40 protein-coding genes (1 of these 40 cut by a window edge) are annotated in these 45,371 nt (G+C 72.1%); 19 read left to right on the top strand and 21 right to left on the bottom strand.

Annotated features, from left to right (window positions below; genetic code table 11):
• Positions 1-318: hypothetical protein (locus tag ACWCPW_RS32535; protein ID WP_449765135.1), on the top strand; the 318-nt coding region annotated here is incomplete at its 5' end.
• A 523-nt stretch (positions 319-841) separates the two neighbouring features.
• Here the strand turns inward: ACWCPW_RS32535 and tyrS are convergent.
• Together tyrS and ACWCPW_RS32525 are read right to left on the bottom strand one after the other, a co-directional pair.
• Positions 842-2,119, bottom strand: a complete 1,278-nt coding sequence (gene tyrS / locus ACWCPW_RS32530; protein ID WP_449765134.1) for a tyrosine--tRNA ligase — start codon at positions 2,117-2,119, stop codon at positions 842-844.
• Between the two features lie 110 nt (positions 2,120-2,229).
• Complete coding sequence (locus ACWCPW_RS32525; RefSeq protein ID WP_449765133.1) at positions 2,230-2,955, bottom strand: DNA-3-methyladenine glycosylase; 726 nt, start codon at positions 2,953-2,955, stop codon at positions 2,230-2,232.
• A 67-nt stretch (positions 2,956-3,022) separates the two neighbouring features.
• Here ACWCPW_RS32525 and ACWCPW_RS32520 point away from each other — a divergent pair, with 67 nt between their 5' ends.
• A complete protein-coding gene (locus tag ACWCPW_RS32520; RefSeq protein ID WP_449765132.1) occupies positions 3,023-3,808 on the top strand; it encodes a sporulation protein in 786 nt (261 codons plus the stop codon).
• A 34-nt stretch (positions 3,809-3,842) separates the two neighbouring features.
• On the opposite strand, the gene ACWCPW_RS32515 is transcribed toward ACWCPW_RS32520, so the two are convergent.
• A complete protein-coding gene (locus ACWCPW_RS32515; protein WP_449765131.1) occupies positions 3,843-5,360 on the bottom strand; it encodes a hypothetical protein in 1,518 nt (505 codons plus the stop codon).
• 135 nt (positions 5,361-5,495) lie between these two features.
• On the opposite strand from ACWCPW_RS32515, the gene ACWCPW_RS32510 reads away from it, so the two are divergent.
• Together ACWCPW_RS32510 and ACWCPW_RS32505 are read left to right on the top strand one after the other, a co-directional pair.
• A complete protein-coding gene (locus tag ACWCPW_RS32510) occupies positions 5,496-6,038 on the top strand; it encodes a YbhB/YbcL family Raf kinase inhibitor-like protein (RefSeq protein WP_449765130.1) in 543 nt (180 codons plus the stop codon).
• 256 nt (positions 6,039-6,294) lie between these two features.
• Complete coding sequence (locus tag ACWCPW_RS32505) at positions 6,295-6,822, top strand: HNH endonuclease (protein WP_449765129.1); 528 nt, start codon at positions 6,295-6,297, stop codon at positions 6,820-6,822.
• Positions 6,823-6,941: 119 nt separating this feature from the next.
• Here ACWCPW_RS32505 and ACWCPW_RS32500 read toward each other — a convergent pair whose 3' ends face one another.
• The 10 genes from ACWCPW_RS32500 to ACWCPW_RS32455 form a co-directional block, all read right to left on the bottom strand.
• The gene (locus tag ACWCPW_RS32500) at positions 6,942-8,429 is read right to left on the bottom strand and encodes a peptidase MA family metallohydrolase (RefSeq protein WP_449765128.1); all 1,488 of its coding nucleotides are present in this window, start codon (positions 8,427-8,429) and stop codon (positions 6,942-6,944) included.
• A 1-nt stretch (position 8,430) separates the two neighbouring features.
• A complete protein-coding gene (locus ACWCPW_RS32495; protein ID WP_449765127.1) occupies positions 8,431-10,338 on the bottom strand; it encodes a hypothetical protein in 1,908 nt (635 codons plus the stop codon).
• Between the two features lie 228 nt (positions 10,339-10,566).
• The gene (locus tag ACWCPW_RS32490; protein ID WP_449765126.1) at positions 10,567-11,454 is read right to left on the bottom strand and encodes a metallophosphoesterase family protein; all 888 of its coding nucleotides are present in this window, start codon (positions 11,452-11,454) and stop codon (positions 10,567-10,569) included.
• A 124-nt stretch (positions 11,455-11,578) separates the two neighbouring features.
• Positions 11,579-13,090 carry a cobyric acid synthase gene (locus tag ACWCPW_RS32485; RefSeq protein WP_449765125.1) on the bottom strand — a complete coding sequence of 504 codons (1,512 nt, stop codon included), beginning with the start codon at positions 13,088-13,090 and terminating at the stop codon, positions 11,579-11,581.
• A gap of 88 nt (positions 13,091-13,178) precedes the next feature.
• Entirely contained in the window at positions 13,179-14,147 is a 969-nt protein-coding gene (locus ACWCPW_RS32480; RefSeq protein WP_449765124.1) for a cobalamin biosynthesis protein, read from the bottom strand.
• Between the two features lie 247 nt (positions 14,148-14,394).
• A complete protein-coding gene (locus ACWCPW_RS32475; protein WP_395862751.1) occupies positions 14,395-14,583 on the bottom strand; it encodes a DUF1272 domain-containing protein in 189 nt (62 codons plus the stop codon).
• Between the two features lie 77 nt (positions 14,584-14,660).
• Positions 14,661-15,431, bottom strand: coding sequence for a sulfite exporter TauE/SafE family protein (locus ACWCPW_RS32470; RefSeq protein WP_449765123.1), 771 nt, complete (start codon positions 15,429-15,431; stop codon positions 14,661-14,663).
• Positions 15,432-15,528: 97 nt separating this feature from the next.
• Entirely contained in the window at positions 15,529-16,659 is a 1,131-nt protein-coding gene (locus ACWCPW_RS32465; RefSeq protein WP_449765122.1) for an SPFH domain-containing protein, read from the bottom strand.
• 117 nt (positions 16,660-16,776) lie between these two features.
• Positions 16,777-17,184: an NfeD family protein gene (locus ACWCPW_RS32460; protein ID WP_449765141.1), complete on the bottom strand. Its 408-nt coding sequence runs from the start codon at positions 17,182-17,184 to the stop codon at positions 16,777-16,779.
• Between the two features lie 92 nt (positions 17,185-17,276).
• Positions 17,277-18,089 carry an ABC transporter ATP-binding protein gene (locus ACWCPW_RS32455; RefSeq protein ID WP_449765121.1) on the bottom strand — a complete coding sequence of 271 codons (813 nt, stop codon included), beginning with the start codon at positions 18,087-18,089 and terminating at the stop codon, positions 17,277-17,279.
• A 171-nt stretch (positions 18,090-18,260) separates the two neighbouring features.
• Between ACWCPW_RS32455 and ACWCPW_RS32450 the strand changes: the two genes are divergently transcribed.
• Complete coding sequence (locus tag ACWCPW_RS32450; protein WP_449765120.1) at positions 18,261-19,037, top strand: hypothetical protein; 777 nt, start codon at positions 18,261-18,263, stop codon at positions 19,035-19,037.
• Positions 19,038-19,073: 36 nt separating this feature from the next.
• Here the strand turns inward: ACWCPW_RS32450 and ACWCPW_RS32445 are convergent, their stop codons facing one another.
• Positions 19,074-21,623 (bottom strand): FHA domain-containing protein, encoded by a 2,550-nt coding sequence (locus tag ACWCPW_RS32445; protein WP_449765119.1) that lies wholly within the window; start codon positions 21,621-21,623, stop codon positions 19,074-19,076.
• 384 nt (positions 21,624-22,007) lie between these two features.
• Between ACWCPW_RS32445 and ACWCPW_RS32440 the strand changes: the two genes are divergently transcribed.
• Together ACWCPW_RS32440 and serB are read left to right on the top strand one after the other, a co-directional pair.
• Complete coding sequence (locus tag ACWCPW_RS32440; protein WP_449765118.1) at positions 22,008-23,645, top strand: streptophobe family protein; 1,638 nt, start codon at positions 22,008-22,010, stop codon at positions 23,643-23,645.
• A gap of 86 nt (positions 23,646-23,731) precedes the next feature.
• Complete coding sequence (gene serB / locus ACWCPW_RS32435; RefSeq protein WP_449765117.1) at positions 23,732-24,916, top strand: phosphoserine phosphatase SerB; 1,185 nt, start codon at positions 23,732-23,734, stop codon at positions 24,914-24,916.
• A 139-nt stretch (positions 24,917-25,055) separates the two neighbouring features.
• Here serB and ACWCPW_RS32430 read toward each other — a convergent pair whose 3' ends face one another.
• Entirely contained in the window at positions 25,056-25,571 is a 516-nt protein-coding gene (locus tag ACWCPW_RS32430; protein WP_449765116.1) for a SixA phosphatase family protein, read from the bottom strand.
• 232 nt (positions 25,572-25,803) lie between these two features.
• Complete coding sequence (locus tag ACWCPW_RS32425; RefSeq protein WP_449765115.1) at positions 25,804-28,155, bottom strand: MMPL family transporter; 2,352 nt, start codon at positions 28,153-28,155, stop codon at positions 25,804-25,806.
• Between the two features lie 417 nt (positions 28,156-28,572).
• Between ACWCPW_RS32425 and ACWCPW_RS32420 the strand changes: the two genes are divergently transcribed.
• Positions 28,573-28,878: a hypothetical protein gene (locus ACWCPW_RS32420; RefSeq protein WP_449765114.1), complete on the top strand. Its 306-nt coding sequence runs from the start codon at positions 28,573-28,575 to the stop codon at positions 28,876-28,878.
• Between the two features lie 301 nt (positions 28,879-29,179).
• Here ACWCPW_RS32420 and fabI read toward each other — a convergent pair whose 3' ends face one another.
• Together fabI and fabG are read right to left on the bottom strand one after the other, a co-directional pair.
• Complete coding sequence (gene fabI / locus ACWCPW_RS32415; protein WP_449765113.1) at positions 29,180-29,959, bottom strand: enoyl-ACP reductase FabI; 780 nt, start codon at positions 29,957-29,959, stop codon at positions 29,180-29,182.
• Between the two features lie 4 nt (positions 29,960-29,963).
• Positions 29,964-30,668 (bottom strand): 3-oxoacyl-[acyl-carrier-protein] reductase, encoded by a 705-nt coding sequence (gene fabG, locus ACWCPW_RS32410; RefSeq protein WP_020556165.1) that lies wholly within the window; start codon positions 30,666-30,668, stop codon positions 29,964-29,966.
• A 347-nt stretch (positions 30,669-31,015) separates the two neighbouring features.
• On the opposite strand from fabG, the gene ACWCPW_RS32405 reads away from it, so the two are divergent.
• The 5 genes from ACWCPW_RS32405 (at position 31,016) to ACWCPW_RS32385 (ending at position 35,813) form a co-directional block, all read left to right on the top strand.
• Positions 31,016-32,539 (top strand): TldD/PmbA family protein, encoded by a 1,524-nt coding sequence (locus ACWCPW_RS32405; protein ID WP_449765112.1) that lies wholly within the window; start codon positions 31,016-31,018, stop codon positions 32,537-32,539.
• Positions 32,536-33,945 (top strand): metallopeptidase TldD-related protein, encoded by a 1,410-nt coding sequence (locus tag ACWCPW_RS32400; protein WP_449765111.1) that lies wholly within the window; start codon positions 32,536-32,538, stop codon positions 33,943-33,945. The genes ACWCPW_RS32405 and ACWCPW_RS32400 overlap by 4 nt, the downstream gene beginning before the upstream one ends.
• A 133-nt stretch (positions 33,946-34,078) precedes the next feature.
• Entirely contained in the window at positions 34,079-34,618 is a 540-nt protein-coding gene (locus ACWCPW_RS32395) for an RNA 2'-phosphotransferase (protein ID WP_449765110.1), read from the top strand.
• 133 nt (positions 34,619-34,751) lie between these two features.
• Positions 34,752-35,258: a DUF3099 domain-containing protein gene (locus ACWCPW_RS32390; RefSeq protein WP_449765109.1), complete on the top strand. Its 507-nt coding sequence runs from the start codon at positions 34,752-34,754 to the stop codon at positions 35,256-35,258.
• Between the two features lie 297 nt (positions 35,259-35,555).
• Entirely contained in the window at positions 35,556-35,813 is a 258-nt protein-coding gene (locus tag ACWCPW_RS32385) for a hypothetical protein (protein ID WP_449765108.1), read from the top strand.
• 199 nt (positions 35,814-36,012) lie between these two features.
• Here the strand turns inward: ACWCPW_RS32385 and moaA are convergent, their stop codons facing one another.
• On the bottom strand, positions 36,013-37,020 hold the full coding sequence (gene moaA, locus ACWCPW_RS32380; protein ID WP_449765107.1) for a GTP 3',8-cyclase MoaA: 1,008 nt from the start codon (positions 37,018-37,020) through the stop codon (positions 36,013-36,015).
• 196 nt (positions 37,021-37,216) lie between these two features.
• Here moaA and ACWCPW_RS32375 point away from each other — a divergent pair, with 196 nt between their 5' ends.
• Positions 37,217-38,191, top strand: a complete 975-nt coding sequence (locus ACWCPW_RS32375; protein ID WP_449765106.1) for a D-alanyl-D-alanine carboxypeptidase family protein — start codon at positions 37,217-37,219, stop codon at positions 38,189-38,191.
• Between the two features lie 452 nt (positions 38,192-38,643).
• Here the strand turns inward: ACWCPW_RS32375 and ACWCPW_RS32370 are convergent, their stop codons facing one another.
• Positions 38,644-40,020, bottom strand: coding sequence for an ABC transporter substrate-binding protein (locus ACWCPW_RS32370; RefSeq protein ID WP_449765105.1), 1,377 nt, complete (start codon positions 40,018-40,020; stop codon positions 38,644-38,646).
• A 54-nt stretch (positions 40,021-40,074) separates the two neighbouring features.
• Positions 40,075-40,710 (bottom strand): hypothetical protein, encoded by a 636-nt coding sequence (locus ACWCPW_RS32365; RefSeq protein ID WP_449765104.1) that lies wholly within the window; start codon positions 40,708-40,710, stop codon positions 40,075-40,077.
• A gap of 293 nt (positions 40,711-41,003) precedes the next feature.
• Here ACWCPW_RS32365 and ACWCPW_RS32360 point away from each other — a divergent pair, with 293 nt between their 5' ends.
• The 5 genes from ACWCPW_RS32360 to ACWCPW_RS32340 form a co-directional block, all read left to right on the top strand.
• Positions 41,004-41,603, top strand: a complete 600-nt coding sequence (locus ACWCPW_RS32360) for a hypothetical protein (RefSeq protein ID WP_449765103.1) — start codon at positions 41,004-41,006, stop codon at positions 41,601-41,603.
• 5 nt (positions 41,604-41,608) lie between these two features.
• On the top strand, positions 41,609-43,507 hold the full coding sequence (locus tag ACWCPW_RS32355) for a branched-chain amino acid ABC transporter permease (RefSeq protein ID WP_449765102.1): 1,899 nt from the start codon (positions 41,609-41,611) through the stop codon (positions 43,505-43,507).
• On the top strand, positions 43,504-44,298 hold the full coding sequence (locus tag ACWCPW_RS32350; RefSeq protein ID WP_449765101.1) for an ABC transporter ATP-binding protein: 795 nt from the start codon (positions 43,504-43,506) through the stop codon (positions 44,296-44,298). The genes ACWCPW_RS32355 and ACWCPW_RS32350 overlap by 4 nt, the downstream gene beginning before the upstream one ends.
• Positions 44,298-44,978, top strand: coding sequence for an ABC transporter ATP-binding protein (locus ACWCPW_RS32345; RefSeq protein ID WP_449765100.1), 681 nt, complete (start codon positions 44,298-44,300; stop codon positions 44,976-44,978). Before ACWCPW_RS32350 ends, ACWCPW_RS32345 begins: the two co-directional genes overlap by 1 nt.
• Positions 44,979-45,230: 252 nt before the next feature.
• A protein-coding gene (locus tag ACWCPW_RS32340) for a UTRA domain-containing protein (protein ID WP_449765099.1) crosses the window boundary here: on the top strand, positions 45,231-45,371 show its 5' portion. It continues 30 nt past the right edge of the window; only the first 141 of its 171 coding nucleotides appear in the window; the start codon lies at positions 45,231-45,233; its stop codon lies off the right edge, out of view.

Raw genomic sequence — 45,371 nt, 5'->3', positions numbered from 1 at the left:
TTTGGCGTTGACTTTTGGCACGCTGTTGAGTTCTCAAGGAACGGACGCTTCCTTCGGTGCGGAATCAACCGCGCCCTCCGGGCGTTTAACGTTCAGGTGTTTCAGTTTTTCGTACTGTTCTTCGTGTTTCGTTTTCGCGTTTCCAGCCTAGCACACCGTTTCGGCGGCTTTGCTTTCCTCGCTTTCGGCGTCCACCGCGTTTCCGCGTTTTCCGCCTCCCGGACTCTAGCAGATCTTCCGACCCGCTTTTCGTCCGTTGTTTCGTGCTTTCCGCTTTCGAAACTCTCGTTTCTTCCGCTTCCGGCCCGTCGAGCTTAGCAGACCCGTTTTCCCGCCTCGCCCGACCTCGCTTGATCACTCTCGCGATGTCGGCGGCCGGCGAGCCGCGCGTCGTGCTCCGGATCTCTCCGGTGCTCGATGCTTCAACTCTAGCAGGTTTCCCCGATAAAGCCGAATCGCATTCCGAGAATGCGATTCCCAGTAATAAATGGCAGCACAAATAAAACCCCCGGAATTTGGATGATCAAATTCCGTGCGCTTCACAAGGGCTGTGTTGATCACTGGTTACACTGGGTCACACCCACGGAGACACCACAGGGACGGAGCGGCCAAAGGCCGTCCGCTTCCGGATGGATCGTTGGGGTGTGAGTCGCGGTGGGATCGGCCATCGCGCCGGTGCTGAGGGCGCGCCTGTCCGGATCTCCCGAAGTTGCGACTCGTACGAGTTTAAACCACCCTCTTGGACGGGTCAAGCCGGTCCCCTATACCCAGTGGAACGGGTCGGGAACCGGCTCGACGAGTGAACCGTCGGGGTGACTGACGGTGCATCAACTGCCTTGTGTCAGGCGGTGATCTCCGCCGCGGCGAGGTTGCGCTTGCCGCGGCGCAGGAGGGCCCAGCGGCCGTGCAGCAGGTCGGACGCGGTGATCACCGCGTCCTCGTCGGTCACCTTGGCGTTGTTGAGGTAGGCGCCGCCCTCCTTGATGGTGCGCCGGGCGCCGCCCTTGCTCGGGGCGAGGCCGGTGGCCACCAGGGCGTCGATCACCGTCGGGCCCTCGGGGAGTCGTGCGCTGGGGAGTTCGGCGACGGCGGAGCGCAGGGTCGGCTCGTCGAGTGCGGTCAGGTCGCCCTGGCCGAACAGCGCCTTGCTCGCCTCGACGGCCGCGGCGCACTGGTCGGCGCCGTGGACCAACGTGGTCAGTTCCTCCGCGAGGGCGCGCTGGCCGATTCGGGCGGCGGGGCGTGCCTCGCTGTCTCGTTCGAGGGTCTCGATCTCCTCGCGCGAGCGGAAGCTGAAGGTGCGCAGGTAGCGCGAGACGTCTCGGTCGTCCGAGCCCAGCCAGAACTGGTAGAAGGCGTACGGCGTGGTCAGCTCGGGATCGAGCCAGACCGTGCCGCCCTCGGTCTTGCCGAACTTGCTGCCGTCGGCCTTGGTGAGCAGGTTGGTGGTCAGCGCGTGCGCCTGGCCGTGCGGGTCGTTGCCGGTGATCCGACGGATCAGGTCGAGGCCGGCGGTGATGTTGCCCCACTGGTCGCTGCCACCGATCTGGAGCGTGCAGCCGTACCGCTTGTAGAGCTCGACGAAGTCGTAGGACTGGAGCAGCACGTAGCTGAACTCGGTGTAGCTCATGCCCTCACCGGAGAGGCGGGAGCGCACCGTCTCGCGGGCGAGCATCTGGTTGACGCTGAAGTGCTTGCCGATGTCGCGCAGGTACTCGACGATGCCGAGCCGCGCGATCCAGTCGTGGTTGTTCGCCATCACGGCGGTGTTCGGGTCGGTGCCGTCGAAGTCGAGGAACGCGGAGAGCTGGCCTCGGATCCGGTCGGTCCAGGCCTCGACGGTGGCGACCTCGTTCATCGCGCGCTCGGCCGAGGGCTTGGGGTCGCCGATCAGGCCGGTGGCGCCGCCGACCAGGGCGATCGGGCGGTGGCCGAAGAGCTGGAGTCGGCGCAGCGTCAGGACCTGGGTGAGGTGGCCGACGTGCAGGCTGGCCGCGGTCGGGTCGAACCCGCAATACGCCGTGACGGGACCGTCCGTGAACGCCTTCTTGAGCGCGTCCTCGTCGGTGGTCTGGGCCAGCAGGCCCCGCCACCGCAACTCGTCGACGATGTCCGTCACAGTGCCTGGTCTCCTCGATCGATGCCGATGTGCGGCATGGGGGGTGCGGCGTGTGCCGCGCGTGCGGCTGATGCAGCCGTTACAGGGTGCCCGACGGTCCGCCCTCGGCGCTAACCGCTTTGCCGGGCCGCGCCGGCGTCCGGGTCGGCGACGGACTCGGCGGCCGACTCGGCGGCCGGCTCGGCGGCCGGCTTGGTGGTGCGCTTGCGTGGCTGGTGGGCTCGGTACGGGCTGACCGTCGGGTCGCCCACGATGTGGAAGCGCCAGGGCTGGGTGGCTCCGCCGCCGCCGACGCCGGTGCGTGGGCCGGTGCGGATCTCGGCGCGGGCGGGGGGTGTGCCGTACAGGACGCGGATCGGGCCGGCGGGGTCGCAGACGTCGGTGCCGTCCTGGGCGCGGTCCAGGGCCATCGCCATGGCCAGGCGGGCGGGGCCGGCCGCGAGGTCGGTGTCCTTGCGGGAGGTGGGTCGACGGGCGCGGGCCGGGGCGCTGCCGGTGATGATCTCGCCGCCGCGCAGCAGTACCCCGGACGCGCGCCCGGGCGGGCCGCAGACCAGGTTCGCGCAGTAGTACATGCCGTACGTGAAGTAGACGTACAGGTGGCCGGGCGGGCCGAACATCGTGGCGTTGCGGGCGGTTCTGCCGCGGTAGGCGTGCGAGCCGGGGTCGTTGGCGCCGTCGTAGGCCTCGACCTCGGTCAGTCGTAGTTCGACCGGGCCGGCCTCGGTCTCGTGCGCGAGGGTTCGACCGAGCAGGTCGGCGGCGACGGCCAGGACCGGGCGGTCGAAGAAGGAACGCGGCAGCGGCTCGGTCGGGTCGGCGGTGGGGGCGCGCATGACGAGCCAGCTTACGGCCGGGCGCGCGTGATGGAATGGGCCGCCGGACGATCATCGGGGAGGACACATGGTTTTCAAGAAGCTGATGGCGAGCATGGGCGCGGGCGGCGCCTCGGTCGAGACCGAGCTGCACGGTGCGCACACCACGCCGGGCGGTGTGGTCGAGGGACACGTCCGGATCCAGGGCGGCAAGGTCGACCAGCGCATCGAGGGCCTGTACGTCGGGTTCCAGGCGGTCGTCGAGGTGGAGACCCAGGACGGCGAGCAGCGGCGGAACGTGGAGTTCGGCCGGCAGCAGATCGGCGGCGAGTTCGAGCTGCGCGAGGGCACGACGCACGACGTGCCGTTCCGGCTGCCGGTGCCGTGGGAGACGCCGCTGACCACGTTCCGCGGAGTGCAGCTCCGCGGCACCACGGTCGGGGTGCGGACCGAGCTGGCCATCGATCGGGCGATCGACAAGGGCGACCTCGACCCGGTCTCGGTGGACGCTTTCCCGGCGCAGGCGCTGATCCTCGACGCGTTCGGGAACCTGGGCTTCCACTTCAAGGCCGCCGACCTGGAGCAGGGGCACATCCACGGGGTCGACCAGCGGCTGCCGTTCTACCAGGAGATCGAGTTCGCCCCGCCGCAGGCGTACGCGCGCGGCATCAACGAGGTCGAGCTGACCTTCGTGTCAGCCGAGCACGCGACCGAGGTGATCCTGGAGATCGACAAGAAGGGCGGCGCGCTCTCCGGGGGGAGCGACGCCATCCGGCGGTTCACCGTCGATCACGGTACGGCGCAGCAGACCGACTGGAACGCCTACCTGCACGGCTGGTTCCAGGAGCTCGGTCAGCGCCGCGGCTGGTTCTAGTCCGCGCGGTACGGGGCGGGCGGCGGCCCGGGGGTCAGGCGTCCAGGAGCGCGCGGACCCGGGTCGCCCAGTCCGCCTCGAACTTGGCCCGGGGCAGACCGGTGGCCTTGGCGAGCGCCGCGTCCACGGCGGCGGGCGCCGGGTCGGCGTAGACCGCGGTGACGAAGCCGTACACGGCCAGGCTGCCGCCGAGTTCCTCGATCCGGCGGATCGCGAGGTGGGCCAGTTCGTACGCGGCGGCGTTGGCCACGGTGTCGGCCTGGTACAGCTCGTTGTCCGTGGGCAGCTTGCCGGTGAACCGGTTCGTGGCGACGTAGGTCCTGGCCTCGTACAGCTCGTCGGTGCCGAGCAGGGTGCGTCCGCGCAGGGCGAGCCAGTCGGCGAAGCCCTCGACGACCCACACGGGTTGGTCCTGGTTGGGCACCTCGGTGCGCAGCGGGGTGACCAGTGCGTGGGCCATCTCGTGGCGCAGCAGTTCGCCCAGGCGTCGGGGGTTGGGCGAGGTGAACCAGCCCGAGGTGGTGTCGAGCACGATCCGCGAGCCGCCGAAGCGGCCCTTGTCGGCCGGGTCGATCGTGCGCAGCGCGTAGGTGAGGCCGGATTCCTCGCCGTGTTCGCCGGTGCGCCCGCCGTACAGCCGGTAGAAGGTGTCGCGGTCGGCGACCGGGACGATCACGAAGCCGGGGGCGGTGCCGGGTGGGCCGCCGTCCGCCCACGTGTCGATGTCGGCGCGCGCGGCCTCCTCGGCGTCGTCGGCCAGTCGTTCGGCGCCGGCGGCGGTGGTCGGGTCGGCCAGCACCACGACGTGGTCGCGGCGGACCACGGTCAGGTCGGCCTGGTCCCAGGGCGCGGGGTAGTCGCGGGCGTACGCGTAGCCGGCTCCGTCATAGGGGGTGCCGTCGACGGCCTCGATGACCAGCGGGGCGCCGGGTTCGGCGCGGACCACGGTCCAGCGGTAGCCCTCGCCGACGGTCGCGGTGTCGGCGGCGGAGATGCGGTGGTCGAAGGACACGTCCACGTAGGCGGTGATCCGCTCGCCGGCCCCGGGCATGGTCTGCACCGTCTCGACGCGGTAGCCGAGGTGGTCGAAGGCCACTCGGCCGAGGTTGTGGAACAGCCGCTGCTGGCCGCTGACCAGTTCGGGGATGTCCGGGTCGAGGTCGGCGGTGAAGCCCTGCGCGTCCCGGCCGATCAGCGCCTTGGTGCGGCGGCCGACCAGTTCCTGGATGTCGGAGTTCGCGATCGTGGGCCCGTGTGCGGGGGCGACCGGTGTCGCGGTGCCCGGGCGGGGGCCGCCCATCGCGCCTTCGGCGCCGCGCGGCTTGGCACTGCCCGGGCCGCTGAGGGTGACACCGAAGACGATCAGTGCGACGAGCGCCAGTACCAGCGCGGTCAGCGGCGCGGCGAGCCGGCGGACGGCGGATCGCGGCCGGCCCGGTGCGGGCCGGGGTATCGCGCCGTCGGCGCCGCCCGCCCGATCGACGGGCTCGGCGGATATGCCCGATGAGGCGTCGTCGGCACAATCGCCGGTGTCGTGCGTCGGCTGGGTCACGCCGGATGCCTCCCCCCTGTTGGCGCGAGGATACCTACGTGATCTTCGCCGGTTTGCCGGACGGTGAGAATAGGCTCGTCCGGACGAGGCGCCCGGCAGGCGGCCGGGTGCCGGTGAGCACGAGCGGAGTCTCGCGTGACCGAGCCCATCAAGCCCTCGATGCCCTACGACTATCTGCCCGAGAAGCCGTCCTTCACGGTCACCAGTGGGGACCTGAGCGATGGCCTGACCCTGCCGACCGCCCAGGTCAGTGGCGTGATGGGCGCGGGTGGCCAGGACGTGTCGCCGCAGCTCTCCTGGTCCGGCTTCCCGGCCGGCACCAAGAGCTTCGCGGTGACCTGCTTCGACCCGGACGCGCCCACGCACAGCGGGTTCTGGCACTGGGTCGTGGTGGACGTCCCGGCGGACGTCACCGAGTTGGCGAGCGGCGCGGGCGCGGCCGACGGCAAGGCGCTGCCCTCGGGCGCGTTCCACGTGCGCAACGACACCGGCGGCCCGGGCTACGTGGGGGCGGCGCCGCCGCCGGGGCACTATCCGCACCGGTACGTCTTCACGGTGCACGCGCTGGACGTGGACGAGCTCGGCGTGGACGAGAGCGCGACGCCCGCGTTCGTCGGCTTCAACCTGTTCTCGCACACGCTCGCGCGCGCGGTTCTGGTCAACACGTACGCGCGGTGATCGCCGCGCGCCGCGGGCCCGCCGTTCACAAACGGCCGGCCCGGCGCGGATTCCCGTCCGGTAATTGCGTTGTCCCGGTGATCGATCAAAAGGCACAGTGGTCGAGTTGTCCGTACTGACGGTTCGTCGAGTCGAAGGGTGCGCATGAGCGTCGCAGCACCGCCCCAAAGCTGAGCGCGTGGTCGCGCCCGGCCGGTTCGGTGCGCGTCCGGGTGTGCTCGCTTCTCCCCTCGTCGACCAGGTGAGGGGAGGTCGCATGCGGGAGACGTTGGTGCTGAACGCGACGTATCAGCCGCTGGCGACGGTGTCGTTCAAGCGCGCGCTCGTGTTGGTGTTGCAGGAGAAGGCGGTCGTCGAGCATGTCGATCCCGGCCGGGTGGTGCGGGCCTCGACTCTCGAGTTGCCGCTGCCGAGGGTGATCCGGTTGCTCAAGTTCGTCCGGGTGCCGTTCCGACAACAGGCCGCTTGGTCGCGCCGGGGCGTGCTGCTCCGGGACAATCGGCGCTGCGCCTACTGCGGTGGGCGGGCGACCACGGTGGACCACGTGCTGCCGCGTTCGCGTGGTGGCGCGGACTCGTGGCTGAACACCGTCGCCGCGTGCGGGAGCGACAATCAGCGCAAGGCGGCCCGGACGCCGGTCGAGGCCGGGATGCGGTTGCTGTTCCAGCCGTACGAGCCGTCGGCGACCCGGGCGCTGGTGCTCGCGTTCGGCGTGGCCGACGTCGAGGGCGCGCAGTGGCTCGCCGAGCCGGTACGGCCGCCGGTGCTCGCGATGGGCGCCTGATCGGTCGATCGGGTGGGTGACGAGACGTGCGGGCCGCCGGGGGTTCTTCACCCCGGCGGCCTTCGGCGTTTCGCGGCGTCCCAGGGGTGCTTCGGGTGCGCGGGTGGCGGCCCGGGGCGTCAGACCGTCTTGCGGACCCAGGCCGCCCAGTCGGCGCGGAGTCGGTCCGGGGTGTTGTCGAAGGCGGCGGTCAGGGCTTCGTCGACGGAGTCGTACCGGCCGGTGACCACGTCCGTGTAGAACGTGCAGACCCGTTCCGCGCCGTAGGTCCGGGCCAGGTAGCGCAGCATCAGGTGGGCCAGGTTGTAGGCGTTCTCGACCCGGTCCTCGTCGGTGGTCTCGAAGTCGCTCTCGGCGGGCAACTCGCCGGTGAAGCGCCCCCGGTCGATCAGTGCGCGAATATTTCGGGTGATCACCGGCTCCAGCGGCCGGTCGGCCTCCGCCTGCCAGTCGGCGAACCCTTCGGCGAGCCAGGTGGGCAGGTCCGCGCCTCGGGCCGGCCGGGACAGCGGGGCGACCAGGGCGTGGGTCATCTCGTGCCGGAGCAGGATCGGCGCGAAGGCCGGGTCGCCCGCCAGTTGCCCTTCGTCCACCACCATCCGCACGCCGCCGATGGGCCGGTCGGTCCCGGGCATGCCCAGCGCGTAGCCCGCCGCCCAGTCCTGCACTTCGCCGCTGTTGTACAGCTTGTCGAAGGACGCCCGCGAAGAGGTCAGCACGAGCGCGAAGCCGGGTGAGGTGCCGGGGCCGCCCTTCCACGCGCCGAGCGTGTACACGGCGGCGCGTTCGGCCAGGTCCGCGTTGCGGCGCAGCGCGGCCGGGTCCGCGCCGGAACCGATCAGCACGACGTGCGGGCGCCGTTCGACCCGGATGTCCCACAGGTCCCACGCGGCGGGGTACCCGGCGAAGCCGGACGTGGTGTCGGCGTCGGCCGCGCCGTCGGAGCCGACGAGGGTGCACGGGTCCTCGGGGCCGGCGCAGCGCGCCTTCCAGAGGTAGGTCTCCGGGACCGGGCCCAGGTCGACGCCGGTGATGGCGTGCTCGAAGGCGACGTGCGCGGTCACCGTGACCGGCCACGCGGCGGCGGTGCCGGCGTGCTTCGGGTCGGAGCCGTCGGCGGTGACCGCCTCGTCGGTGCCCAGGACGCGCCAGCGGGCGGTGTCGAACGGGAGCTTGCGCAGGTTGCCGAAGAGTCGGCGCTGACCGTCGAGGAGGGCCTTGTCCTGCTGGTCCACGCCGGCCAGGAAGCCCGCCTCGTCCCCTCGTTCGAAGGTTGTCGAGCGGTTCGCGGCGAGGTCCCGCATCCGGGCGGACACGCGCGAGTCGATCCCGTTCGGGGTCGGGGTCGCGGCGGCGCCGGGTGCGCCGGGTGCGCCCGGGACGCGGGGGGCGGTGCGGTCCGGGAGGCGGCCCGGCGTGGGCCGGTCGTGCTCGAGCACCCGTTGGGCCGTGTCGAGTCCGACCAGGCGACCGCCGGCCGACACCGCGCCGACGACGAAGGACAGCGAGAGCAGGGCGCCCAGCAGGGCGACGCAGATCGCCCACGGTCGGGACCGGCGCGGCTCGACGGCGTCCGGCCACGGCCCGGACGGGTCGCCCGAGCGCACGTCAGCCCACCTTGGTCTTGACGTACTTGGCCCAGTTGCCCTCGAAGGTGTCCCGGTCCAGACCGGTGGCCTCCTTGAGCGCGGCGTCCAGGGCGGTCGGGGTGGAGTCCCGGTACACCGCGACGACGAAGTCGTCGGCCTTGGCGGCGCCGTACTTCTCCGCGATGTAGCGGATGGCCAGCATGCTGTAGTGGTAGCCGACCGTGGAGGTCTTGGCGTCGGCCGAGTTGATCTCGGTGTCGGTGGGCAGCTTGCCGGAGAACTTGCCCGCCCGGACCTGCGCGCGGGCGTCGGGCTGGAACCACTCGGCGAGCGAGAGGTCTGTCCAGGCCAGATACTCGGCGAAGCCCTCGGAGACCCACAGCGGCGGCCCGCCGCCGCCGCGTTCGAACTCGGCGACCATCGCGTGCCCGAGCTCGTGCCGGATCAGGTGCGTCTGCTGCTCGCCGTCGCCTTTGCCGAACATCTCGTCCGAGCCGTCCAGGGTGATCCGGCTGCCGGCCATCGGCTGGTCGCCGCCGGTGGGGCGGGCGGGCGGCATCGTGCGGCACACCCCGGTGACGTTGGGCAGGTCGTTGCCGGACAGCGCGCGGGTGAAGGTGTCGTGGTCGGGCGTGATGTAGATGACGTAGCGCTGCGGCGTGATGGCCGGGCCCTTCCACGCCGCCAGGTTCTTCTTCAGCGCGCTCTCGGCCCGATCGGCCCAGGCGGCGCCCTTGCTCTTGTTCTTGGCCGGTACGGCGAGCAGCACGTGCGGGCGTTCGATCAGCGCGAGTTCGCCCTCGTCCCAGGGCGCGGGGTAGGCGTTGCCGCCGCCTCGGGTCGAGCCGCCGGTGATCTTGGTGATCAGCAGCGGTGCGTCCACCGCGGCGCGGGAGAGGGTCCAGATGTAGCGCTCGGCGATCGGCTCGCTGTCCACGCCGGTGATCTGGTGGGCGAACACCACGTTCACGTCGCGGGTGAGCGGGCCGGCGTCGGTGCCCGGGTCGATGGCCGCGTTCGGTGGCCGGAACTCGACGCTGGTGAACGGGAAGAGCCGCAGGTTGCCGAACAGCCGACGCTGCGCGGCCACCAGTTCGGTGGCGGCGGGGTCGATCCCGGCGACGAACGCGTCGGCGTTGCCGGACTTGAGGGCTTGGGTGCGGTTGTCGGTCAGGAAGGCCACGTCGGACGTCGCGATCCGGGTGACCGGCGGCTTCTTGTCCTCGGGTTTCGCGGAGCTCTCGGCGTCGTTCCGCTCGGCGATGGGCGTGGTGGCCGGGGAGGAGGGTGTGTCGAAGACGCCGCCGACGGCGAGGGACGCGAGCAGCGCCACGATCGCGGCCACGCCGCCGACCGCGGCCAGCCGACGCCGGCGGGTGTTGCGGCGCTGCTGGTCGGCGGGTGGGACGTACGGGAGGGGGCCGAAGAAGCCGACCTGGGTGGGGAACTCGGGTGGCGCGAGGCCCTGCGGCGGGCCGTGGGGGGTGCCGGCCGGCGGTGCGGCGGGCCAGGGGGGCGCGGCCGGTAGGGCGGGCCCGGTGTGCGCGGGCTCGGCCGGTGTGCGCGGGGATGGCGCCTCGGCGGGGATGGCGCCGGTGGCGGCGTCGAAGTCGCCGGCGGATATCGCCTCCGGCCGGGCTGCGGAGATCGCGTGCGCGGTCGAGCCGGCGGCGGGCGGCGGCCCGGCGGTCGTGGACTCGCCGGGCTTCGGCGCGGCTTCGGGTCGGCGCGGCTCGGGCGCGGCGGGATTCGTACCGCCGGCCTCCGTCGGTGCGGACGGGTTCGCGGACGGGCGTTCGGACATCCCCATGTCCCGGCGCCCGGGCCGCTGTTCGTGTTCGGCTTCGGACTCGGTGGGTCCGTTGGTCGAAGCGTCGGCCGGCGGGTGTGTGCCGCCGTCGTTCGCGTTTTTGGGCATGTCGGACATGCCAGTCCTCCCCTGGACCGCCGGTCCGATGATTCCGCCCCCGGCCCCGGATCGGCGATCCGATCATGTGTTCGCCGAGGTTATCGACGTGCCCGGACACCGTCGGCACGGGGTCGGCACGGGGTCGGCACGCCGTGGCGCGCGGTGCTCGCGGGTGGTCGGCCGGCCCGCGACCGAGCCCCGAGCCGACGGCTCGTAGCGGTCTCGCACGTGGTGGTGAGCGGTCGGTCAGGAGGCGGTGCCCGCCTCCACGGCGCCCGTGTCGGGGGTCGGGGTCGGGTCGGACAGGTCGAGGACGTGCCACGAGTCGGGGACCAGGTAGCCGGGCACGTCGTAGGAGGCCATCGGGTCCGCGGCCAGACCCTCGACGCGCGTGGACGAGCCGTCCGGGTGGGCGAGTTCCTCGGTGTAGCGGAAGTGCAGGTGGCCGTGCGCGGCCAGGGCGGGGCGGTAGGCGTCCACGAGGCGCTGGACGCGGCGCTGGTTGGGCAGGCAGCGCGGGTCGCCCTTGCGGTTGAACCCGGGCGCGGTGCGCAGCGGTTTGTCGTGCGTGAACAGCACGTCGACGGGCGAGGGGTCGGCCAGCACCGCGTCCGCGTCGGCGTCCGTGGCCTCCTCCTCGGGAAACCACAGGGCGCCCGCGAAGTCCGGCACGTCGGCGGGCGGGCGGCCCGCACCGAGCCGGAAGCCCTCCTTGCGCAGTGCCCTCTCGTACCGCCGACGCTCCTCCGCGAGCCGCTGTTCGCGGTCCAGTGAGAGCGCGCCGCCGAACGCGAGGAAGTTCCTCCCGTGCCAGGACCAGCGGTGTCCGCGCGGCGCGTAGCGCACCCGGGTGCGCACGATCACGAAGCCCTGCTCGTCGCGGTCGTCGCCGTAGGACTCCATCAGCAGCGAGGTCTTGTCGTGGTTCCCGTCCAGGAAGTACACGTCGATGCCGCGCGAGCGGGCCGAACGGTTGACCGCGTCCAGGTAGCGGACGCCGGACGCCTCGTGCTCCCAGTAGCCGAAGTCGCCGAGCTGGAAGATCAGATCGACGTCGAGCCGCGCGGCTGCGTCGAGCAGCCGCCGAACGTGCCCGGTGTTGCCGTGCGTGTCACCGGCCAGCAGGATCCGCATCGTGAGCCCCCGCCCTTCCACCCCGTTTTCGCGTGCGCGTACGCCCGCCCCCGAGGTCCATCATCGGTGATCGGGCGGCGACCCGTCCGGGGTATTTCCCCATGACTCGGGTCTGGTGCGCGCCCTAGGCGCCGGGAGGTACGAACGGCAGGCCGGGCGGCGCGCCCGCGGTGATGAGGCGGTCCACCGCGGCGTTGTCGAGGTGGTCGGCGACCAGATCGCCCAGCGCGTCCAGGCGGCTCTGCCGGGCCGCCTCGAACGAGGTGTCCGGCGACACGACGAACCGACGGCCCGTCAGCTCGGCCGTCCGGGCCAGGTAGGCGCGGCGGAAGCCGTCGTTCTCCAGCGCGCCGTGCCACAACGTGCCGGCCACCGCGCCGACCCGACAGCCGTCCAGCGCGTTGCCGTCGGCGGCGGTGAACAGGGGCTCGCCCGCCTCGACGTCGACGACGCCGTGGTGGATCTCGTACGCGCTCACCGGCTCGCCGTCGGCGAAGCCGCGTGGGCGGGCCAGCGTCTTGGCGGCGGCGAAGCGTACCCGGACCGGGAGCAGACCGAGCCCGGGCACGGTGCCCGCGCGGCTCTCCACGTCGTCGTGGATCTCGTGCCCGAGCATCTGGTAGCCGCCGCAGATCCCGAGCACGGGCCGGCCCTCCGCGGCGCGTCGGGCCAGCGCGGTGTCCAGGCCGCGCTCGCGCAGCCAGGCCAGGTCGGCGACGGTGGCGCGGGTGCCGGGCAGGACCACCAGGTCGGCGTCGGCGATCTCGCCCGGTGTGCTCACGAACCGGACCACGACGCCGGGTTCGACGGAGAGCGCGTCGATGTCGGTGAAGTTGCTGATCCGGGGCAGCCGGACCACCGCGACCCGCAGCACGTCCGCGCCGAGCGGCGGTTCGGGGGTGCCGCGGTCGGCGTCCAGGGCGAGCGAGTCCTCCACGTCCAGCCACAGGCCGCCCAGGAACGGCAGCACGCCCAGGACCGGACGCCCGGTGAGTTCGCGCATCCGGCTCAGCGCCGGGTCGAGCAGCCGGGCGTCGCCGCGGAACTTGTTGATCACGAAGCCGCAGACGAGTTCCTGGTCCTCGCGCGAGAGCAGCGCGAGGGTGCCGAAGAAGGACGCGAAGATGCCGCCCCGGTCGATGTCGCCGACCACGAGCACCGGCAGGTTCGCCGCCCGGGCCAGGCCCATGTTGGTGATGTCCCGGTCGCGCAGGTTGATCTCGGTGGGGCTGCCCGCGCCCTCGCACACCACCACGTCGTAGCGCGAGCGCAGGTCGGCCAGCGACTCGAGCACGGCCTCGAACAGACGCGGCTTCAGGTCGCGGTAGTTCAGCGCGCCGACCTCGGCGATCGGCTTGCCGAGCAGCACGACCTGACTGCTCATCAGCCCACCGGGCTTGAGCAGTACCGGGTTCATCACCGCCTCCGGCTCGATCCGCGCGGCGGCGGCCTGCATCGCCTGCGCGCGTCCGATCTCCGCGCCGTCGGCGGTGACCATCGAGTTGAGCGACATGTTCTGCGCCTTGAACGGCGCGACCTTGACGCCCTCGCGCGCGAGCCGTCGGCACAGTCCGGCGACCACGACGCTCTTGCCCGCGTCGGAGGTGGTGCCGGCCACCAGGAGGGCGCCGTTCATCGGGTTGCCTTTCGGGTGCGCGGTGCCGTGCGGCCGGCGACGTCCCGGCCGAGGTCGGCGGTGGGGTCGACGATCGGCGCGGCGCGGGTCATCGAGCCGTCCCGCGGGTGCGCCGGGCGGCGCGGGCGGCGACGACGGCGACGGCCAGCGCCGCCGCGGCCAGGCCGACGGTCGCGGAGAGCCGGTTGGCGCGGTCGATGTCGGTGGGGCTCGGCGGTGGGCCGTCGCCCAGTCGCGGGCGGTCCTCGGTGCGGCCGGCGTAGACGTTGCGACCGCCCAGCGCGACGTCCAGCGCGCCGGCGGCGGAGGCCTCGCAGCGGCCCGCGTTGGGGCTGGGGTGACTGCCGCCGTCGCGGCGCAGCACGGCCCACGCGCGGGCCCGGTCGCCGCCGACGACCGGGGCGGCGGCGACGGTGAGCAGGCCGGTCAGACGGGCCGGCAGCCAGTTGGCGGCGTCGTCCAGGCGGGCCGAGGCCCAGCCGAAGTTCTCGTACCGCGGGGTGTGGTGGCCGACCATCGCGTCGAGGGTGTTGATCGCGCGGTAGCCGAGCAGGCCCGGGATGCCCGCGACGGCGCCCCAGAACAGCGGGGCCACGACGGCGTCGGAGGTGTTCTCGGCGACCGATTCGACCACGGCTCGGGCGATGCCCTTGTCGTCCAGGCGGGCCGGGTCGCGGCCGACCAGGCGGGGCAGCGCGTCGCGGGCGGCGGACAGGTCGCCGGCCACCAGCGGCGCGGCGATCAGTCGGGCCTCGCGACGCAGGGTGGTGCCGCCCAGGACGGCCCACGTGCAGCCGGCGGTGACCGCGACGGTCGCGAGCGGTCGGCCGGCGACCGCGCGGCGCAGCCCCAGGCCGAGGGTGGCGGTGGTACCGACGCACAGCGCGGTGTAGGCGACCCCGCGCGCGCGGTCGTCGGCGTGCATGGCCCGTTCCAGCCGGCCGGCCACGGTGCCGAAGCCGGCCACGGGGTGACCGCGCCGGGGGTCGCCGAAGGCGGCGTCGAGGAGGACGCCTGCGGCGAGGCCGACGGCGGTGGAGGTCGCGTGCGCGGGCATCCCGGCATCGTTTCACGCGGGCGTGACGTCACCTCGACGGGGTGCGACGACCGGGCGGCGCCGGGGCTCGGGCCCCGAGACGCCCGGGCTCGAAGACGCCTGGCTCCAAGACGCCTGGGGTTCCGGGTCCGGGCCCGGGGTCGGGGTCCGGGAGTCGGGGTCCGGGAGTCGGGTCCGGGGTCGGGTCCGGGGTCCGAGGCCGAGGCCGGGGTCCGGAACGACGCGGCCCCAAGCGTGGGTCGAGCGGCTACCCCAGCGCCGGTTCCGCGCGGCGCGGCCGGGGCACCAGTTCGCCGCCGCAATTGGGGCACGTGTCGTCCATCGTGGCACTGCACGGTTCGCAGAAGGTGCACTCGTACGAGCAGATCCGAGCCGGGCTCGTCGCGGCGAGCGCCACGTCGCATCGTTCGCACTGCTCGCGCATCTCCAGGGCCATCGGGCCGCCTCCCCGGTAGTGCCGTTCGGGAGGATCAGGGTATCCGGAGCGGTCCTCGAAACAGCGGCGGATCCACCTCAGAGCAGCAGTCGGACGACCGCGATCAGGCCCACCACGACGATCACCGCGCGCAGCACGGTCGGCGGAAGCCGGCGGCCGACCTTGGCGCCGATCTGCCCGCCGATCACCGAGCCGAGCGCGATCAGCAGGACCACCCACCACGCGACGTCGGCGACGAGCATGAACACGATCGCGGCGACGCCGTTGACGATTCCGGCGAGCACGTTCTTGACCGCGTTCATGCGTTGCAGGTTCTCCGCGATGAACACGCCGAACAGCGCGAGCAGCAACACGCCCTGCGCGGCGCCGAAGTATCCGCCGTAGACGCCGGTCGCGAACACGGCCACCCACAGCAGCGCGCCGCCGTGCCGGGGGCCCTCCTCGCCCGCTCCGCTGTCGGCTCGCCGCGCGGCGAGCCGCTTGGCCAGCCGCGGTTGCAGCACCACCAGCACCAACGCCAGCACGATCAGCACCGGCACGATCGCCTTGAACGCGTCGTCGGGCAGGGTCAGCAGCAGGATCGCGCCGGCCAGCCCGCCGAGCAGCGAGGCCGCCCCGAGTCGGATCAGCCGGGGCCGCTGGCCCGCGAGTTCGCGGCGGTATCCGATCGCGCCGCTGACCGACCCGGGCACCAGGCCGATCGTGTTCGACACGTTGGCGGTGACGGGCGAGTAGCCGAAGGCGAGCAGTACCGGGAAGGTGATCAGCGTGCCGGATCCGACCACCGTGTTGATCCCGCCGGCCGCGATGCCCGCGGCGAAGATCGCCAAAGCTTCCAACCAGCTCATGTCCACCCGCTTCGCCGCGATGATCCTGGCGTCGGGAGGACATCGAACTTCCCCCGTGGCCGTAACGCCAGAGATCATCGCAGCCCGCGGCGCGACCTCAACGCTGTGGTCGGTGACCGCGCTCGATGTGCGGGGGTTCCACGTCGCCGGCCGGCGGGGTGCCGCGGCGCTGCGGCTCGATCGGCGGCTGGGCCGGAATGGTCGGCGGGTCGGCGGGCGGGCGCGGCGGCGTGGAGGCGCCGTTGCCGGGCGGCAGCTTGCGGACCGGTGCGGTGGAGGTACCCGAGCCGGGCCAGGCCGGCTCCTCCTCGACCGGCACCTGCGGTACCCGGTGGGCCGGGCCGGAGCCGTTCTGGGACAGGTTGCCGACCGCGTCGCCGATGCCCTCCAGGGCACGGGTGACCTCGCTGGGCAGGATCCACAGCTTGTTGGAGCTGCCCTCGGCGATCTTCGGCAACATCTGGAGGTACTGGTAGGCGAGGAGCTTGTTGTCCACCTCGCCGGCGTGGATCGCCTCGAAGACGGTCTCGATCGCGCGCGCCTCACCCTCGGCCCGGATCACCGCGGCCTGGCGCTCACCCTCGGCGCGCAGCACGGCGGCTTCCTTGTCGCCTTCGGCGGTGAGCACCTGCGAGCGCTGGTGCCCCTCGGCGGTCAGGATCGCCGCGCGCTTGTCCCGCTCGGCGCGCATCTGCTTCTCCATCGAGTCCTGGATGGAGGGCGGCGGCTCGATCGCCTTGAGCTCGACCCGGTTGACCCGGATGCCCCAGCGGCCGGTCGCCTCGTCGAGCACGCCGCGCAGCCCCGCGTTGATCTCCTCGCGCGAGGTGAGCGTCTGTTCGAGGTCCATGCCACCGATGATGTTGCGCAGGGTGGTGATGGTGAGCTGCTCGATCGCCTGGATGTAGTTGGCGATCTCGTAGGTGGCCGCGCGCGGGTCGGTGACCTGGAAGTAGATGACGGTGTCGATCTGGACGACGAGGTTGTCCTCGGTGATCACCGGTTGCGGCGGGAAGGGGACGACCTGTTCGCGCAGGTCGATCATCTGCCGGATGCGGTCGATGAACGGTACGAGGATGTTGAGTCCGGCGTGCAGCGTGCGGGTGTAGCGCCCGAATCGCTCCACGATGGCGGCACTCGCCTGGGGGATCACCTTGACCGTCTTGACCAGGGCGACGACCACCAGCAGTACGAGTACGACCAGGACGATGACGGCGGTGGCCTTCACGATCTCTCCCGAGGTCCTGCTTGCCTGTGGCTGCCTTCGAATTCCAAGGCTGGTTCGAGCCTAGGGGTTTGCGGGCCGGCGTGGGGCGTCAACACGGTTGGCGCAACGATCGGGGTCTCACATCACCACGGCGGTCGCGCCCACGATGTCCGCGACGTCCACCCGGCTGCCGGGCTCGAACACGGCGGTCGCGTCCAGGCTGCGGGCCGACCAGACCTCGCCGTTGAGCTTGATCCGGCCACCGTTCTCGTCCACGCGTTCCAGCACCACGGCGCTGCTGCCCTTGAGCGCCTCGATGCCGGTGCGTGCTCCGGGCGTGTTGCCGTGCCGGACCACGATCGGTCGCACGAACACGAGCAGCGCGATCGACACGACCGCGAACACGACGGACTGGATCAGGAAATTGCCGCCGAGTCCGGCCGCCGCGGCGGCCGCGGCGGCGCCGACCGCGAACATGCCCATCTCCACGAAGGAGGTGAGCACGCCGAAGATGCCGAACGCCCCGACCGCGATGAGCCACCACATCCATGCGTCCACGTGTTCATCGTAGATCGTGGACGCGTCGGGCAGCAGGTGGTTCTCGGCCGAAACGATCAGCGCGGGGCGGGCGCCCGGGGTCAGCCCTGCGCTTCCGGCGCCTCCGGCATCGGCAGGCCGCGCGCGGACCAACGCCCGTACTGCTGCTCGACGATCAGCGGCAGGCCGAAGCAGTGCGAGAGGTTGCGCGAATTGAGTGTGTCGGCGATCGGGCCGGCCGCGAGCACCCGCCCCTGACGGATCATCAGGATGTGCGTGAAGCCGGGCGGGATCTCCTCGACGTGGTGGCTCACCAGGATCATCGACGGCGCGTACGGGTCGGCGGCCAGCGAGCCGAGCCGGCGGACCAGGTCCTCGCGCCCGCCCAGGTCCAGTCCGGCGGCCGGCTCGTCCAGGAGCAGCAGTTCGGGGTCGGTCATCAGCGCGCGGGCGATCTGCACCCGCTTGCGCTCGCCCTCGGACAGGGTGCCGAACCGGCGGTCGACGTATTCGGCCATGCCCAGTTGGTCGAGCAGCCGGCGGGCGCGCTGCTCGTCCTCGGCGTCGTAGCGCTCGTGCCACTTGGCGGTCATCCCGTAGGCCGCGGTGAGCACGATGTCCAGTACCCGCTCGCGCCGGGGCAGCTTGTCGGTGAGCGCGGCCGAGGCCATGCCCACGCGCGGGCGCAGCTCGAACACGTCGACCGTGCCCAGCTTCTCGCCCAGCACCGCGACGGCGCCGGTGGTGGGGAACAGATAGGTGGACGCCAATTGCAACAGGGTGGTCTTGCCCGCGCCGTTGGGTCCGACGACGATCCAGCGTTCGCCTTCCGCGACCGACCAGGTGACCTGGTCCACCAGAGGGCGACCGTCGCGCACCACCGATACGTCAACCAGTTCGAGAACGTCGCTCATCGCCTGCCAGCTCCCCATCGTGCGCTACGCCGCCGGGCGGCATCCCCTTGTGTGGGATCGCCGCCTCGCTCCGTGGTCCGCGTTGTTGCACCCGGTCCGGGAGAAACCTATGACACCGAGCCGCCTCCGGTCGTGTCCGGGAGCGTTGTGACGCCCCTTAGGCTTGTCCGCATGCTTGCCGAACCTCGCTCCGGACTTCTCGTCGCATGGGGCAATGCCCTGTTGGCCGGGCACGTTCCCCCGGACGACGCGGTGTCCGAGATCGTCGGAACGGACGAACCGCATCGGGTGACGGGCGTGCCCGGCGAGAGTGTGCCGGTCGGCCTGTCGCTGGCCCTGGGGCGGCTGCGCGCGCTGGGTGTGACCGGTCTGCGGTTGGCCCTGCCGGTGGCGGGCGATCCGCTGGCGCTGCCCGGCCCGCCCGCGTTCAACGACCTCGCGCTGGACGCCGGCGAGGCGGCCGTCACGGTCGGCGCGCCGGACCTCGCGTACGGCCTGGTGCCCGAGGTCACCCGACACGGCGGCGTCGGCGACGCGACGGTGCGGGTCGCGTGGCGCATGCTCGAGGTGAGCGACCGGCCCGCCCCCGGGCCGTTCCTGGCCGAGGCGGAGCGCGAGCTGGCCGAGGCCATGCGGGACGCCATCGAGGACCTGACCCGGCTCGACGTGGCGGGCAGCGGTCCGGCCGCGCAACGTGCCCTGGCCGGGCTGTACCGCAAGGACTCGGACACCCGGGTCGCGCCGGGGCATCCGGGCCGAGCCGGTCGGGTGCTCGACCAGGCCCGCCGGATCCACGCGGTGCTGACCGTGGCCTGCGCCGAGGACGGCGCGGCGGTCAGCGCGGCCGAGATGTCCGCGCGGCTCGGCGCGCTCGCCCCGCTGGAGCGGGCCTGCCGCCGGGCGATGGTGGCGGCGTACGGCGCGGCCCTGGAGCCGGACCGCGCCTGAGCGGGCACCGGCCGCGCGCGGCGCCTGGGGCACGCTTCAGCCGCCGCGCTTGCGCTTGGTCTTCGGGTCGAGGCGGCGGAGCATGAGCAGGGCGATCAGGCCGTAGATCGCGATCTGGCCGGCCAGGATGCCGATGTTGCGGTACCAGACCTTCGGGTCGTGCTTCCACAGCGGATCCGGGGACTCGCCGGGTTTGCGCGGCAGTTGGGTGGCCAGATCTATCGTGCTGCCGGCCGCGGCGAAGGCCCAGCGGGCCGGGGCCAGCCAGGAGACCTGCTCGATGCCGGCCTTGCCGTTGAGCGGGAACAGGCCGCCGCACAACACCACTTGCACGATCGCGATGACCACAAGCAGCGGCATCGCCAGCTCCGCGCTGCCGATCGACGCGGAGACCACCAGGCCCACCGCCATCGCCGCTATCGCGGACAGCACCACCGCGATGCCGATCTCGATGATCGGCGGACTGATCACCACACCCTTGGCGGGCAACTTCTGACCGACCAGCGCGACCGCGGTGAGCACCACGCCCTGGATCGCGGAGATCAGCCCGAGCACGATGATCTTGGAGCCGAGGTAGGCGGACACCGAGAGTCCGGCGCTGCGTTCGCGGCGGTAGATCGCGCGTTCCTTGATCAGCTCGTTGACCGCCGTCGCGGTGCCCATCAGGCCGCTGATCACGAACAGCACGAGCAGCTTGGTGGTCGCCTCCTGGTTCGAGCCCGGCGGCGATCCCTCCGGGCTGACCAGCTTGCCCGGGATCACCCGGCACAACATCCCCAGGAACAGCGGCGCTATCGCCAACAGGGCCAGGTACTTGCGGTCCGAGGCGATCACCGCGAGGTAGCGCCGGGACAGCGTGGTCAGTTGGGAGAACCAGCCCTGCGGCTTCGGCGGCTTGGCCTGGGGCCGATCGCCCTGCACGGCGTGCGCTCGGTCGCGGCCGACCTCTATGTACCGCCCGTACAACTCGGAGCGCCGGAACGGGCCCTCGTAGTCGCGGTCCGGCTCGTCGTCGAACATCTTGAAGACCTCGGGCCAGTCGCCCTTGCCGAAGAACGGCAGCGCCTCGTCCGGCGGTCCGAAGAAGGCGATCCGACCGCCCGGGGCGAGCACCAGCACGCGGTCGCAGACGTTCAGGCTGCGGGTGCTGTGGGTGACCACGATGACCGTACGGCCGTCGTCGGCGAGTTCGCGCAGCTTCTCCATCACCGAGCGTTCCAGGCCCTCGTCCAGGCCGGATGTCGGCTCGTCCAGGAACAGCACGGACGGCTTGGTGAGCAGTTCGACGGCGACGCTCACCCGCTTGCGCTGGCCGCCGGAGAGGCTGCTGACCTTGGTGTCGGCGTACGGCGCCGTGGCGCCGCGCGGCATCTTGTCCAGGCTCAGCTCGCCGATCACCTCCTCGACCCGGCGCTCGCGCTCGGCCGCCTCGGTGTCCTCGGGGAAGCGCAGTTGCGCGGCGTAGCGCAGCGCGGTGCGCGCGGTGAGCTGGGCGTGCAGGATGTCGTCCTGCGGCACCAGGCCGATCCGCTGGCGCAGTTCGGCGTTGTTCGCGTACAGGTCGCGGCCGTCGTAGAGGATCTTGCCGCTGGCGGCTCGCCGGCTTCCGGTGAGCGCGCCGAGCAGGGTGGACTTGCCCGCGCCCGAACCGCCGACGATGGCGAGCAGGTTGCGCTCGGCGAGCGGGAAGGAGACGTTGTCGAGCAGGACCCGCTTGCCCGCCGTGACGGTGAGGTTCTGCACCTCCAGCGAGACCTCGCCGGTGTCGATGAACTCGCGGAGTTCCTGGCCGTCCAGCCGGAACGTGGCGTGCCCGATGCCGACCAGGTCCGCCTCGCCCAGCAGCGCGCGCTCGATCGGCTGACCGTTGAGGAAGGTGCCGTTGTGGCTGCCGAGGTCGACGATCTCGCGCCGGCCGCCGGGCGTGGTGCGCAACTCGGCGTGGTGCCGGGAGACCATCAGGTCGGTGAGCACCAGGTCGTTGTCCAGCGCGCGGCCGATCCGCAGGGTGCGCACCGGGAGCGGGATGACCATGCTCGGCGCCCGGTCCACGCTCGGGCGCGGATCCGCGTGCGGCCCGGCGCCGATCTGCGCGCGGCCCAACGGGCGTGCGGGCTCGGAGACTTGCCGGGGCGGTTCGGGCACGTACGGCGGTTCGAGCGCACGCGGCGGTTCGACCCCGCGCGGGGGTTCGGCGCGGCGCGGCGGCGGTTCGCTCCGGCGCGGCGGCTCGGGGATCTGTACGTGGTCGGGGTGGGCCGGCCGCGGCGGCACCACCTCGGTGACGTTCGACTCCGGGGCCAGGCGCAGCGGGTCGCCGTCGTCCGGGTCGCCGAGCAGCACCTCGCAGCCTCGGCCCACGACCACGCGGTGCACCCGATTGCCGCGCACCCACGAGCCGTTGACGCTGTTGGTGTCGACGAACTCCCAGCCGTCGGGCCCCACTCGCAGGATCGCGTGTTGGCGCGACACCCGGCGGTCGTCGAGCACGATCGCACAGGACGGGTCGCGGCCGACGACGTGTTCCCGCCCGGGATCCAGGATCACGGGCGCTCCGGCGCTGGTGCCGACGGTCAGGTGCGGCACTGCCGGTCCTTCTGGCGTATAGCTGTCCCCCACTCTTCGAGAGTGTAGGGACGCGCGGGCCTCGCGGGCAGCCTTTCTCATCCGGAAGCGCACCGAACCACTCCGAAGGGGGATTACAACATCAACTTCTCCGAATCGGGTGTGATCTTCCCTGATCATCCATCGATCGGATCTTTGCATTCATATCGCCGATTCGAAGATCCGCCGCAATCGTGACCATCCGCCACGCGATCGCTGCCGTGCGTAACCGCCGGTCGGGCGCCGACTCGCGCCGTCCGCACGGGTGGCAGTCCGGCCGAATCCGTTGACGCGCGGGTCGGAGCGCTCGATAGTCGAGTTTGTCCCGCTCAACCGACAGCCGGGTCGCACGTGACAGGAGCGGTCGTGTCCTGGAACCAGCAGCAGCACAACGCACCGCGGCAGCACGATCCGCCTCCGGCCCGACCACCGGCCGGCCCCGCCCCCTGGGGCGGCGTGGCGCCCTGGCTGCACGCCCTCGGCGCGGTGCTCGCGGCGTTCGTCGCGATGGCCGTCGCCGCGTGGGCGGCGCTGTGGCTGCTCGGCGCGGACGACCTGGGGTCGGGCACGATGCCCGCGCTGGTCGCGGCGGTGATCGCACTGGCCGTCGGCGGCACCGTCGACCTGGAGGGGGCCGAACAGGGCAGCCCGGACAACGACATCCTCAGCCAACTCACCGGCGACATCTCACTCGCCCAGGGGAGCGGCAAGGTCGACATCATGCTGCTCGGCATCGGCCTGATCGGCGCGCTGGTGCTGGGCTGGTTGTTCCTGCGCCCGCTCCGCCACCGGTTGGTGATCGGCGCGCTGGACCTGATCGTGCACGGCGTGCGGGTGCTGGTGTTCACCATGGCCGCGCTCGGCGTGGTGGTGTCGACGGGTGAACACTCGCTGCCGATCCAGCAGTTCGTCTCGCAGGTCGGCGGCGCCCAGGACCTGATGGGCATCTTCGACCTGGGCGCGGCGGCCAGGTTCGAGACCGACGTGAGCGGCACCCTGGTCTTCGGCGCACTGTGGTTGCTGATCACCCTGGTGGCCGCCGTCGCGGTGTCCGCGCGCGGGCCGCTCCCGCTCAAGTGGCTGCGGCACCGCGCGGTCCTGCGGGCCCCGGTCGCCGGTCTGCTCGCGGTGCTGATCACCGCGGTGGTCGCCGGGATCGTGGGCACCCCGTTCGTGGCCGCCGCCGCGCCCGCGCCCAAGCGGATGATCGGCGGCATGTTGTTCGCGCTGCCCAACGCGGTCTGGCTGCTCGCCTCGCTCGGCCTGGGCATCCCGTGGAAGGCCACCAGCAGCGCGCCCACCGAGTTCGGCGGCTTCTCCTTCGGCCTGCCCGGCCCGCTGGGCGATCTGGTCAAGGCCTCCGCCGGGGAGGGCCTGCCGATCCGGATCGACCGGCTGGCCGAGCTGGACTCGCGCGCGTGGTTCGTACCGATGTTCTCCGCACTGCTCCTGCTGCTCGGCGCGACCGTGATGGCCATGCGCGCGCCGGCCTCGGTGCGTCCGCATCAGCACGCGTGGCGGTTCGCGGTCGCCCTCGCGGGCGGCCTGCTGGTGATCTCCTACCTGATGGAGCTCCAGCTCAAGGTCGCGGTGACCATCCTCGGCGGAGTGATGTCCCCGGGCGCGTCGGTGTCGCTGCACGCGGACTACCTGTGGACCGTGCTGCTCGGGCTGCTGTGGGGCGCGTGCGCGGGCTTCATCGGCGGCGCGGTCGCGGACTGGGTGCGCTACCGCAGGACCGACCCCGCCGGCGCGCCGGTCGGTCCCGCGGGCCCGCCCCGACCCACCCACGCCGCGCCGCCCGGCTCGCCGCGGCCGTACCCGCAGGGCGCGCCGTACCCGCGGGACCGACCGGCCTCCGGACCGCCGGCGGCACATCCGCCCGCCCCCGGCGCGCCCGCGCCGCCCGGCCCGCCGCACTCGAACAGACCCGCCCCGGCGTACCGCCCGCCACCCCCGCCCGATCCGCAGGGTCCGACCCGCTCGGGCCCCTGGCCTGGGTAGATCCGACCGGCGCGGGCCCTGCTCCGGTGTTCGTACCGTGGACCGGCGACGCGTGCGCCATCGAACGGCCGGTACCGTGAAGCATCATGAATGCGCCGCGCACTCTTCTCGTCAAGATCTTCGGCAAGGACCGGCCGGGGGTGACGTCGAGCCTCTTCGAGATCCTGGCCGGCCACTCCGTCGAGGTCGTCGACGTCGAGCAGACCGTCACCCGGGGCCGGCTCACGCTGTGCGTCCTGATCACCACGCCGGCCGACGAGGGCCGGCTGCGGGCCGGCGTGCACCGCTGGGCGGACGGCGAGCGGCTGGAGGCGGAGATCCTCTCCGGCGTCGGCGACAACCGCCCGCGCGGCGAGGGCCGCTCGCACGTCACCGTCCTGGGCCACCCGCTGGAGGCCACCGCGTTCGCCGGGATAGCGCACCGGATCGCGGCCACCGGCGCCAACATCGACCGGATCTTCCGCCTCGCCAAGTACCCGGTGACCGCGATCGAGCTCCAGGTCTCCGGCGTCGAGACGGACAAGCTGCGCCTGGAACTGGCCACCGAGGCCGCCGAGCGCCGGGTGGACATCGCGGTCCAGCCCTCCGGCCTGCGCCGCCGGGCCAAGCGGCTGATCGTGATGGACGTCGACTCGACCCTGATCCAGGGCGAGGTGATCGAGCTGCTGGCCGAGCACGCGGGCTGTCTGGACGAGGTGGCCGAGGTCACCGCCGCCGCGATGCGCGGCGAGCTGGACTTCGCCGAGTCGCTGCACGCACGGGTCGCGCTGCTGGCCGGGCTGGACGAGGACGCCATAGACAAGGTCCGCGAGCAGGTCGTGCTCACCCGCGGCGCGCGCACCCTGGTCCGCACGCTCAAGCGGCTCGGCTACCAGGTGGGCATCGTCTCGGGCGGGTTCACCCAGGTCACCGACGCGCTCGTGGAGCGGCTCGGGCTCGACTACAGCGCGGCCAACACCCTCGAGGTGGTGGACGGCAAGCTCACCGGGCGCGTGGTCGGCGAGATCGTGGACCGGGCGGGCAAGGCTCGACTGCTGCGCCGCTTCGCGGCCGAGGCGGGCGTCCCGCTGACCGCGACGGTGGCCATCGGCGACGGCGCGAACGACCTGGACATGCTCAACGCCGCCGGTCTGGGCGTGGCCTTCAACGCGAAGCCGGTGGTCCGCGAGGCCGCCGACACGGCGGTCAACGTGCCGTTCCTGGACACCGTGCTGTTCCTGCTCGGCGTCACCCGCGACGAGATCGAGGCGGCCGACGCCGCCGACGTGTAGGGCCGGAGCCTGCGACGTGTAGCGCCGAACCGGGACACGCGTCCCGCGACGGCGAACGCCGGACGGGCCGAGTGCGGCCGTCCGGCGTTCGAGGTGGTGCTTGGCGGCGGTGTCTCGAAGCACCGCCTTTCGAGGCGGCTCAGGACGCCGGCGTGGTGAACCTGGTCAGGTGGGCCGAGCGCTCCCGAAGGTCGGCCCACGGGGTGTGCAGGCTCAGCACCGACACGGCGGAGGTCGGGTACTTCTCCCGGAGCCGGACCAGCGTGTCGTCCTCGCCGCTGCCCGCCAACGCGTTGACCAGCGTGGCCACGCCCGGGTTGTGCCCGATCAGCAGCAGCGTGTCGACCTCGTCGGGGGTCTCCTGGACGAGGTACAGCAGCGCCTGCGCGCTCGCCTCGTACACCCGCTCGTCGTAGATCGTGTGCGGCTTGTGGTCGTAGACCTTGCCCACGAGACGCCAGGTCTCCCGGGTGCGTACGGCCGGCGAGCACACCACCAGATCGGGGGTGATGCCCTGGTCGAGCAGCCGGTGCCCGGTCTCGGCGGCGTCCTTGCGGCCGCGTTCGGCAAGGGGTCGCTCGTGGTCCGGCCCGTCGGGCCACTCGGCCTTCGCGTGCCTCATCACCACAAGATTGCGCTGTCGGTGGGATGCCATGGGTTCAGCCTCTCAGACATCGGCCGTTGTGCACTGCGGGTCGGCACCTCGGTACACGATCGATTCGGCGCCTCGGCACACGATCGACGGGACCGCCGGCGCCGGCCGGATCGCGCCGGTGGAGCCGACACGCACGACGGGTCGGGACCGAGTATCCGGTCCCGACCCGCACTTTGCTCGGATCTACAGGGTGGTCACCGCCACGATCCCCCCGGTGGCGGTCCGGTTCGGGTCAGCCGACCGGCGGCTGCGGGATCCGGCGCGACCGGGACACGCCCTCGTCGTATCCGGTCGTCCCCGGGTGCGCCGGCTCGTAGGCCGGCGAGGCGTAGCCGTTCGCCCCGGCGTACGCGGGAACCGGCTGGGCGGCCGGGGCCGGCGCGTCGACCGACTCGTCGCCGTGGTCCATCTGCGGCAGCCAGTTCAGCCAGCGGGGCAGGTACCAGTTGTGGTCGCCGAGCAGGCTCATCACGGCCGGGAGCAGCAGACCGCGGATGATCGTGGCGTCCAGCAGGACCGCGACCGCCAGACCGACACCGAACTGCTTCATCGACTGCATCGACAGGGTGCCGAAGACCGCGAACACCGCGACCATGATCGTCGCCGCGCTGGTCACCACACCGGCGGTGGTGCGGATGCCGTGCGACACGGCCGACTTGGTGTCCATGCCCTTGTCGTATGCCTCACGGATGCGCGAGACCACGAACACGTGGTAGTCCATCGACAGGCCGAACAGGATCACGAACAGGAACATCGGGATCCAGGAGACGACCGCGCCGGGTGCGTCCGTGCCGACCAGGAAGTCGCCGTAGCCGTGCTGGAAGACCAGCGTCATCACACCGTAGGCGGCGCCCACCGACAGCAGGTTGAGCACGATCGCGGTGACCGCGATGGCGATCGAGCGGAACGAGACCAGCATGAGCAGGAAGGCGAAGCCGAGCACGAAGGCGAAGATCGGCAGCCGCGCGTCGGCGAGCTTGTCGTTGAAGTCCTTGGAGCCGGCGGTGTTACCGGTCACCGGGGCGTCCACGCCGTCCAGCTTGCCCAGCGTGTTCGGGATGATCTTGTCGCGCAGCGTGGACAGGGCCTTGTCGCTGGTCGAGTCGTTGCCACTGCCGGCGAGCGGGACCGAGATCTTGAAGACGTTGGTGGTGCCCTGGCGTTCGACCTCGATCGGCTCGTGCATGCGACCGCTGGCGACCGCCTCGCGGCGCAGGTCGTCGATCGCGGCGGCGAGCTTGGGGTCGTCCGGGTTCTGCGCCTTGACCACGATCTGGGCGGGCGCCGGACCACCGGGGAACGCCTTCTCGATGTGCTGGTAGGTCTGCACGATCGAGAGCGAGGTCGGCAGTTCCTTGTCGATCGGCAGCTCGGAGGTCTTCATGGCGAACATGGGGATGGTCAGCGCGACGAGCAGGCCGCCGGCGAACACCGTGGTGGCCCTGGGGCGGTTGAGCACGACGCCCAGGATCTTGCCCCAGATCTTGCTGCCCTCGGTGGGACGGCGCATCTTGGCCAGCCCGGGGATCTTGCCCAGGTCGACCCGGTCACCCAGCATCGACAGGATCGCGGGCAGCACGGTGAGCGAACCGAGCACCGCGGTGAGCACGACCAGGATGGTCGCGGAGGCCATCGACTTGAACTCGCTGATCCCGGACAGGAGCAGGCCGGCCATCGCGACCATGACGGTGATGCCGGAGATCAGCACCGACCGGCCGGAGGTGGCGGCGGCGATCCGCAGCGCGGTCTCCGGGTCGCGTCCCTTGGCCCGCTCCTCACGCTCGCGGCGCAGGTAGAACATGCAGTAGTCGACGCCGACGGCCAGGCCGATCAGCAGCATCACGGACTGCGCGTTGTCGCCGACGGGCATCAGGTGGCTGCTCAGCGCGAGCAGGCCGCCGGCCGCGACGAACGCGGTCATCGCGAGGGCCACCGGCAGGAGGGCGGCGACGACGGCGCCGAACGCGACGAGCAGGATGCCGAGCGCGAGCGGGAGGGCGGTCCATTCGGCCCGGGTGAAGTCCTTGGCGATGGTGTCCTCGAACCACTTGTCGCCGCTGGCGTCACCGAACTGCTCGATCGCCACGTCGGGGTGCGCCTTGCGGGCATCGGCCACCGCGTCCAGCACGGGCTGGATGTTGTCGACGGCCTTGTCCTCCTCACCCGTCATGTCGAACTGGATGAGCGCCGAGTGCTTGTCCGCGGACAGGCCCCCCTCGGCCTCGTACGGCGAGCGCATGTGCTCCGTCGCCGGGCCCTTGTTGCCCTTGACCTGCACGGCGTTGACGCGGTTGATCACGTCGTCGACGGCGGCCCGGAACTTCGGGTCCAGGGCGGGCAGCGTGTCGCTGCGCACCAGCACCATCTCGCCGGCGGGTTCCTTGATCCCCGCCTCGTCGATGATCTGCGCGGCCCGCTTGGACTCCCCCACGCCCTGGTCGACCTTGGTGATCTCCTGCGACCCCGCCATGTTGCCGATGACGACGGCGAGGACCACGAACAGCAGCCACCCGAATACCGCCGTCTTGCGATGCTGTGCACTCCAGCCACCGATCGAGGCGGCGAAATTACGCCTGGATGCCATGGGTCCCCGCTCCTGTGTTCTCCGTCGGCCGAGGGTTTCCTCGACACGGAAAAAGGTATTGGCGGGCACCCGGGGGTCACATCCTGCGGACAGGTGTCTTGATCGGGGGGCAGGCACCCCTGCGTAGTAGGGCTGGCCCTACCCCTGAGAAGGAGCCTCGCGGTGACCAGTCGGGGCATATCGGGATGCGTGTAAGGGGAAGCTTCCGCGATCAATCCGCTGACCTGCACAAACGCCGATGTGTCCACTCGGGGGAAGGAAACATCAAACGACGGTCGACACGTGTGCACAACGCCCGTGGAGTGGTGGGGAGTTCCCCACCGCCCGGCCGGCTCCGCGCCGACGGGCGTTCACCTGCCGGACACGACCCCGCCCCGCCGGTCGGTCCCACGCGGCGGGTCTGCGAGACTCGATCCCATGGCTGCTACATCTGGCGAATCCTCCAAGGAGCGGTACGAGCGGGCCATGGCCGCTCGCAGGGCCCGTGCGGAGCGCACCCACGCGGAGGAAGTCGCGCGGTCGAACGCACGCAACGAGATCCTCGCCCGCAAGGCCGCCGAGGCCGCCGCGTCCGGCGCCGACGAGGAGATCCGCCAGACGGTGCTGGCGCCGCCGGACCCGAACAAGTCCTCCGCCAAGCAGCTCGGCGGCATCCTGGGCATCATGCTGCTGATCACCGTGCTGATCGGCATCGCGGCGACGATCGCCGCCGCCACCGGCTGAGCGGTTCTCCGCCCGTCCAGCCGTGCCGCCGCCGGACAAGGCCGCGGTCTCCCGGGCGACGTCGCGTCCGCCCCGGACCGCGGCGCGGGCGACATCCTCGGCGACATCCCGCGGCGCGAACGACACGGCCCGACCGCCGCGACCCGGTGGGTCGGGGGATCGGGCCGCGGCGACCGTGGCCCGCGCCGCCGGGGCCGATGCCCGGACGGCGCCCACGACTTGATCGTCGAGCGGTGATCGACGAGCGCGCGAGGCGAGCGGCCGAAGGCGCGACCGCCCCGCGCGGAGCGCGGTGATCCGGCTACGCGCCGATGGCGTGCAGGCCGCCGTCGACGTGGATGACCTCGCCGGTGGTCTTGGGGAACCAGTCGGACAGCAGCGCGCACACGCCCCGGGCGGCCGGGTCCGCGTCGCGCAGGTCCCAACCCAGCGGGGCCTTCTCGTTCCAGACGCCCTCGAACTTCTCGAAGCCGGGGATGCTGTTCGCGGCCATCGTCTTGACCGGGCCCGAGGAGATCAGGTTGACCCGGATGTTCTTCTCACCCAGGTACTTGGCCAGGTAGCGCGAGGTCGACTCGAGCGCGCCCTTGGCGACACCCATCCAGTCGTAGCCCGGCCACGCCACCTGCGCGTCGAAGTCGAGGCCGACGACCGAGCCGCCGGCGCCCTCGTTCGCCTCGATCAGCGGCAGACAGGCCATCGTCAGCGACTTCAGCGAGTACGCCGAGACCTGCACGGCCGTGGCCACGTCGGCCCACTCGGTGTTGAGGAAGTTGCCGCCGAGCGCGTCCTTGGGTCCGAACGCGATCGAGTGCACGACGCCGTCGAGCGAGGGCACGTGCGCGCGCACGTTGTCCGCGAGCGCCGCGAGGTGTTCGGGGTTCTGCACGTCGAGCTCGATCACCGGGGCCGGCTTCGGCAGCCGGTTCGCGATCCGGTTGACCAGCGAGAGCCGGCCGAATCCGGTCAGTACGACCTCGGCGCCCTCCTCCTGGGCCCGCTTGGCGACGTGGAAGCCGATCGAGGCGTCGGTGATGACGCCGGTGACGAGAATGCGCTTGCCCGCAAGCAGGTCGCCCATGAGTTCAGTGCCCCATTCCAAGTCCGCCGTCCACAGGGATGACGGCTCCGGTGATGTACGACGCGGCGTCCGAGGTCAGGAACTTGACCACGCCGGCGACCTCGTCCACGTCCGCGTAGCGCGCGAGCGGGATCTCCTTGAGGATCTGCGCCTTGCGCTCCTCGCCGAGTACCTCGGTCATCGCGGTGTCGACGAAGCCGGGCGCCACCACGTTGGTGGTGATGTTGCGCGACCCCAGTTCGCGCGCGATCGAGCGGGCGAAGCCGACCAGGCCGGCCTTGGAGGCCGCGTAGTTGGCCTGGCCCGCCGAGCCGAGCAGCCCGACCACCGACGAGATCAGCACGATGCGACCCTTGCGGGCCCGCAACATGCCCTTGCTCGCCCGCTTGACCACCCGGAACGTGCCGGTCAGGTTGGTGTCGACGACGCTGGTGAAGTCCTCTTCGCTCATCCGCAGCAACAGCGTGTCGCGGGTGATGCCCGCGTTGGCGATCAGCACCTCGACCGGGCCGTGCGCGGCCTCGATCTCCTTGAACGCCTGCTCGACCTGCTCGCCGTCGGTGATGTCGCACCGCACTCCGAGCAGGCCCTCCGGGGGCTCGCCGGAGCGATACGTGATCGCGACCTTGTCGCCGTCGGCGGCGAAGGCCCGGGCGATGGCCAGGCCGATGCCCCGGTTTCCTCCCGTGACCAGTACGGACCGGCTCAACGGATCACTCCTTTGTCCTCGGACGTCCTGTGGATGCGCGCGCGCAGGCCGTCGGCTTGCGTCACGATGACGCTATCGGGCTACCCCGGGGTAAGGGGAATCCGGTCCGGGACAGCGTCCGCGGACCGATCGTTGTGGGAACCCGACAAGAGCCGACGGGAACCGGAATCATCGGCTCCACCGACCGAATCCGGCCGGCCTGCGCGCGGCAGGTTTCGTTCCGGTTGTCCGGGCGCAAGACCCGTCCGACCAGCGGACCCGTCCGACCGGCAGACCGGAATGCCGGCGACATCGTGTCTGGTTGACTGAACGACGCGAGCCGACAGGCCGAACGTATGGAGGAATGGGTGCCCAACGAGATCGATCCGACGTTCCTCGCCTATCCCCTTCGGGAGCTGGCCGCCGCGGCCCTGTCCCGAGCCGGGGAACTGGGCGCCGAACACGCGGACTTCCGCTTCGAGCGGGTACGAGACGCGTCCTTCCGGCTGCGCGACGGGAAAACCGACTCGGCCGCGGACACCACCGACGTGGGCTTCGCGGTCCGCGTCGTGCACGACGGGGCGTGGGGCTTCGCCGCGGGTGTGGACCTGACCCCGGAGGCGGTGGCGTACGTCGCCGAGCAGGCCGTCGCGGTGGCCCGGGTGTCCCGCTCGGTGAGCGAGGCGGCCGGCGCGGGAGAGCGCGTCGCGCTGGCCGACGAGCCGGTGCACGCCGACGAGACCTGGATCTCGAAGTACAAGGTCAACCCGTTCGACGTGCCCGAGGCCGAGCGCATCGGGCTGCTCGCGCGGTGGAGCCGGGAGCTGCTCGCCGCCGAGGGCGTGGACCACGTGGACGCCACGTGCATGGTGGTGCAGGAGAACAAGTTCTACGCCGACTCGGCCGGCACCACCACCACGCAGCAGCGGATCCGGATACACCCCCAGCTCACCGTGATCGCGGTGGACCGCGAGTCCGGCGCGTACGAGACGATGCGCACCATCGCGCCGCCGGTCGGCCGCGGCTGGGAGTACGTCAAGGGCGAGGGCTGGGACTGGGACGAGGAGCTGGCGTCGTTGCCGGGCCTGCTCGCCGAGCGGGTCAAGGCGCCGAGCGTCGAGGCCGGCGAGTACGACCTGGTGATCGACCCGAGCAACCTGTGGCTGACCATCCACGAGTCGATCGGGCACGCCACCGAACTGGACCGCGCGCTGGGCTACGAGGCCGCCTACGCGGGCACCTCGTTCGCCACGTTCGACCAGCTCGGCAAGCTCGAGTACGGCTCGCCGGTCATGCACGTCACCGGCGACCGCACCGTGCCGCACGGCCTGGCCACCATCGGCTTCGACGACGAGGGCGTCGCGACGCAGAGCTGGGACCTGGTCACCGACGGCGTGCTGACCGGATATCAGCTCGATCGGCGGATGGCGCTGATGCAGGGTCTGGGCCGGTCCAACGGGTGCGCGTTCGCGGACTCCCCCGGCCATGTCCCGGTGCAGCGGATGGCCAACGTCTCGCTCCAGCCGGGTGCGGACAACCTGTCCACCGCCGAACTGATCGGCCGGGTGCACCGGGGTCTGTACATCGTCGGCGACAAGTCGTGGTCGATCGACATGCAGCGCTACAACTTCCAGTTCACCGGTCAGCGCGCCTACCTGATCGAGGACGGCCGGATCGTCGGCCAGGTCAAGGACTTCGCCTACCAGGCGACCACGACCGACTTCTGGGGCTCGATGGAGGCCGTGGGCGGTCCGGGCACCTACGTCCTCGGCGGCGCCTTCAACTGCGGCAAGGCGCAGCCGGGGCAGGTCGCGGCGGTCAGCCACGGTTGCCCCTCCGCGCTGTTCCGCGGCGTGAAGGTCCTCAACACGGTTCAGGAGGCGGGTCGATGAGCAGCGGGCAGACCGTGGTGACGCGGCCGAACGAGACGGTCGAGCGCGCGCTGGCGCTGTCGAAGGCGGACGGCTGCGTGGTGATCGCAGAGGAGACCTCGGCGGCGAACCTGCGCTGGGCGGGCAACGCGCTGACCACCAACGGCGAGACGCGCGGCCGGCGGATCACCGTGGTGGCCACCGTCGCGGGGACCGAGGGCACCGCGTCCGGGATCGTCTCGCGCGGCGGCGTGACGATGGATCGGCTGGAGGGCCTGGTCCGGGCCGCGGAGGCGGCGGCGCGCGACGCCGGACCGGCCGAGGACGCGCGACCGCTGCTCGGGGCCGGCAGCGGCCCGGACGGCGGCTTCGACCAGGCCCCCGCGCAGACCTCGATCGGGGTGTTCGCGGACTTCGCGCCCGAGCTGGGCGCCGCGTTCGGGCGGGCCCGGGAGGGCGAGCGGCTGCTGTACGGGTTCGCGTCGCATCAGTTGACCTCGACCTACGTGGGCACCTCGGCCGGACTGCGGCTGCGGCACGACCAGCCCACCGGGCACGTCGAGTTGAACGCGAAGTCGGCCGACCTGAGCCGGTCGGCGTGGGCGGGCGTGCCCACCCGGGACTTCCGCGACGTGGACCTCGCCGCGATGGACGCGGACCTGGGAACGCGACTGTCCTGGGCGACCCGCACGCTCGACCTCCCGGCGGGCCGCTACGAGACGCTGCTGCCGCCCACGGCGGTCGCGGACCTGATGGTCTACATGTACTGGCAGGGCGGCGCCCGGGACGCGCACGAGGGCCGTACGGTCTTCAGCAAGCCGGGCGGCGGCACCCGGATCGGCGATCGGCTCGGCGAGCTGCCGCTGACGCTGTACAGCGACCCGACCTACCCGGGCCTGGAGAGCGCGCCGTTCACCATCGCGCACGCCTCCGGCGACGCGTCGTCGGTGTTCGACAACGGGCTCGCGCTGGAGCGGACGAACTGGGTCACCGACGGCGTGCTCACGTCACTGCTGACCAACCGGCACACCGCCGAGCTGACCGGGCTGCCGGTCGCGCCGGAGATCGACAACCTGATCCTGGACGGGCCGGCCGACGGTCCGAGCATCACGGACATGGTCGCCTCGACCGAGCGCGGGCTGCTGCTGACCTGCCTGTGGTACATCCGTGAGGTGGATCCGCAGACGCTGCTGCTGACCGGGCTGACCCGGGACGGGGTGTACCTGGTCGAGGGCGGCGAGGTGGTCGGAGCGGTGAACAACTACCGCTTCAACGAGTCGCCGGTGGACGTGCTCGGGCGTGCGGTCGAGGTGGGGCGTACGGAGCGCACGTACCCGCGCGAGTGGGGCGACTGGTTCACCCGAGCGGCGATGCCGCCTTTGCGGGTCCGCGATTTCAATATGTCGTCGCCGAGCAAGGCGCAATGACCTGACGGTCGGCGGGCGGCCCGCGGCGCCGCCTCGAACGCCGGACGGAGCGAAATACGGCCCGTCCGGTGTTCGCGTCCCGGCGAAAAGCGCTGTCCCCGTACCGGACTCCGTGCTTTCGTTGGGGTTCATCATGAACATCGTCAAGATTTCGAAATATCTGTCCCGACACCTGCGGCATCAGCCGGAGCGGCTCGGGATCACCCTGGACGAGGCCGGCTGGGTCGACGTGGACGTGCTCCTGGCGGCGTGTGCCGCGCACGGGGTGGCGCTGTCCCGGGCGGGGTTGGAGCGGGTCGTCGCGGAGAACGACAAGCGGCGCTTCGCCTTCTCCGCGGACGGCACCCGGATCCGGGCCAGTCAGGGGCACACCGTCGCGGTGGACCTGGGCCTGGTCGAGGCCGTGCCGCCCGCCGTGCTCTACCACGGCACGAATCCCAAGAGCGTGGCCGCGATCCTGGTCGAGGGCCTGCGGCCGATGGACCGGCACGACGTGCACCTGTCCGCCGACACCGAGACGGCCCGCCGGGTGGGCGCGCGGCGCGGGCGGCCGGTGCTGTTCGTGGTGCGGGCCGAGCGCATGGTCGCCGCCGGACACGTGTTCCGCCGCTCGGACAACGGCGTGTGGCTGGTCGCGGCGGTGCCGCCGGAGTTTCTGGAGCCGCTCGGCTGAGCCGGTTGCGGCCTGCGCCACTCGGGTCGGATTGCGGCAAAGGTCCCGGCCCCGGTCTCGGTGTGACCGCCTCGCGGGCGTACCGTGAAAGGGCGGACGAGGGTATGGACACGTGGTCGGAGACGGTGGGGTCGTGAAGAACGCCAAGGGCTCGGTGTACCGGATCAGTGGTGCGCGCAAGGGGCTGACCGAGGACGTGGCCGGGCGCCAACGCCGGTACGTCATCTCGATGTCGATCCGTACCGTGTGCTTCGTCGCGGCGGTGTTCACGCCCTCGCCGTGGCGGTGGATATTGGTCGCGGGCGCGCTGTTCCTGCCCTATATCGCGGTGGTGTTGGCCAACGCGGGTCGCGAGCCCACCTCGAACACACCCGTGCAGGCGCAGTTCGTGCCGCCGCTCCCGCCCAAGGCGCTGGAGCCGCCGCCCGGCGCGGTGCTCACCAGCGCCGAACGACAGACCGTGCACACCCACGCGGAGGACTCGTGGACGATGCCCGCCGGACCTGCTCCGACCACCGGCGCGGAGCCCACCGACCGTTCCTCGCACACGAATTCGGATACACACGGTGACGCCGGGGGTGCCGACCGGGGCCATGCGGGCGACCCGGCGGGCGACCCCTCTCACAGCGTCAAAAATTAGCGGTAAGCGCTACGCGGGTTGGTGCTTCAACCGCATGCAGGACGTGCCATACTTCGAAACGTGCTCCGTATCCCCCGTCGGAGCGACCGACGCGATGCCGGGCGGCTCCCCCCGTGGCTGCCCGGCATCGCCCGTGTCCGGGTCGTTTGACTGTCAGGCAAGTCGACACTCGCACGGTTACCGCACCAGCCCGTTGCTTACTGAGCGCAGCGCTCCGGTTGGTGCCTGACGCGGAGTCAGCTGCCCGTCCGACGCATCGCGTCCGGGCGGCCGACCTCGTCTGAGACACTGGTGGGCATGTTCCCCACCCCCGCCGATCCCGTCCGGCCGATCTGTTCGGCGAAGGGCTGTCGTGCCGACGCCCGGTGGGTCCTGGCCTGGAACAACCCCAAGCTGCACACCCCGGAACGGCGCAAGACGTGGCTCGCGTGCGACGAGCACCGCGAACACCTGTCGCAGTTCCTGGCGATTCGCGGATTCCTCAAGGACACCGTGGCGTTCGCCGACTGGCACGACCCGGAGACCACCGCCGGTCCGGCCGCCGAGGGCTCCTGAGCGATCCGCGCCGCGCGTGCCTGCGCCGTGCCGAACTCCCTCGCCTGCGCCGGCGAACTCCCTTGCCCCCGTGGAAGGTTGATCGAGGCCGCGGCTCTCCCGCGCGCACGCCGGGTCGACCGCGCACGACGGTCGGTCGCCGGCGACGAATCGATCGCGGACGATCGATCGCCGACGAGGATCGGTCCCCGAGCGCGGATCAGCCGCCGATGGCCGACATCGGTCGCTCCGGCTGGAGGAACTCCGGGTCGTCGATGCCCGCGCCGGCCTTCTTGCCCCACATCGCGGCCCGCCAGCGGTCCGCGATCTCCGCGTCGTCCGCGCCGCCGCGCAGGGCTGCCCGCAGGTCGGACTCCTCACGGGCGAACAGGCAGTTCCGGATCTGCCCGTCGGCGGTCAGCCGGGTCCGGTCGCACGCGCCGCAGAACGGGCGGGTGACCGAACCGATCACGCCGACCGTGCCCGGGCCGCCGTCCACGAGCCAGCGCTCGGCCGGATTGCTGCCCCGGGCGTCCTCGGGGTCGAGCCGGAACGCGCCGCGCAGCGAGGTCAGGATCTCGTCCGCGGTGATCATCTCGGCGCGCTTCCAGCCGTGCTGCGCGTCCAGCGGCATCTGCTCGATGAATCGCAGCTCGTAGCCGCGTTCGAGGCACCACGCGAGCAGCGCGGCGGCCTCGTCGTCGTTCGCCCCGCGCATCAGCACGGTGTTGACCTTGACCGGCCCCAGGCCCGCGTCGACCGCCGCGGCGAGTCCCGCGACCACGTCCGCGTGCCGGTCGCGCCGGGTCATCGCCTTGAAGCGGACCGGGTCGAGGGTGTCCAGCGAGACGTTGACCCGGTCCAGACCGACCTCTTTCAGCGTCCCCGCCAATCGGGCCAGACCGATCCCGTTCGTGGTGACGGAGAGGGTGGGGCGCGGCTCCAGGGCCGCGGCGTCCCGGATGATCTCGACCAGTTCGCGGCGCAGCAGCGGCTCGCCCCCGGTGAACCGCACCTCGCGCACGCCGAGCACGGTCACCGCGATCCGGACCAGGCGGGAGATCTCCGCACCGGTCAGCAGTTCCGGCTTGGCCAGCCAGTCCAGGCCCTCCTCGGGCATGCAGTACGTGCAGCGCAGATTGCAGCGGTCGGTCAGCGACACGCGCAGGTCGGTCGCCACGCGGCCGAAACCGTCGACGAGTCCGCCGGTGCGGTGGTGCGTGCTCACCTTCGACCCCCTTTTCCTGGTTCCGGCAAGTTTCCCAGGTTACGCGGGTCGCTCCGACCGCCGGGGTCCCCCGGGGGTCGAGTGGGGTCGCCGATCGGTTGCAGTGGCGTATCCCACACCGGCATCGACAACCGTGAGTCGAATACCGGACGTGATCCACGAGAGGATCCAGGCTCACTACGAGGAGGCTTCACCGGTGAGACACGCAGCGGGCAGCGGTGCACAGCCCGACGAAGGGGGTACACCCGACGGAGCGCATTTCCTGGACACCTCGTGGCAACAGCACACCATGGGCGCGGCAGGCACATCCGGTACTTCCGGCGCATCGGGCCCACCGGGCCCACCCGGCGCGTTCGACGCGGCGACCACGCCGGTCCCGGCCGACTGGTACCAGCGTGATCAGCAGTCCGTGCCCTCGTCCGCGCCGGAGGCCCCGGCCGCGCCGGCCAGGCCCGCGCGCACGGACGACCCGGAGCCGCCGCGGCGCGGCCGACGCAAGCTGGTCGTCTGGTCTCTCGCGGGCGCGCTGGTGCTCGCCGGAGCCGGGGCCGGGGCGGTGCTGTTCCTCGGGAGTGGAGACGACAACGACAAGAAGGACCGGGCGGGTTCGGTGGGCGCGGAGCTGACGCCCGGCCCCACCACCGTCCCGTCCACACCGGCCGCGGCCACGACCGCGCCGCCGACCGGCGCCCCGTCCTCGTCCCGGCCGCCGTCGTCGAGCAAGCCGCCGAGTGCGTCCTCGTCGGCGTCCTCGACCGCGAAGCCGCCGGCCAACGACGTGGACGCGCCCAAGGACCCGAGCGCGCTCAAGCCGGCCGCCTACGCCGCGTGGAAGCGGATCGACGCCGCGATGGCGGCCGAGGGCATCAAGCTCAACCTGAACTCCGGCAAGCGCGGCTGGGCCCATCAGCAGCGGCTGCTGGACGAGAAGATCGCCGAGGTCGGTTCGCGCCAGGAGGCGCTGCGCTGGGTGTTGCCGCCGGAGAAGTCGATGCACGTCCAGGGCGTCGCGGTGGACATCTACCCGGCCAACGCCCAGGCCTGGCTCCAGGCCAAGGGCAGCAAGTACGGCTGGTGCCGGATGTACGACAACGAGGAATGGCACTTCGAGTACAACGCCTCGTACACCTCCGGCTGCCCGAAGCGCCTCCCGAGCGCACTGGCCTCGTAGCCGGGGAGGCTCGGTCGGGGCCGGGCACGCGGGGCCATGGGAGTGACCCCGCGACACCCCGTCCCGGCCCGGTCGTTGTACGCCGTGTCCGCCGACGAGTCTCGGCGGGCGCGGCGTCGGGGCGTGGGATCTCGGGGCCGTCGTAGCGGAGAGGCTCTCCTGTGCGAGGTTCGGCCCTGATCGCCCCCAACCCCGATCCCAACCACCGCCGCCCGTTCGGCATGGTGCCGCTGCCGTACCCGGTGCCGCGGGCGGCCCGCCCGGCACCCGCGATTCCGCCGCCGGCGCCATGGTCTTCCCCGGCACCGCCGCAGCTCTGGTACCGCGCCGACTGGCGCTAGTGCCGCGCCCGGCAACGTTGCCCCGTCGCGGCGCCCGGCACGGCACGGCACGGCACCGGAAGCGTCCGCCCCGGGTATCCACCCGTGCCGGCGCGGCCGACGGCCGACCGGTCAGGGCTTGTACGGGAGCGAGGGCACGTCGAAGCAGTTCGTGGTCATGTCCGGCACCTGGCCGACCCAGCCGCCCGGCGCGGCGTCCTGCCAGCGGGCCACGTCGAAGCAGGTCCGGGTGGGCGCGGCGACGCGGTCGACCGGTTCGGCCTTGAAGTCGACCGGGATCAGCAGCCCGTGCGCGTCGTAGCCCTCGGGACGGTTGACGAAGGCCTCCACGCAGGCCCGGGTGACGTTCGCGCCGCACGAGGCGATCGCGTCGGTGAGCCACATCGCCGAGGCCCAGCCCTCCAGTTCCCACTGGGAGAGCTTGTCCTCGCGGTCGGGGAAGTACTTCTTCATCGCGGCCCGGAACTCGGCCACCGCGGGCTGCGCGGTGTCCGTGTAGCCGCGGCTGTTGCTCGTCGCGTAGATGCTGTCGCGGCAGGTCGGGGACGCCTTGAAGTCCTCGCCGACGCGGGCGTTCCAGTTCTGCACGTTGGTCACCTTGGCGGTGACCCGCAGGCCGGCGCCGTCCATCGCCTTGCACAGTTCCGCGTTGCCGCGCGTGTCCACGGCGTCGAAGACGATGTCGACGCCCTTGCTGCGCATGTCCACCACGGCGGCGGCGAAGTTCGGCAGCGCGAAGTCGACCTGCTTGTCCAGCACGGTGTAGCCCTCGGCCCGCAGGCCGTCGGCGACGGTCTGCGCGTAACGCGCGGAGTCGGCCTGGTTGTACGACACCACGGCGGCGGTGCGCGCGCCGAGCTTCTCCTTGAAGTAGCGGTACACCTCGGTGCTCGCGTACAACTCGCCGTTCCAGCCGACCTTGCCCGCGCGCGGGGCCCGCGAGCCGTAGATCGAGTACAGGTGCGGGTAGGTCTCGTACGCGGTCCCGATCGGCTGACCGCCGACGTCCGGGACGCCCTTGTCGCTGACGTACCCGGCGGCGGTGTAGCTGTAGATGCTGTTGCCCGCGAAGGCGAACACCTTGTCGTCCTCGATCAGTTTGCGGGCGCAGCGCTGGTTGGCCACGCCGTACCCGTTGTCGTCGCACGCGACCACCTTGATCCTGCGCCCGTTGACGCCACCGCGGTCGTTCAGCGCCCGGAACCAGGCCTGCGCGCCGTACATCGGGCCGGAGAAGGTCTCGTTGCCCAGGACGCCCTGGACGGTGTCGATCATCCCGACGGTGATCTCGGTGGGTGTGACGCCCACGTCGGACGAGGTGTTGGCGTTCGCCGCGGGTGCGCCGGTGCCCGCCGGGGCGGGCCCGCGGTCGTGGAAGTCCCTCTCGGGCAACCGGGAGCCGCACCCGGTCAGTACGCACAACAACCCGGCCAGCAACAGGGCCACCGAGGCGCACGGCACGCCCCGTCGGTGGAAACGACGATGCATGGGTGCTCCTCGGTGGCCCGGGTGCGGCGGACGTCCGCCCGTTCGGGGTGTGGATCAGGCCTTCGGGCAGCCCTCGACGACGGTGCCCGGCTTGAGCGCGCCGACCAGCGTGCAGACGGTGCTCAGGCTGACCTTCCAGGTGCCGTCCTGCTTGACCGCCTGGCCGTTCTGGCCGGGCAGTGCCGGAGTGCCGGCGAGCAGGATGTCGAACGTCACGGCGGCCTTGTCACCGCTGATCTTGACCGCGGTGGTCTTGGACGTGACCGACTTGGCCATCGGGTCGTTCGCGAGCGTCTCCACGAGCGTGCCCATCTTGTCCGCGTTCTCCAGGACCGCCTTGCGATCGGCGAGCGGCGCGGTGTTGTCGAACAACTTGTCCCAGTTGTCGGCGACCTTCTTCTCCTCGCCGGTCAGCGTGGTGCCACCGGCGGCCGGCGGAGCGCTGGAGGCGCCGCCGGGCGCGGACGCGCCCGTGCTCGGGGTGGTCGCGGCCGGCGTCGTCTGCTGCGCGGCCGGCGCGGAGGCCGACGGTGTCGACTTCGACTCGTCGTCCTTGTCGTCGTCGCCGCCACATCCGGACAGCACCAGCACCGCCGCCACCGGCAGGGCCAGCCATGCGCGGCGCGCCCCCTTGCGACGACCGACGCCGGTGCCCGTCTTCGCCCGCTCGTTGATCATGTCCACGCTCACGTGCGTTCACCACCCGTTCCGCCGGTCGCCCGGCGTCCTGTTGCTGTTGATGTAGCCAGGTAGTACCTGGGTTACCGGCAAGTCATGTTGCCACGTGCGACTCGGTATCCAATCGTGTTCCGGCCCGTATGACCAGATGCCGGAGAACTACGCTGAGGCACGGATGCGCGATCGGGCGGACTCGACGGGTGGACCCTATGGCAGGTTCGACGGACTCGGCAGGCTCCACGGGAAAGGCGAACTCCCCTATCGAACGACAGCGTACGACCGACGCCGCGGCGACCCTGGCCGGTTTGCGTCGGTTGTCGCGCACGCACGGCGGTTGGCTGGTCGGCCTGTGCGGCGCGCTCTTGTGCGCGCTGGGGTGGTACGGCGTGTCGGGCGAACGGTACGAGGCGCGCCAATTGCCCTACCTGGCCTCGGCCACCATCCCGGGCGCGGCCCTGATCGTGGCCGGCGCGGTGCTCGTGGTGGGCACCCGGCGCGGCACGGCGGGCGAGTCCGGCGACGTCGACGCGGAGCTGCGGCTGATGGTGGGGCAGTTGTACCGCCTGCTGGTCGAGCCGGTGCCGGCTGACCCGGCCGCGGAGGCACCCGTCGAGGGACCGTGGGTCGCGGTGCCCGGCGGGGCGCGCTACCACCGGCCCGGATGTTCGCTGGTGCGGGGCAAGGACGGCGTGCGTCCGGTGGGCGAGACGACCGCGCGGGACAAGGATCTGCGGCCGTGCCGGTTGTGTGACCCGGGGCCCGGGTCGGGCGGGGCCGCCGGCTCCGGCGAGGCCGGCTCCGGGTCCGCCGGCTCCGGGGCCGGCCGGGACGCGGGTGCGGGCGGTGCTCCGGTTGTCGGCGACGCGGGCCCGGACGGACCGCACGCGCCCCCGACCGGCGGCTGAGCGTCGTGCTCACACTGGAACTGGCGCTGGCCGGACTGGGCGTGGGCGCGATCGCCGCGCTCGCGGCGGTCGGGATGATCACCTCCTACCGGGCGACCGGCGTGTTCAACCTGTCCTTCGGCGCGCTCGCGATGATCGTGGCCTACCTGGTCTGGCAGCAGGTCCGGGTGTGGGGCTGGCCGTTGTGGGCGGCGGTGCTGCTCGACGTGGGCGTGGTGGCGCCCGCGCTCGGCCTGGTCCTGGAGCGTTTCGTCTTTCGCGGGCTGCACCGCGAGGGAGCCGGTCCGGCCCGGATGCTGGTCGCCTCGCTGGGCGTGTTCGTGCTCCTGGTCGGCGTCGCGACGCTGACCTGGGGCACCCAGGCCCGCCTGGACCCGCCGTCGATCGTGCCGACCGGCTCGGTCGGGCTGCCCGGCGACACCTCCGTGCCCACCGGCACGCTGGTCGAACTGGGCGTGGTGATCGCGGTCGCCGCGCTGGTCGCCGGCGTCACCCGGTACACCCGGTTCGGAGTCCGGTTGCGCGCGGTGGTGGATCGGCGCTCGCTGGCCGAGTTGGCGGGCGTGCCGGCCGACGGGGTGGCCGCGGCCGGCTGGGCCTTCGGATCGATGCTGGCGGGCTTGACCGGCGTGCTGCTGGCGCCGCACCTGCGGCTCGACCCGTACGGACTGACCCTGCTCGTGCTGGAGACGATCGGCGTCGCGGTGGTGGCGCGGCTGGCCAGTCTGCCGGTGGCGATCCTGGCGGCCCTGGCGATCGGGGTGGGGCAGAGCGAACTGTCCCGGCTGGAACTGGACTCGTGGGGCCTGGTCCAGGCACTCCAGGCGAACCTGTTCGTGGTGGTCATGCTGGTCGCGCTCCTGGTGCTGCCCCGGATGGTCGAGGTGGGCGGCCCGGACACCGTGCGAGCGGCCGCGACCCGGATAGGGACCGGACACGGGGAGAGCGCGCCGGCGGGCTGGTGGGTGCCGTTCGTCGCGGTCGCGGCGGCGCCGCTCGCGCTGGGTGCGGAGCATCTGCGGATCGCCCAGCAGGTGCCGGCGATGGCGATCGTGTTCGTGTCGCTGGTGATGCTCAGCGGGTACGCGGGCCAGATCTCGCTCGGCCAGGCCGGCTTCGCGGGTCTGGGCGCGCTCTTCGCCGGACAACTGATGGGCCGGGAGGTCCCGGGCCTGGTCGCGCTGTTCCTGGCCGCGCTGCTGGTGGTGCCGGTCGGCCTGGTGACCGGATGGCCGGCGATTCGGCGGCGCGGGCTGACCCTCGCGCTGACCACGTTCGCGGTGGCCGCGGTGGTCAGCCGGTTCGTCTTCGCCCAGCCGCGCTTCACCACCGGCACCGCGCTCGACCACCCGTGGCCGTTCGAGGGCGAACGCGCTTTCTACGCGCTCGAATTGGCCTGCCTCGGGCTGGTCCTGCTGGTGATCCGCCGGCTGCACGTGAGCCGGCTGGGGCGAATGCTGGTCGCCGTCCGCGACCACGAGGACGGCGCGGCGGCGTCCGGCGTGGACGTCTCCTCCGCCAAGGTCTTCGTCTTCGCGGTCGGCGCCGGCGTCGCGGCACTCGGCGGCGCGCTGCTCGGCATGGGCGGCCGAGCCTTCGACGCGGCGGCCTTCGATCCGATCCTGGGCCTGGTCTGGTTCGCCGCGGTGGTGGTCTTCGGCGTGGACAGCGCGGCGGGCGCGGTCCTGGCCGCGGGCCTGGTGGTCGCCCTGGACGCGGCCACCACGGCGGGCATGTCCACGATCGTGATCGGCGCGCTGGCCGTGCTGCTGTCCCGGATGCCCGGCGGCGTCTCGGCCACCCTGCTGCGCCTGGCGGCGGGCCGCCCACCCGCTCCCGTGACACCGACCCCGGTCCGCCTCACCCCGCTGGGCCGGACCCTGCGCGCGCGGGTACGCCCGTGAGCGCGCGCCGGCAGTCGTCGACGAGCGCGGACCCGGAGGGCGGGGAGCCGATGAGCGCGTTGCGGGCCGAGGGGGTGGTGCGCCGATTCGGTGGGCTGCGGGCCGTGGACGGAGTGGATCTGCGGGTGCCGGCGGGGGTGGTGACGGCGGTGATCGGGCCCAACGGGGCCGGCAAGAGCACCCTGTTCGACTGCCTCGCCGGTGGCCGGGCCGATGCCGGGCGGGTGTACGTGGGCGGGCGCGACGTCACCCGGCTGCCGGCGCATCGCCGGGCCCGGCTCGGGGTGGCCCGTACCTTCCAGGTGGTGTCGGTGTTCCCGAGCCTGACGGTGGTGGACAACCTGCGCGTGGCGGCGGAGAACCGCTCCGGGGCCTCCGCCCTGGCCCGCCTGCTCGGCCTGCCCGACCCGGCCCGGGGGCGTACCAGGGACGCCGTCGAGAGCGCGCTGCGCCGGCTCGCGCTGACCGAGCACGCGCACACCCCGGCGGGCGAACTCCCGGCCGGGATCCTGCGGATGGTCGAACTGGCCCGCGCGCTCGCGTCGTCGCCCTCGGTCCTGCTCCTGGACGAGCCGGCCAGCGGGCTGGACGACGCGCAGACCGACCGGCTGCGCCACGAACTGCGCGCGCTGGCCGCCGACGGCCTGGCGGTCCTGCTGGTCGAACACGACATGGACCTGGTCTTCGGCGTGGCCGACACGGTGCATGTGATGGCGGCCGGTCGGATCGTGGCCTCGGGCACGCCGGCCGAGATCCGCCGCGACGAGCACGCCCGAAAGGTGTACCTCTGATGCCGATCGCCCTGTCGGTAACCGGACTTCGCGTTCGGTTCGGCCCGATCGAGGCGCTGCACGGCGTCGACCTGGACTTCCCCTCGGGCGCCGTGACGGCCCTGGTCGGCCGTAACGGCTCCGGCCGCAGCACGCTGCTGAACACGCTGGCCGGCCTGGTCCGCCCGAGCGCGGGTCGGGTGGTGTGGCACGGTGCGGACATCACCGCGTGGCCCGCCGACCGACGCGCCCGGGAGGGCCTGACCCTGATCCCCGAACGCGGCGGCGTGTTCGCGGGCCTGACCGTCGCCGACAACCTGAGACTGTTCGCCGACGGCGCCGACGTCGAACCCGCGCTGACCGCGTTCCCGGTCCTCGCCGAGCGCCTGTCCCAGCGGGCGGGCACGCTCTCCGGCGGCGAACAGCAGATGCTCGCGGTGAGCCGAGCCCTGCTCACGCCCGCCCGACTGCTCCTGCTCGACGAACTCAGCCAGGGCCTGGCCCCGCGGATCGCCGCCCGCCTCTACGAGGTCGTGACCACCCTGGCGACCGCCGACCGCACGGTGATCCTGGTCGAACAACACACCGGCGAGGCACTGGAGCGCGCCGAGGTCGTCTACGCCCTCAGCCGGGGCACCGTCACCTTCCGCGGCGACCCCACCGAATACCGCACCCACCCGGACACGACCCACCGCGATTAGTGCCGCGCCCGGGTCGCACGGCGGTGAAGACCCCGGACGCGGCCACCGTCGTACGGATGCCCACCACCGGCGGCACGGTTGCCGCGAACGACCGAACCGCCGCCATCGCGCCGAAGAGTCCCCAGACCGTGGCCCGCGACGTGCTCCGCCGGCGACCGGAACAGGCCATGTCGGGCGGTCGAGCCACGCCCACTGGCGTTCGCGGGTGACCGTCAGGCCGAACCGGTCGCGGCGGGGGCGGCCGTGCTCCCGATGGAACGCGTACGCCGCCTCGACGGCGTCCAGGTCGCCCGGATGACGGCCGGCGTGCCGGTGGTGCCGGTCTGCCGTACGGGCTTTGCCGCCGATCGGCGGGCCGTGGAGGTCAACAGCATGGTCTTGGACGCCGGCTCG

The organism is Embleya sp. NPDC001921 (assembly GCF_053594475.1).
The sequence above is the reverse complement of the archived record's forward strand: the minus strand, read 5'-3'. Positions and strand labels throughout refer to the sequence as shown.

Coding starts and splice junctions, on each gene's coding strand:
- ACWCPW_RS32525 (WP_449765133.1), bottom strand. CDS start 2,955: ATGCGCGCCCCCACCGCCGACCCGACCGAGCCGCTGCCGCGTTCCTTC.
- ACWCPW_RS32520 (WP_449765132.1), top strand. CDS start 3,023: ATGGTTTTCAAGAAGCTGATGGCGAGCATGGGCGCGGGCGGCGCCTCG.
- ACWCPW_RS32505 (WP_449765129.1), top strand. CDS start 6,295: ATGCGGGAGACGTTGGTGCTGAACGCGACGTATCAGCCGCTGGCGACG.
- ACWCPW_RS32495 (WP_449765127.1), bottom strand. CDS start 10,338: ATGTCCGACATGCCCAAAAACGCGAACGACGGCGGCACACACCCGCCG.
- ACWCPW_RS32490 (WP_449765126.1), bottom strand. CDS start 11,454: ATGCGGATCCTGCTGGCCGGTGACACGCACGGCAACACCGGGCACGTT.
- ACWCPW_RS32485 (WP_449765125.1), bottom strand. CDS start 13,090: ATGAACGGCGCCCTCCTGGTGGCCGGCACCACCTCCGACGCGGGCAAG.
- ACWCPW_RS32480 (WP_449765124.1), bottom strand. CDS start 14,147: ATGCCCGCGCACGCGACCTCCACCGCCGTCGGCCTCGCCGCAGGCGTC.
- ACWCPW_RS32475 (WP_395862751.1), bottom strand. CDS start 14,583: ATGGCCCTGGAGATGCGCGAGCAGTGCGAACGATGCGACGTGGCGCTC.
- ACWCPW_RS32470 (WP_449765123.1), bottom strand. CDS start 15,431: ATGAGCTGGTTGGAAGCTTTGGCGATCTTCGCCGCGGGCATCGCGGCC.
- ACWCPW_RS32460 (WP_449765141.1), bottom strand. CDS start 17,184: ATGTGGTGGCTCATCGCGGTCGGGGCGTTCGGCATCTTCGGCGTGCTC.
- ACWCPW_RS32455 (WP_449765121.1), bottom strand. CDS start 18,089: ATGAGCGACGTTCTCGAACTGGTTGACGTATCGGTGGTGCGCGACGGT.
- ACWCPW_RS32450 (WP_449765120.1), top strand. CDS start 18,261: ATGCTTGCCGAACCTCGCTCCGGACTTCTCGTCGCATGGGGCAATGCC.
- serB (WP_449765117.1), top strand. CDS start 23,732: ATGAATGCGCCGCGCACTCTTCTCGTCAAGATCTTCGGCAAGGACCGG.
- ACWCPW_RS32430 (WP_449765116.1), bottom strand. CDS start 25,571: ATGGCATCCCACCGACAGCGCAATCTTGTGGTGATGAGGCACGCGAAG.
- ACWCPW_RS32425 (WP_449765115.1), bottom strand. CDS start 28,155: ATGGCATCCAGGCGTAATTTCGCCGCCTCGATCGGTGGCTGGAGTGCA.
- ACWCPW_RS32420 (WP_449765114.1), top strand. CDS start 28,573: ATGGCTGCTACATCTGGCGAATCCTCCAAGGAGCGGTACGAGCGGGCC.
- fabI (WP_449765113.1), bottom strand. CDS start 29,959: ATGGGCGACCTGCTTGCGGGCAAGCGCATTCTCGTCACCGGCGTCATC.
- ACWCPW_RS32400 (WP_449765111.1), top strand. CDS start 32,536: ATGAGCAGCGGGCAGACCGTGGTGACGCGGCCGAACGAGACGGTCGAG.
- ACWCPW_RS32395 (WP_449765110.1), top strand. CDS start 34,079: ATGAACATCGTCAAGATTTCGAAATATCTGTCCCGACACCTGCGGCAT.
- ACWCPW_RS32385 (WP_449765108.1), top strand. CDS start 35,556: ATGTTCCCCACCCCCGCCGATCCCGTCCGGCCGATCTGTTCGGCGAAG.
- ACWCPW_RS32370 (WP_449765105.1), bottom strand. CDS start 40,020: ATGCATCGTCGTTTCCACCGACGGGGCGTGCCGTGCGCCTCGGTGGCC.
- ACWCPW_RS32345 (WP_449765100.1), top strand. CDS start 44,298: ATGCCGATCGCCCTGTCGGTAACCGGACTTCGCGTTCGGTTCGGCCCG.